General features: G+C 72.4%; 49 protein-coding genes, 1 tRNA gene and 3 pseudogenes (2 of these 53 running past the window's edge). 27 read left to right on the top strand and 26 right to left on the bottom strand.

Annotation, left to right across the window (positions count from 1 at the left end):
* On the bottom strand, positions 1-369 hold the 5' end (the start) of the coding sequence (locus tag AC6JBM_RS49950; protein WP_497980559.1) for an ABC transporter substrate-binding protein. The gene continues 969 nt to the left of window position 1, outside the view; the window shows 369 of its 1,338 coding nt (coding positions 1-369); its start codon is at positions 367-369; its stop codon lies beyond the left edge, outside the window.
* Between the two features lie 203 nt (positions 370-572).
* Between AC6JBM_RS49950 and AC6JBM_RS49945 the strand changes: the two genes are divergently transcribed.
* The 3 genes from AC6JBM_RS49945 to AC6JBM_RS49935 all read left to right on the top strand — a co-directional run bounded on the left by AC6JBM_RS49945 (position 573) and on the right by AC6JBM_RS49935 (position 1,954).
* Entirely contained in the window at positions 573-1,601 is a 1,029-nt protein-coding gene (locus tag AC6JBM_RS49945) for a LacI family DNA-binding transcriptional regulator (protein ID WP_497980558.1), read from the top strand.
* Between the two features lie 79 nt (positions 1,602-1,680).
* Complete coding sequence (locus AC6JBM_RS49940; RefSeq protein WP_350619540.1) at positions 1,681-1,803, top strand: hypothetical protein; 123 nt, start codon at positions 1,681-1,683, stop codon at positions 1,801-1,803.
* A 78-nt stretch (positions 1,804-1,881) separates the two neighbouring features.
* Positions 1,882-1,954, top strand: a tRNA-Lys gene (locus AC6JBM_RS49935).
* Between the two features lie 967 nt (positions 1,955-2,921).
* On the opposite strand, the gene AC6JBM_RS49930 is transcribed toward AC6JBM_RS49935, so the two are convergent.
* Both AC6JBM_RS49930 and AC6JBM_RS49925 read right to left on the bottom strand, forming a co-directional pair.
* The gene (locus AC6JBM_RS49930; protein ID WP_497980557.1) at positions 2,922-3,443 is read right to left on the bottom strand and encodes a GNAT family N-acetyltransferase; all 522 of its coding nucleotides are present in this window, start codon (positions 3,441-3,443) and stop codon (positions 2,922-2,924) included.
* The gene (locus AC6JBM_RS49925) at positions 3,440-3,730 is read right to left on the bottom strand and encodes a type II toxin-antitoxin system TacA family antitoxin (protein ID WP_497980556.1); all 291 of its coding nucleotides are present in this window, start codon (positions 3,728-3,730) and stop codon (positions 3,440-3,442) included. Before AC6JBM_RS49925 ends, AC6JBM_RS49930 begins: the two co-directional genes overlap by 4 nt.
* Before the next feature lie 583 nt (positions 3,731-4,313).
* On the opposite strand from AC6JBM_RS49925, the gene AC6JBM_RS49920 reads away from it, so the two are divergent.
* Positions 4,314-4,889 carry an Imm1 family immunity protein gene (locus tag AC6JBM_RS49920; RefSeq protein ID WP_497980555.1) on the top strand — a complete coding sequence of 192 codons (576 nt, stop codon included), beginning with the start codon at positions 4,314-4,316 and terminating at the stop codon, positions 4,887-4,889.
* 145 nt (positions 4,890-5,034) lie between these two features.
* Here AC6JBM_RS49920 and AC6JBM_RS49915 read toward each other — a convergent pair whose 3' ends face one another.
* Positions 5,035-5,382, bottom strand: a complete 348-nt coding sequence (locus AC6JBM_RS49915) for a hypothetical protein (protein WP_497980554.1) — start codon at positions 5,380-5,382, stop codon at positions 5,035-5,037.
* Between the two features lie 22 nt (positions 5,383-5,404).
* Positions 5,405-5,812 carry a hypothetical protein gene (locus tag AC6JBM_RS49910; protein ID WP_497980553.1) on the bottom strand — a complete coding sequence of 136 codons (408 nt, stop codon included), beginning with the start codon at positions 5,810-5,812 and terminating at the stop codon, positions 5,405-5,407.
* 70 nt (positions 5,813-5,882) lie between these two features.
* On the opposite strand from AC6JBM_RS49910, the gene AC6JBM_RS49905 reads away from it, so the two are divergent.
* Positions 5,883-6,251, top strand: a complete 369-nt coding sequence (locus tag AC6JBM_RS49905) for a hypothetical protein (protein ID WP_497980552.1) — start codon at positions 5,883-5,885, stop codon at positions 6,249-6,251.
* 67 nt (positions 6,252-6,318) lie between these two features.
* On the opposite strand, the gene ndk is transcribed toward AC6JBM_RS49905, so the two are convergent.
* From ndk to hrpB, 4 genes are all read right to left on the bottom strand, one after another.
* On the bottom strand, positions 6,319-6,813 hold the full coding sequence (gene ndk / locus AC6JBM_RS49900; RefSeq protein ID WP_497980551.1) for a nucleoside-diphosphate kinase: 495 nt from the start codon (positions 6,811-6,813) through the stop codon (positions 6,319-6,321).
* Between the two features lie 73 nt (positions 6,814-6,886).
* Positions 6,887-8,740 carry a hypothetical protein gene (locus AC6JBM_RS49895; RefSeq protein WP_497980550.1) on the bottom strand — a complete coding sequence of 618 codons (1,854 nt, stop codon included), beginning with the start codon at positions 8,738-8,740 and terminating at the stop codon, positions 6,887-6,889.
* Positions 8,741-9,949: a DUF1254 domain-containing protein gene (locus tag AC6JBM_RS49890; RefSeq protein WP_497980549.1), complete on the bottom strand. Its 1,209-nt coding sequence runs from the start codon at positions 9,947-9,949 to the stop codon at positions 8,741-8,743. It lies immediately after the preceding gene.
* 70 nt (positions 9,950-10,019) lie between these two features.
* On the bottom strand, positions 10,020-12,293 hold the full coding sequence (gene hrpB / locus AC6JBM_RS49885) for an ATP-dependent helicase HrpB (RefSeq protein WP_497980548.1): 2,274 nt from the start codon (positions 12,291-12,293) through the stop codon (positions 10,020-10,022).
* 26 nt (positions 12,294-12,319) lie between these two features.
* Between hrpB and AC6JBM_RS49880 the strand changes: the two genes are divergently transcribed.
* Positions 12,320-13,114 carry an Fpg/Nei family DNA glycosylase gene (locus AC6JBM_RS49880; RefSeq protein WP_497980547.1) on the top strand — a complete coding sequence of 265 codons (795 nt, stop codon included), beginning with the start codon at positions 12,320-12,322 and terminating at the stop codon, positions 13,112-13,114.
* 62 nt (positions 13,115-13,176) lie between these two features.
* On the opposite strand, the gene AC6JBM_RS49875 is transcribed toward AC6JBM_RS49880, so the two are convergent.
* A complete protein-coding gene (locus AC6JBM_RS49875) occupies positions 13,177-15,576 on the bottom strand; it encodes a hypothetical protein (RefSeq protein WP_497980546.1) in 2,400 nt (799 codons plus the stop codon).
* Between AC6JBM_RS49875 and AC6JBM_RS49870 the strand changes: the two genes are divergently transcribed.
* Positions 15,560-17,095, top strand: a complete 1,536-nt coding sequence (locus AC6JBM_RS49870) for a hypothetical protein (RefSeq protein WP_497980545.1) — start codon at positions 15,560-15,562, stop codon at positions 17,093-17,095. The two genes, AC6JBM_RS49875 and AC6JBM_RS49870, sit on opposite strands and share 17 nt — an antisense overlap.
* Before the next feature lie 10 nt (positions 17,096-17,105).
* On the opposite strand, the gene AC6JBM_RS49865 is transcribed toward AC6JBM_RS49870, so the two are convergent.
* Entirely contained in the window at positions 17,106-17,768 is a 663-nt protein-coding gene (locus AC6JBM_RS49865) for a hypothetical protein (RefSeq protein WP_497980544.1), read from the bottom strand.
* Positions 17,769-17,789: 21 nt separating this feature from the next.
* Between AC6JBM_RS49865 and AC6JBM_RS49860 the strand changes: the two genes are divergently transcribed.
* Positions 17,790-17,939: a hypothetical protein gene (locus AC6JBM_RS49860; RefSeq protein WP_497980543.1), complete on the top strand. Its 150-nt coding sequence runs from the start codon at positions 17,790-17,792 to the stop codon at positions 17,937-17,939.
* A gap of 30 nt (positions 17,940-17,969) precedes the next feature.
* Here AC6JBM_RS49860 and AC6JBM_RS49855 read toward each other — a convergent pair whose 3' ends face one another.
* Complete coding sequence (locus AC6JBM_RS49855; RefSeq protein WP_497980542.1) at positions 17,970-18,485, bottom strand: hypothetical protein; 516 nt, start codon at positions 18,483-18,485, stop codon at positions 17,970-17,972.
* Between the two features lie 164 nt (positions 18,486-18,649).
* Here AC6JBM_RS49855 and AC6JBM_RS49850 point away from each other — a divergent pair, with 164 nt between their 5' ends.
* Positions 18,650-19,903, top strand: a complete 1,254-nt coding sequence (locus AC6JBM_RS49850) for a glycosyltransferase (protein ID WP_497980541.1) — start codon at positions 18,650-18,652, stop codon at positions 19,901-19,903.
* Here AC6JBM_RS49850 and AC6JBM_RS49845 read toward each other — a convergent pair.
* From AC6JBM_RS49845 to AC6JBM_RS49830, 4 genes and pseudogenes are all read right to left on the bottom strand, one after another.
* Positions 19,846-21,049, bottom strand: a pseudogene (locus tag AC6JBM_RS49845) (ABC transporter permease). The gene AC6JBM_RS49850 and the pseudogene AC6JBM_RS49845 sit on opposite strands and share 58 nt — an antisense overlap.
* 4 nt (positions 21,050-21,053) lie before the next feature.
* Positions 21,054-21,710 (bottom strand): annotated as a pseudogene (locus AC6JBM_RS49840) (ABC transporter ATP-binding protein); the annotation flags it as partial.
* Positions 21,707-22,777 (bottom strand): peptidoglycan-binding protein, encoded by a 1,071-nt coding sequence (locus AC6JBM_RS49835; RefSeq protein WP_497980540.1) that lies wholly within the window; start codon positions 22,775-22,777, stop codon positions 21,707-21,709. The pseudogene AC6JBM_RS49840 and the gene AC6JBM_RS49835, both read right to left, overlap by 4 nt.
* On the bottom strand, positions 22,774-23,355 hold the full coding sequence (locus AC6JBM_RS49830) for a hypothetical protein (RefSeq protein ID WP_497980539.1): 582 nt from the start codon (positions 23,353-23,355) through the stop codon (positions 22,774-22,776). The genes AC6JBM_RS49835 and AC6JBM_RS49830 overlap by 4 nt, the downstream gene beginning before the upstream one ends.
* A gap of 127 nt (positions 23,356-23,482) precedes the next feature.
* Here AC6JBM_RS49830 and AC6JBM_RS49825 point away from each other — a divergent pair, with 127 nt between their 5' ends.
* The 9 genes from AC6JBM_RS49825 to AC6JBM_RS49785 all read left to right on the top strand — a co-directional run bounded on the left by AC6JBM_RS49825 (position 23,483) and on the right by AC6JBM_RS49785 (position 29,950).
* Complete coding sequence (locus tag AC6JBM_RS49825; RefSeq protein WP_497980538.1) at positions 23,483-24,139, top strand: response regulator transcription factor; 657 nt, start codon at positions 23,483-23,485, stop codon at positions 24,137-24,139.
* Positions 24,136-25,278, top strand: coding sequence for a sensor histidine kinase (locus tag AC6JBM_RS49820; protein ID WP_497980537.1), 1,143 nt, complete (start codon positions 24,136-24,138; stop codon positions 25,276-25,278). The genes AC6JBM_RS49825 and AC6JBM_RS49820 overlap by 4 nt, the downstream gene beginning before the upstream one ends.
* A gap of 30 nt (positions 25,279-25,308) precedes the next feature.
* Positions 25,309-25,872 carry a riboflavin biosynthesis intermediates N-glycosidase gene (gene ybiA, locus AC6JBM_RS49815; RefSeq protein ID WP_497980536.1) on the top strand — a complete coding sequence of 188 codons (564 nt, stop codon included), beginning with the start codon at positions 25,309-25,311 and terminating at the stop codon, positions 25,870-25,872.
* A 73-nt stretch (positions 25,873-25,945) separates the two neighbouring features.
* A complete protein-coding gene (locus tag AC6JBM_RS49810) occupies positions 25,946-26,692 on the top strand; it encodes a hypothetical protein (RefSeq protein WP_497980535.1) in 747 nt (248 codons plus the stop codon).
* Positions 26,693-26,948: 256 nt separating this feature from the next.
* The gene (locus AC6JBM_RS49805; RefSeq protein ID WP_497980534.1) at positions 26,949-27,290 is read left to right on the top strand and encodes a transposase; all 342 of its coding nucleotides are present in this window, start codon (positions 26,949-26,951) and stop codon (positions 27,288-27,290) included.
* Positions 27,287-28,081, top strand: coding sequence for an IS3 family transposase (locus AC6JBM_RS49800; RefSeq protein ID WP_497980533.1), 795 nt, complete (start codon positions 27,287-27,289; stop codon positions 28,079-28,081). Before AC6JBM_RS49805 ends, AC6JBM_RS49800 begins: the two co-directional genes overlap by 4 nt.
* Complete coding sequence (locus AC6JBM_RS49795; RefSeq protein ID WP_497986495.1) at positions 28,021-29,370, top strand: IS30 family transposase; 1,350 nt, start codon at positions 28,021-28,023, stop codon at positions 29,368-29,370. Before AC6JBM_RS49800 ends, AC6JBM_RS49795 begins: the two co-directional genes overlap by 61 nt.
* Positions 29,348-29,674, top strand: coding sequence for an integrase core domain-containing protein (locus tag AC6JBM_RS49790; RefSeq protein ID WP_497980532.1), 327 nt, complete (start codon positions 29,348-29,350; stop codon positions 29,672-29,674). Before AC6JBM_RS49795 ends, AC6JBM_RS49790 begins: the two co-directional genes overlap by 23 nt.
* Positions 29,675-29,677: 3 nt before the next feature.
* Positions 29,678-29,950, top strand: coding sequence for a hypothetical protein (locus tag AC6JBM_RS49785; RefSeq protein ID WP_497980531.1), 273 nt, complete (start codon positions 29,678-29,680; stop codon positions 29,948-29,950).
* Positions 29,951-31,333: 1,383 nt separating this feature from the next.
* On the opposite strand, the gene AC6JBM_RS49780 is transcribed toward AC6JBM_RS49785, so the two are convergent.
* A complete protein-coding gene (locus AC6JBM_RS49780; RefSeq protein ID WP_497980530.1) occupies positions 31,334-33,442 on the bottom strand; it encodes an MMPL family transporter in 2,109 nt (702 codons plus the stop codon).
* A 150-nt stretch (positions 33,443-33,592) separates the two neighbouring features.
* Between AC6JBM_RS49780 and AC6JBM_RS49775 the strand changes: the two genes are divergently transcribed.
* Entirely contained in the window at positions 33,593-34,684 is a 1,092-nt protein-coding gene (locus tag AC6JBM_RS49775) for an AF_0692 family protein (RefSeq protein WP_497980529.1), read from the top strand.
* Here the strand turns inward: AC6JBM_RS49775 and AC6JBM_RS49770 are convergent.
* Positions 34,623-37,910, bottom strand: a complete 3,288-nt coding sequence (locus AC6JBM_RS49770; RefSeq protein WP_497980528.1) for an ATP-binding protein — start codon at positions 37,908-37,910, stop codon at positions 34,623-34,625. The genes AC6JBM_RS49775 and AC6JBM_RS49770 overlap by 62 nt on opposite strands.
* 102 nt (positions 37,911-38,012) lie before the next feature.
* Between AC6JBM_RS49770 and AC6JBM_RS49765 the strand changes: the two genes are divergently transcribed.
* Complete coding sequence (locus AC6JBM_RS49765) at positions 38,013-38,654, top strand: hemerythrin domain-containing protein (RefSeq protein ID WP_497980527.1); 642 nt, start codon at positions 38,013-38,015, stop codon at positions 38,652-38,654.
* On the opposite strand, the gene AC6JBM_RS49760 is transcribed toward AC6JBM_RS49765, so the two are convergent.
* Both AC6JBM_RS49760 and AC6JBM_RS49755 read right to left on the bottom strand, forming a co-directional pair.
* Complete coding sequence (locus AC6JBM_RS49760; RefSeq protein WP_497980526.1) at positions 38,651-39,091, bottom strand: hypothetical protein; 441 nt, start codon at positions 39,089-39,091, stop codon at positions 38,651-38,653. The genes AC6JBM_RS49765 and AC6JBM_RS49760 overlap by 4 nt on opposite strands.
* A 10-nt stretch (positions 39,092-39,101) precedes the next feature.
* A complete protein-coding gene (locus AC6JBM_RS49755) occupies positions 39,102-40,592 on the bottom strand; it encodes an amino acid permease (RefSeq protein WP_497980525.1) in 1,491 nt (496 codons plus the stop codon).
* Between the two features lie 17 nt (positions 40,593-40,609).
* Here AC6JBM_RS49755 and AC6JBM_RS49750 point away from each other — a divergent pair.
* Positions 40,610-41,116 (top strand): annotated as a pseudogene (locus AC6JBM_RS49750) (FAD/NAD(P)-binding protein); the annotation flags it as partial.
* Positions 41,117-41,866: 750 nt separating this feature from the next.
* Here AC6JBM_RS49750 and AC6JBM_RS49745 read toward each other — a convergent pair.
* From AC6JBM_RS49745 to AC6JBM_RS49730, 4 genes are read right to left on the bottom strand one after another with little or no spacing between them, the layout of a single operon-like run.
* Positions 41,867-42,445, bottom strand: coding sequence for a GTP-binding protein (locus AC6JBM_RS49745; protein WP_350619641.1), 579 nt, complete (start codon positions 42,443-42,445; stop codon positions 41,867-41,869).
* Positions 42,426-42,821 carry a DUF742 domain-containing protein gene (locus AC6JBM_RS49740; protein ID WP_497980524.1) on the bottom strand — a complete coding sequence of 132 codons (396 nt, stop codon included), beginning with the start codon at positions 42,819-42,821 and terminating at the stop codon, positions 42,426-42,428. The genes AC6JBM_RS49745 and AC6JBM_RS49740 overlap by 20 nt, the downstream gene beginning before the upstream one ends.
* Positions 42,808-43,230, bottom strand: a complete 423-nt coding sequence (locus AC6JBM_RS49735) for a roadblock/LC7 domain-containing protein (RefSeq protein ID WP_350619478.1) — start codon at positions 43,228-43,230, stop codon at positions 42,808-42,810. The genes AC6JBM_RS49740 and AC6JBM_RS49735 overlap by 14 nt, the downstream gene beginning before the upstream one ends.
* Complete coding sequence (locus AC6JBM_RS49730) at positions 43,231-45,630, bottom strand: sensor histidine kinase (RefSeq protein WP_497980523.1); 2,400 nt, start codon at positions 45,628-45,630, stop codon at positions 43,231-43,233. It abuts the gene before it with no gap.
* Positions 45,631-45,800: 170 nt separating this feature from the next.
* Here AC6JBM_RS49730 and AC6JBM_RS49725 point away from each other — a divergent pair, with 170 nt between their 5' ends.
* On the top strand, positions 45,801-46,193 hold the full coding sequence (locus AC6JBM_RS49725; protein ID WP_497980522.1) for a hypothetical protein: 393 nt from the start codon (positions 45,801-45,803) through the stop codon (positions 46,191-46,193).
* A gap of 19 nt (positions 46,194-46,212) precedes the next feature.
* Here AC6JBM_RS49725 and AC6JBM_RS49720 read toward each other — a convergent pair whose 3' ends face one another.
* A complete protein-coding gene (locus AC6JBM_RS49720) occupies positions 46,213-47,205 on the bottom strand; it encodes a bifunctional heptose 7-phosphate kinase/heptose 1-phosphate adenyltransferase (protein ID WP_497980521.1) in 993 nt (330 codons plus the stop codon).
* Between the two features lie 66 nt (positions 47,206-47,271).
* Between AC6JBM_RS49720 and AC6JBM_RS49715 the strand changes: the two genes are divergently transcribed.
* Positions 47,272-48,387 (top strand): NAD(P)/FAD-dependent oxidoreductase, encoded by a 1,116-nt coding sequence (locus tag AC6JBM_RS49715; RefSeq protein ID WP_497980520.1) that lies wholly within the window; start codon positions 47,272-47,274, stop codon positions 48,385-48,387.
* Position 48,388: 1 nt separating this feature from the next.
* On the opposite strand, the gene AC6JBM_RS49710 is transcribed toward AC6JBM_RS49715, so the two are convergent.
* A complete protein-coding gene (locus AC6JBM_RS49710) occupies positions 48,389-48,970 on the bottom strand; it encodes a helix-turn-helix transcriptional regulator (RefSeq protein WP_497980519.1) in 582 nt (193 codons plus the stop codon).
* Between the two features lie 54 nt (positions 48,971-49,024).
* On the opposite strand from AC6JBM_RS49710, the gene AC6JBM_RS49705 reads away from it, so the two are divergent.
* The 4 genes from AC6JBM_RS49705 to AC6JBM_RS49690 form a co-directional block, all read left to right on the top strand.
* Positions 49,025-51,772, top strand: a complete 2,748-nt coding sequence (locus tag AC6JBM_RS49705) for an FtsX-like permease family protein (protein WP_497980518.1) — start codon at positions 49,025-49,027, stop codon at positions 51,770-51,772.
* A gap of 4 nt (positions 51,773-51,776) precedes the next feature.
* Positions 51,777-52,502: an ABC transporter ATP-binding protein gene (locus AC6JBM_RS49700; protein WP_497980517.1), complete on the top strand. Its 726-nt coding sequence runs from the start codon at positions 51,777-51,779 to the stop codon at positions 52,500-52,502.
* Between the two features lie 61 nt (positions 52,503-52,563).
* Positions 52,564-55,041, top strand: coding sequence for a sensor histidine kinase (locus tag AC6JBM_RS49695; protein ID WP_497980516.1), 2,478 nt, complete (start codon positions 52,564-52,566; stop codon positions 55,039-55,041).
* Positions 55,042-55,196: 155 nt separating this feature from the next.
* On the top strand, positions 55,197-56,306 hold the 5' portion of the coding sequence (locus tag AC6JBM_RS49690; RefSeq protein ID WP_497980515.1) for a L,D-transpeptidase. The gene runs 120 nt beyond the window's last position; 1,110 of the gene's 1,230 nt are visible here — the first part of the coding sequence; its start codon is at positions 55,197-55,199; its stop codon lies off the right edge, out of view.

Genomic DNA, 56,306 nt, shown 5'->3' with positions numbered 1-56,306 from the left:
CTTGGCGAACGTGGCGAGCAGACCCGGCTGCGGGAAGACCGCGATGTCCGGCGGCTGGCCACCGTCGGCGCGGACCTTGATCTGGGTCTCGAACTCGCCGGAGCCCTCGTAGTCGATCTTGATATTGGTGCAGTCCTCGAACTGCTTCCACGACTGCTCGAGCTTGTCGGCCTCGGTGTCGCGGATCGTCGCGTAGATCGAAACGTGCTTCGTCTTGTCGACTCGGTACTGGGAGTACGGCTGGCACTCGGGCTTGTCGGCGTTGCTGGAGCCGGAGTCGCTGGAACTGCCGCAGGCGGATGCGGCAAGGGCCAACGCGGCCACACCGGCGAGCGTGATCGCCCGACGCCGCCTCGAGAGGACGGCCATGGTTAGCCTCCTTTGGCTATACCTGGTCCTTGGGCGAACACCTTCGCCCGCGTACCCGGTGTGCTGGGGTGTGCCTTGTGTTCCTCGGATGTAAGCGTTTGCAAGGTCTGTTTGTCGAGTCCTACGCGCGAGTTCATCGATAACGAGTTAGCAACACGGCGGACATGTTGCCGTGGGACCCGGCGTTGCCTAGCCTTCCGCGTGTGGCTGACGTTCCACCGCCCGTCAGCATGGAAGACGTGGCCCGGCTCGCGGGGGTCTCGACCGCGACGGTGTCGCGCACGCTCCGCGGGCTGCCCAACGTCTCCGACGAGACGCGCGACCGCGTGCTGCAGGCCGCGGCGTCGCTGTCGTATGTCGTCTCACCGATCGCCTCACGCCTGGCGAGCGGCCGGACCCACACCGTGGGCGTGATCGTGCCGTACGCGTCGCGCTGGTTCTTCGGCCAGATCGTCGCCGGCGCCGAGTCCGTCCTGCGCGAGCACTCGCTCGACCTGCTGCTGTACAACATCGGCGACATCCCGTCCCGGCAACGCTTCTTCGGCGCCCTCCCGCTGCGCCGCCGGGTCGACGCCGTGCTCACCGTCGCGATGCAGTTCACCGACGCCGAGATCGCCGACCTGCTGTCCCTGGGCGTGCCCATCGTCGCCGTAGGCCACGACGTGCCCGGCGCCGGCTGCGTGCGCATCGACGACGTGGCGGCGGCGGCATCCGCGGTGCAGCACCTGCTCGCCCTGGGCCACCGGCGCATCGGCATGATCTCCACGTACAACGACCAGAGCATGTTCCTGCCCGTAGCCCACGCACGGCGCCGCGCGTACGCCGAAACCCTCGCCGGCGCCGGAATCCCGATCGACGAGAGCCTCGTGATGTCGGTACCGCACGGCATGGACGGCGGCGAACAGGCCATGCGTCGCCTGCTCACCCTCCCGGACCCGCCGACCGCGGTCTTCACCGAGTCCGACGAGCTCGCCTTCGGAGCGCTGAGCGCCCTGCGCCGCACCGGACGTCACGTATCGGTCATCGGCTTCGACGACCACGAGCTGAGCGCACTGCTCGACCTGACGACCGTCCGCCAGCGCGTCTTCGAGCAGGGCGTCCTGGCCGCGGGCATGCTCCGCCGAGCCATGACCGCCGGCGACTGGACCCCCGAGGAACTCCTCATGCCGACCACCCTCGTGCTGCGCGCGTCGACGTGGCCGGTCGCGGTTAGGACGGCGGGCGCGGGGTAGCTCGCCGTCGCCAGTTGTTCCGAAGCACGCACGGTACCCACGGGGGTGTGCCATGACAGCCGAGATGCCCAATTCGCGCGTGACCTGGGACCAGCCGGACGACGAGCTGGACGAGCTCGCCGCGCCGGACTCGGACCTGCTCGCCGAAGACCCGGCCCAGACCGCCGAGACGGACTTCTTCTGGGAGGACGACGAGGAGTAACCCAGGCCACGCCCTGGACGGGGGTATCTCGTTTTTGCGCGCCTGAGGGTGCGTGCTAGGGTTACCTCCGTTCGGCCAGCGCCGCTAGCTCAACTGGCAGAGCAGCAGACTCTTAATCTGCGGGTTGTAGGTTCAAGTCCTACGCGGCGTACGAGTTCGAATCGGCGGCCCCTGCTTCGCGGCGGGGGCCGCTTGCCGTTGTCGAACTCGGTTTATCGCGCTCGCTTCGCTCGCTCCCCAGTGGGGGAGCTTCGCTCCACCCACACCCCCTCAACAGCGATCGCGGCTCCTATTCGCAGCCGTATAGCGCGCAAATAATCCCTCGAACTTCGAGCACCGAGTGACACTTGCGCGAAAGCCGAACCCGCTCGTCTTCGCCGCCAAAGCGTCCACGCCTCGAAACAGTCAGTCGGTCGCTGTTTCGCATACGAATGGGCACTCCCCTCCCGGCTCCAGTCGTTGTCCTGCGTTCTGACGAAACGGCCTATTCCTTCACTACCCAGAAGGCTTCGGATCAGGTTTTCCATGAGCGGACCCATCAGCCGCAGCCTGGCCGCATGGTCATCCCAGATATCGGAATCAAACCCTGGCATGGACGGGCTCCCTCTGGTCGCGGAAACTCCAATCTTGCCGCCGTCAATCCCGGTATGCAATCCGCCACTTGTCTGGCGTGCAGAGGCTACCGAAACCTCAAACTTGCCTGCCAGCCTTGCAGGAGCCAGCGTCGACTTAGTTCATGATCAGTTCAGATGCAGACGGTCGCGCCCGCGGCAGTTACGTTGGCCTTGTTCGAATCGAGGGAATGAGGAGTTCACGCCGCGAGTCGCCAAGCTACTCGACGCCGTCGAGTGCTCGTGGTTGATGGTGCACCGCACCAAGGGCGTGAAGTCCACCAGAATGGCACCCGCTAGTGTCGACTGCCGATCGCCTGCGGAGAAAGTCCCGGCTGGACGGCCTCGACGAGGCTGGGCAGGACGTCGAACTGCGGTCCCGGTCGCCGGCGGACGAGGCCGCCACACGCGCCCACGACGAGCTCGCGGTCGTCGAGCGGCGGGAGGCGCGGCCGACTGCAGTCCGCCGCACGTACCAGGTCCTTGCCTAGGCATCGGGCGGCGCCTCTACCCGTCGACGGCCCGGCGCAGGTCTTTCATCAGCAACAGCAGGTGCATCGGGTCGGTGGGGCTGGCCTCGAACTTGGCCAGGCGCAGGTAGAAGTCGCGCGCGGCCTCGGTCTCGCAGTGGATGAGCATTGCGCGCACGCCGATGACCTCGGCAGCGCCGGCGACGCGGCGCAACGCGTCGACGACCAGGGCCCGGCCAACCCCTGCCCCTTGAACCGCGAGATCGACGCCGAGCCGGGCCAGAATCACCACCGGCTGGTGGTAGCGACCGGCTCCCTGCCGCAGCCACGGGGAGGCGTCGGCCGGAGCCACACTGCCGGCCGCCAGAGCGTAGTAGCCGACCACTCGCTTATCGGAGTCGTCGTTGTCACGAACGACGTAGACGCGGGACAGTCCCGCCCGATGGGCTTGCAGGGCGTGCTCGACGAGCCACACGGACTGTGCCTGGGAGCCGCAGTCGAACCCGTTCACTGCATGCCCGGCCGACAGTGGCTCCACCGGCGAGAAGCTGAAACTCACTGGGGCGTTCCACCCTGCGGCGGGTCGAGCACCGTCGGACCGGTCACCAGTTCCCGAAGACCGGCGATGTCCTGTGGCGGCCGTTGGAGTGCATCGTCGAAGACCTGCCAGGCGTCTTGGTCCATGAGGAATACCCGGCGGTCGGCCAGCACGTCGGCTGCCGCCTCGGTTGCCGCCTTCAGCACGAAGGTCGACACGGTGTCGCCGGCGGCTCGGCTGGCCGCCTCCAGTATCGCCTTCTGCTCGGCATCCAACCGCAGATGGAGCCGGTCTCCTTTGGCACTCACAGGCCCATCGTACGCACAATGTACGCCACAGCCAAGGCGAAACGGTGACTACCATCGGGTGCTCCACAGGCGCTCGGACGCCGCAGGACATACCCGTCACGGTGTGGACGGGAAAGCACTCCGATCTACCGCGAGCAGCCGAAACCCGGCTCCATCAGGACACAGCCGGACGGACGAGGACGGTCCAAGGGGCTCTTAATCTGCGGGTTGTAGGTTCAAGTCCTACGCGGCGCACGAGTGCTGAAAGCAGCGGCCCGGTGGTGCCGTGATCGCGCCTTTTGATCCCAAGGTCACATGCCACGGCGGCGCTGGGATGTACAGCAGGCGACGACAGCAACCGCCCCGCGAATGGGACCATCAATCTCGTCCGCAGCCAGACGCGCGAGCTAGCACGACGACGGCTCGACCGCTGCCGCGATCCCGCGCTCCGTCCGTCCCCGCGCGAGGTGTCAGCGTTGAGTTGACGGGGCGCTCCGGGTGAAAGGCGCGCTCCACGGGGGGCGGGGTCGACGGTGGCCGAGACGGCAAGGCCGCGCGCGATGCGGAAGAATCAGCCGACTGCGAGGCCGCTCAGGAGCAAGCGATGATCCTTCAGATAGGTGTCAACAAGACGGTCCACTATGTGGAGACGTGGCAGGAAATCGCCGACTTGATCGAAGAAGTGATGACCAACCTCTCCGTCGAAGACCCGACTTCACCATGGATCGCGCCTGGCGAGAACGCCATTTTCAGCTTCGTCCGTGCCCGCCGGGTCAATCCTCAGGGGCCGCCGTGGCCTGACAACTACCTCTTCGTCGGCGTGAATGCCAAGACCGGCTACGGTGGCCTTACTTGGTACTTTTCTCCCGATCGGGGCGTGCCAGCCGATAACGAGATCGGCAACTGGGTGTGGGTGTCCAACAACCCTGAGCCTCCCGACTTCGATCCCAGAGTCGTCAGCGAGCCGCATTACCCGATGTTCTACAACCCCGAAAGCACCATCCCCGTCGCGCATGTCCGTGCCGCACTCGAGGAGTTCTGCCGGACAGGAACCGGCGACCGTCCAAGCTGCATCAGTTGGGTCAAGGGCGAAGTCGACGGACGCCGGTTCGATTTGGAACCCAACGAAGGCATCAAACGCGAACCGCTCAGCGAAGATCCGATCGTTGGCGATCTTTGAGCTGAAGCGGGTCGAAAGTCCACGGTGGCTCTTGCCGCGTTGCCGAACTCGTGTTGGCGCGCTCGCTCCCCATAAGTCCAAAAGCAGCGCTGCTCTCCGTCACGACTCAAGGCGGCACTCCGGCGAGCAGCAGCGCCGTGTCGCACTACTCGGAGGCGCGGCGGCGGCTCGGGCGTCGCTTGCCGTTGGGGTCAGCCTTCAAGGCCGTCTCCCAAGCGTCACCGGGTCGTGCTCCGTGTGCCCGCAGGAGCGCATAGTGCAGCAGCGCCGTGGGCGGCAAGTGAAAGTCCCCCGGGTCGAGGATTTCGATCCAACCGTAGGGATCTGTTCGCGCCACCGTGAAGATGAAGCCGTCATCGTGGGCGAGGTCGATGTGCGCCATACACCCACCGCCATACGGCTGGAGCTCGTACGCGAAGACCAAGCCCTCTTCCGCAAAGCGCGCGGCGACGGCCCGGGCCAATTCGTCAGCACGCCGGACATGCACGTCCACCTGCGCGATGCTAGTCGCCGAATCACGGCCCGGGCGGGCTGTACTTGACGCAGGAAGCGTTGAACGTCGCGATGTCCCGCACGGCCTGGACGCCGCTCGCCTGGGTCACGTGGGCGCGGTACACGAACCCGCTTCCGTCCCTCGAAGACCAGTCCCGAAGCCATTCGACCCCGAAGGACCGGACCGGGTCCTCGCGCTCGCTCTGCTCGAACAACGCCCTGTCGGGCCACCACTCGAGCCGGCAGATCAGGGCATATGCGCTGTCGTAGCCGTCGTGCGCCAGTGCCGTCAGATACGCCGACACCGCACGCTCGCCCCTGGCCCGATCCCCGGCCAGGCGCCATTCGCTCAGCGCATAGCCGGCCCCACAGATCAGCGCGCAGGCCCCCAGAACGCTCAGGGCGACGAGGACACCGCGTCGGCTACGCACGGCGTGCATGGTGCCATGCTCCTCCCCTCACCTGGCAGACTGAGCGCGTCGTGACGTTTTGGAGTGGCCAATGAGCGGGGACGAAGACAGGGAAGCGCTTGCCCAGCAACTACAGTCGCTGAGCCTCCCGGAACTGGTCGACGTTCTGCGTCGTGTCCTGCCTGCTCATCGCGACCGGGACGCGAAGTACGGCCTTACCAGGGTGCTCGTGCTGGCTGAAGCGACCATGGCTGACGGAACCGCGCCGCGCGCGCTTGACCAGACTCCGGCGACGTTCGAAATGGTTGCCTGGCCGGACCGGGACCACTACGACGGTGGCTTCGGGCCGGAAACGGACCTCTACGAGCAGGGCACGTGCCGTACCTGCGGCGTCGATGTGACTTCGACGGCGAAGCGGGCGTTCTGTCCGATCTGCGGCGAACTATGCGAACTGACGTAGTCCAGCCGGTGAAGGGCCTGGGCAGAGGTGGCGGGGGCTCGCCGCGCCACCGTCCGCCGGGCCGGGCTCAGAACAGGTACTTCTCCGCCACCGTCTGGTAGTCGAAGAGCTCGCTCTCCGAGAACCACAGCTCCACCTCGTACTTCGCCTCCTCCGGCTTGCCCGAGGCGTGGATCAGGTTCGCGGCCACGGTGTGCTTGGCCTCCGTGTACGCCTTCGACGTGTGGGCGAAGTCGCCGCGGATGGTGCCCGGGTTCGCCTGGTTCGGGAAGGTCACGCCCACCAGGCGGCGGACGGTCGCGACCGCCTCCACGCCCTCGAGCACGAGCGCGATGACCGGGCCCGACTGCATGAAGTTCGCGGTCACGTTGAACACCGAGGCGCCGAAGCGCTCCTCGAGGTCGAAGTAGTGCTTCCGAGCCAGGTCGGCGTCCATCTGGACCATCTTGGTGCCCACGATCTTCAGCCCAGCGTCCTCGAACCGCTGGATGATCCGCCCGGCCAGCCCACGGGCCACCGCGTCCGGCTTCAGCAGTACAAGGGTCCGTTCCAACGCCGTCATCACAAAACTCCAGTCCTTGATCTCCCGGTCGGCTCAAGCTTGCCGCACCTCGGTAGCCCACCGCGCACTGGGTTCAGGAGACAGCGGGGTTCGACGTGCGGATCTCGGCGATCAGCTCGATGCGCCGGCGCCCGGGAGGGCCGAGCGCGGCCAGCACACGAAGGACCTCGGTCATCAGGTCGGCCGGGGTGTCCGACACCGCGAGGGCGCGCGCCGTGGCGCGCCACACCCGGTCGTCCTCCAGGTCCGTCAGGCGCTCCAGGAACGCCGGGTTCGGGATGTACCGCGCCCACGCCGGAAACGCCGCCCACGCCGCCACCGCCGTCGCGTCGTCGGGGCTGTCGCAGGCCGCGGCGATCAGTGCCCCGTAGTCGAACCGGCGGGACTCGGGGACGTCCGCCGGAATGGCCGCGACGATCGGCGCCACGTCCTCGCGCGCGGTCGCGGCGCGCAGGATGCGCCACAGGCCGGGCCGGTCCGGGTGCCGCCGCGCGGCCTCGACGATCGCGACGCGCACGTCACGGTGCAGGTCCGGCTCCTGCCACTGCCGCCAGAGCAGCTCGGGGCCGTCCGGAAGAGCAAGATGAGCCAGCAGTCGTACCGCCTGCCGCCGCCCCGGCACCGAGCCGCGCACGGACGCGAGCAACGGCCCCGCCTCCGACGGCGGCAGATGGCGGGCCAGGCCCAGCGCGACCCAGTCCCGCTCCTCGCCGGGCCGGCCGGTCAGCGACGGGCGGCCGAGGTCCGGGCTGGTGGCGAGCAGGCGCAGCGCCGCGTTGCGCTGCGCCGCCGGTCGGCCGGGATCGCGGGTGATCGAGTCGAGCCGCGCGGCGTAGGCCGCGACGTGCCGCGGCTCCCAGTCGCGCCGCCGGACCCTGACCAGCGGAAACGGGCCGGCGAGGGCCGCGTCGAGCAGGTCGGGACGGCGCGCCGCGACCGCGCGCCAGAGCCCGGGCGCGGCGAGGTTCGCGGGACCGGCGGCGAGCAGCGCACCCGCCCGCTCCGCCCGCGTCGACGGGTCGCGCAGCCACAACCCGATCGCGCGGTGGCGGACGGGCGCGGCGAGGTTCGCGGGATCGGTGGCGAGCAGCGCACCCGCCCGCTCCGCCCGCGTCGACGGGTCGCGCAGCCACAACCCGATCGCACGGTGGCGGACGGGCTCGGGAGCGGCGGACGAGGTCGCGAGCGCGCCGAGCCGGTCCTGGAGCTCGGGCCGGCCGAAGGCGCCGCGGCCGAGCGCCGCCACGACCGCGAGAAGGGCCTCGGGGCGGGCCAGGCGCTCGTCGCGGGCCACCGGGGACAGCGCCAGGATGCGGCGCGCCTCCGCGGCGGACGGCGCCGGCTCCGGCGGCGCCGGGCGGTCGCGCTGGGGAGCGGCCCGCAGCAGCCGCGCGGCCGCGGCCGGGGCCAGCCGGCGGAGCAGGCCGTCGGGCAGCCGCTGGTAACGCAGCCAGGCGGCGCGCCCGGGCGCGGTCAGCACGTCGACCAGCCGGTCCGGGTGGGCGGCGGCGAGCGGGGCGAGCTCGTGGAGGCCGAAGACGTGGCCCGCGGGGGCGTAGCGCTCCAGCAGCTCGATCGCCTCGCCGGGGTGGGTCCGGGCGGCCGCGAACACGGCGCGGTACCAGCGGTACCACCACGAGGACCGCTCGGACGCGGGCAGGTCGCGAAGCTGCCGGGCGGCCTCGGTCAGCAGCGCGGCGGGGCGGTAGCGGCCGAAGCGGGCCGGGTTCGGCAGCGCGTACGACAGCTCCGGCAGCAGCCGCGCCAGCACCGCCGAGCCGCACGCGCTGAGCAGGCGGGCCGCCTCGGCGTCGCCGTACGACTCCCGGATCGGCTCGATGAGCGCCTCCGCGCGCCCGGCGTCCTGCGCGGACACGATCCGGCGGTAGTAGCGGCGGCGCTCGTCGAAGGGGAGATCACGATCCACCTAGCCATGGTCCGGGACCGGCACCACCGGCGGCAGCTCGTATTCGTCGCGCAGCAGGGCCTCGGGCGGGCTGTAGACGCGCAGGATCAGGTGGAACTCGCCGCGCGGGGTCGGCAGCCAGGGCGCGCCGTCGGCGGGCGGGTCGGGCTGGATGCGCACCACGCCGCCGTCGGTCGCGACCGAGCGGAAGAGGCGCGCGCCGGGCGCGGCGTACGAGGCGAGTGTGCCGACCGGCGGGCGCAGGGTGTACGCGCGGGCGCCCGTCAGCCGGGCGCCGTCGCGGTCCTTGTGCGCGGCCGGGTACACGGCCTCGTAGGCGTGGTTGCCCCAGAGCCGGGTGCGGGCCGCGACCGCGCGCGCGAGGTGGGCCGCGTCGCGGTCCGGCAGCGTCCACAAGGGAGTGTCCACGGTGCCCAGCCCGAAGTGGTCGAGGTTGTAGTCGAACGCGTGCCGGTCGTTGGTCCAGCCGTTGACCGGGGCGGCGTGCTCGGTCGTCGCGGCCTCCTCGAGCGCCTCGCGGCCGCGGTCGAGCCCGGCGCGCAGGGCGAGCCGATGGTCCCGCGGGATGGTCGGGTACGGCGAATTCCCGTCCGCGAACAGCCCGAGCGGGGCGAACCGCCGCTGGTAGCGCCGCTCGGCCGGGGAGGGCGGGAAGGCGGACAGGCCCCGGCGCAGCGCCTCGAGGAACATGAGGTCGTCCGGGACCCCGGGCTGCGGCACGGGCAGCCCGTCGAGCGGCACCCGCGGGTACATCCGCTGCATCGTGAGCCCGTCCTGCAGCTCGTGCGCGCCCGGGCCCGCGGCGAACCGGGCGATGAGCGTCGCGATCATCGTGGGCACCCGGATCACCTCCGCCGCGGGCTCCTCGCGGCCGGCCCAGGCGGGCGGGACCAGCAGGTACTCGCGCGGCTCGTCGGGGGTCGTGCGGCTGCCGACGTACGCGAAGTTGTCCGTCCAGGCGTCGATGAACTGGACCACGTGGTATCGCCCGCCGGTCCCCGGCACCCGCAGCCACATCGGGCCGCCGGAGAGGTCGAGCTGGGCGGTGGAGTACAGCAGATCGGGGTTGGCGTTGGGTCCGGCGGGCACGGTGCGCTGGTGCTCGAACGCGTTGAAGACGGTGGTGCTGCCGACCGCCTGCAGGTCCTGGAGCAGGGGGTAGCCGTAGCCGTACGCCTCGGCGGCCAGCGTGGGCAGGTCGTCGCTCATCCGAAGCCTCCCTCGTCCGGCTTCAAGCGTCCGGTCCGCCCGGACCGGCACCGGGTGAGGTCGGGGGTGATCAGCGGCGCGGGTTGGCCCGGCGGGTCGGCGGCGCGGTCGTCGGGTCCTCGGGCCACGGGTGGCGGGGGTAGCGCCCGCGCAGTTCCGCGCGCACCTGTGGATAGCCGGTGCGCCAGAACGAGGCGAGATCGCGGGTGACCGCCACCGGCCGCCCCGCGGGCGACAGCAGGTGCAGCAGCACCGGCTGCCCGGCGAACGAGGGCGTCTCCAGCAGCCCGAACATCTCCTGCACCTTGACCGCGAGCACGGGGCCGCCGGGGTCGCTGTAGTCGAGCCGCACCGCCGACCCGCTCGGCACCGTCAGCCGCTCCGGGGCGAGCCGGTCCAGGTCCTTCGCCGCCGGCCACGGCAGCAGCGCCTGCAGCGCCGTGTGCACGTCGGCACCGTGCACCATGGACTCGATCAGCGCCTCGTCGCGCACGTCCGGCCACGGCGCCCCGGCCGCGCGGTGCAGGAACGCGAGCCGGTGCCGCAGCGGCGTCCACGGCACCCCGTCGCGCCGCAGCCGCTCCCGGCGCGCCGCCGCGGCCAGCTCGGCCGGGGCCGCGCCGATCGCGCGCTCCGACAGCACGATCGCGCCGAGCCGCTCGACCCGCTTGACGCCCGTCGCGCTCGCCTCGTCCACAGTGGACAACAGCGCGGCCGCGACCTCGCGCGCGATGTCCTCGTCGATCGCCGCGGCGAGCCGGACGCGCGCGTTGACCCGGCCGGCCGGGCGGTCCGCGGCGGCGATGGCGAGCCACGGGTGGCCCTGCAGCGGCGATCCGGGCGCGAGCTCGGCCTCGGTGCCGCCGGCCATGAGGTAGGCGTCGCGGCGGCGCCGGGCGATGCGCTCCGGGTAGGCGAGGCCCGCGATGATGCCCGCGGCGCGGTCGGCGCTGGTGGTGCGCTCGACCGGGTTTTCGATCATCCGGTACAGCAGCGACGCCTCCGGCCGCCAGCGGTCCGTCGTCCGCCGTACCGCCGCCACGTCATCGGACGGGTAGGAGTCCTCGGCGAGCACCGCCACCACCTCGGCCGCGTTGCGGGCGCCCACGATCGGCGCCCCGTCCAGCAGCGCCCGGGCCAGCCGCGGGTGCGCGCCCACCCGCGCGATGCGCCGCCCGCGCTCGGTCGCGCGCCCGTCCGGGTCCACGGCGCCGAGGGCCGTGAGCGTCTGCGCCGCGACCGCCATCGCGGCGGCGGGCGGCTCGTCCGGCAGCGCCAGCCCGCGCCCGCCGGGGCTGCCCCAGCACGCGAGCGCGAGCGCGAAGCCGGTCAGCTCGGCGGTGCGCACCTCCGGCTCGGGGTGCGCCGGGAGCCGCTCGTCGTCCGCCTCCGACCAGCACTTGTACACCACGCCGGCCCCCTCCCGCGCGGTCCGCCCGGCCCGCTGGACCGTGCTGGCCTTCGCCGCGCGGACGGTCTGCAGCGACCCGAGCCCGCGCGCGAGGTCGATCCGCGGCACCCGCGCCAGCCCCGAGTCGACGACGACCCGGACGCCGGGCACGGTGAGGCTGCTCTCGGCCACCGCGGTCGCCACGATCACCCGCCGCGCCCCGGGTCGCAGCGCGCGGTCCTGCTCGGCCGCGGGCAGCCGGCCGTGCAGGGGCAGGCTCGGGATGCCCGGCAGGTTGCGGCGCACCCGTTCGATCTCGGCGACCCCGGGGACGAACACCAGGATGTCGTGCCCGGTCTCCCGCCACGCCCGGCGTACCACCTCGGCGACGTGCTCCATCGTGAGCGGCGGGCGCTTGGGCGGTACCCACACCGTCTCGATCGGGAAGAGCGGGCTCTCGACGTCGATGACCCCGGCGCCGGGCAGGCTCTTGCCGGGCGTCGCGGTCGCCGCGAGCAGCCCGAGGTCGGGCCGGATGGCGTCGCGCACCTCGAGCAGGAAGGCGGTCGCGAGGTCCGTGTCGAGGTGCCGCTCGTGGCATTCGTCGAGCATGACGACGTCGGTGCCGGCCAGTTCCGGGTCGGCGAGCAGGCGCTGGACGAGCAGCCCGGTCGTGACCACCTCGATGCGGGTGTCGCGGCTCACCCGGCGGTCGCCGCGCACCGAGTAGCCGACGCTCTGCCCGACCCGCTCCCCGCGCAGCTGGGCCATGCGCTGCGCGGCCGCGCGGGCCGCGATGCGCCGCGGCTCGGCCACCAGCACCCGCTCGGAGCCGAAGGCGAGGGGCACCAGCGTGGTCTTCCCCGTGCCGGGCGGCGCCACGAGGATGGTCGGGCCCCGGCGGACCTGGTTGACCACTTGGTCGAGCACGCGGGTGACCGGCAGGGATTCCACGCAGGCCATCTTGTACCTTCGCCTGGATGCCCGAGCTACCAGAGGTCGAGTCGGCCCGTGCCGTCCTGGAGCGCTACGCCCTGGGCCGCCCCATCGCCGACGTCGACGACACCGACACGTGGGTCTGCCGCCCGCACTCCCCCGGCGCGATCCGCGACGCGCTCGTCGGCACGACGCTGACCGCCGCGAACCGGCGCGGCAAGAGCATGTGGCTCGACTCCACCGGCCCCACGCTGGGCATCCACCTCGGCATGTCGGGCAAGATCGTCTTCGTCGACGAGGCGGGCCTGGAGACGGACGGCGGCGACTACTGGCAGCGCGGCCGCGCGCGGGGCGACCACCGGTTCACGCGCTTCTCGCTGACGTTCGGCGACGGTACCCGCCTGCTGCTGGTCGACCCGCGCCGCCTCGGACGCGTCCGGCTCGACCCGCCCGTGGAGCGCCTGGGCCCGGACGCGCGCGACATCACCCCGGCGCAGTTGCGGGCGGCCCTGTCCCGCGGGAGCGCCCCGGTGAAGGCGCGGCTGCTGGACCAGGAGGCCGTGGCCGGCGTCGGCAACCTGCTCGCCGACCAGGTGCTGTGGCTGGCGAAGGTGAACCCGTCGCGGCCCGTCGACGCGCTCACGAAGGCCGAGGTGGACCGGCTGCACCGCGCGCTGCGCAAGGCGGTGGAGTCGGCCATCGCGGGCGGGGGCGTGCACACGCTCTCCGTCGTCCCGGCCCGGCACGAGGGCGGCGAGTGCCCGCGCTGCCACACGGCGATGCGCCGCGCGACCGTCGGCGGCCGCACGACCTGGTGGTGCCCGCGCGAGCAGCCCTGACGGTGCGGGTCAGCCGCGAGGGCCGGGCCGGGCGGCGGCTGCCACCCGGCCCGGCCCGGCGATCAGGACGGGTTCACCCACAGCGGGAGGTACGCGTACCCGGAGTAGAGCCCGGCCGCGGTCCGGCTGCGGACGTTCAGGCCGTGCGAGTAGGACGACTCCGGCGTCCAGGTGATGGTGGCCTTGCCGTCGGGGCCCGCGGCGACCGTCTGCTCCGGGGCGCCGTCGAACGAGTACAAGAACTCCGTGCTGCCACCGAGGTGCGCCGTGAACGTGAACGAGGCGGTCTGGCCGACGTTGCCGCCGTCGGGCCAGTGGTAGATGTCGGACTCGATGGTCGGCTCCAGGGCCTTCACCCGGAAGTTGGTGTAGGCCCAGTCCGACACCAGCCCGTTGGCGCTCGTGGTGCGCACCCTCAGGCTGACCCAGCCGCCCGCGGGGTTCGCGTACTGCTCCGGCGTCCAGTGCACCGTGGCCGTACCGTCCGCGCCCGCCGCGACCGTCTGCTGCGGCTCGCTGCCGAACACGTACTGGTACGACACCACGTTCGCCGCCGTCGGGCGGAACTGGAACGCGCCCTCGATGCCCGGCCCGCCGCCGCCGTCCGGGTCGCCGAGCGGGTAGTCCGCCGACGACACCACCGGCGCGATCGAGGCCGGGTAGAACGCCCAGCCCGCCTCCTCCGACTCGGTGCCGTCGGCCGTCCGGCTGATCACCGTGATGGAGTTGCCGCTCGCCGACGTCGGCGTGTAGGGCACCGTGATCGAGCCGTCCGGGCCGGCCGGGATGGTCTGCGCGGGCTGCTCGTTCTCCTGGTACTGGTTGAACTGCACCACGTACTCGACCACGCCGTGCATGTGCGGCTTGATCGTGAACGAGCCCGGGGTGCCGACCGGCTTGCCCTGGGTGCCGTCGAAGGGCCACTCGGCCGACTCGATGAACGGCCGCGAGTCGATCAGCAGCCACAGCGAGCTGGTGCCCGACTTCACGCCGGCCGCCGTGGTGCCGAAGACCGTGAAGACCGTGCCGCTGACGGTCGGGGTGATCTGCACCTGGGCCGTGCCGTCCGCGGCCGCTGCGACCGTCTGGGCGGGGGCGTCGTCGAGCTGGTAGGTGTAGCTCACCGTGCCGGGCAGGTTGGGCCGCAGCGTGAGGTGGTGCGTGTCGCCGAGCCACGCGTCGGGGTCCGCGTCCTCGATCGCCGGCGCGGTGTTGCGCACCCAGATGCGGTACGTGACCTGGTCCGAAGAGTTGCCGGCCCGGTCGATGCTGCGCACGTTGAGGAACACGATCCCGGCCCGCGACGGGGCGAACTGGATCGAGGCCGGCCCGCCGAGCGTCGGCGCGGCGACGTACTGGTACGTGTTCCCCTCGCCGTAGGCGTACCCGACGACGTCGGACACCCCGTTCGCCGAGAACGTGACGGTGCCCGGGATGCCGGGGCCGCCGTGCTGCTGGTTGTCCGACGGGTAGTCCGTGGACGAGACGACCGGCGCCTGGCCCGGCCGCGTGGTGTCGACGGTGAACCGGCACTCCTCGCTCCACGGCGACACGTCCACGTCGTCGCGCCCGCGCGCGGCCACCGCGTAGGTGACGCCGTCCTGCAGGATGCCGCCCGGAATCCCGCTCCAGGCCCGCGCGGGCGCGTAGCCGGCCCACACCTCGGGCAGCTCGACGCGCGCCTGCGGCTGGTCGACGGGCCACACCGCGAACGTCGCGTAGGCGATGTCCCCGCCCCCGCCGTCGTTGACGTCGGGGTCCGTGAGCAGCGCGTTCAACGTCGGCGTGGTCGTGGTGATGTAGAGCGGCTTGGTCCCGTCACACGAGCGCCCGTCGACGGTGAGCTGCGTGGGCACGCCCGGCGTCGAGTTGGCCTTGATGACCAGCGCCGGGTCGTTCTCGATCCGCCGCCCGTAGCGCGGATCGTTCTCGAGCCGCTCGGGCACCCGCAGCTCGAGCGTGATCGTCGTCTTCCCCGCCGCGAGCGCGTCGCGCACCACGTTGCCGAGGTCGACGCCGATGTACCCCGACGGGCACACCGTCCCGCCGATGTCCGCGACCTTGGTCCGCTCGCGCGGCGGACGGTTCCACGACGCGTTCGACGCCACCGGATCGGTGGTCCACAGCTGCCAGCTGCGCGCCTTGCGGCAGTCGTTGGCCTGCGTCTCGGCGGCGACGAAGCCGGTCGCGATGATGCGCTGGCCCTTGTACTGGCTGATGTCGTACGTGAAGTACGACCGGGACTTGTGCTTGCCGTTCGTGTCCTTCCAGGCCCCGATCGGCGCGTCGGTGCTCTGGTTGACGTAGGCCTTGTTGGGCGCCCTGGAGTCGGTGTAGACCCAGCTGGTGGGGCGGAGCGCGCGCTGGTTCGTGGCGTGGGCCGCGTCCGGGACGACGACGAGCGCCCCGACGAACCCGACGACGACCGAGACGAGCCCGGCTACCGTGCGTTTCGCTGACATTGAAGAATTGCACCCCCGTGAATCGACGAATGCCGACAAGGACGATAGACCTGCGGCACCCGGGGTGTCGTCCCGTTATCTCCAATGTGGACAGAGCGCCCGAAGCCCGACCAATCCAGCGAACCAGCCTCCGGACCACCCGGCCTACCCCTCGGCCCCGGCGGGCTCCTATGGTGGATGTCGATCTCGGGAGGGGCAGGACGTGACCGCAGACGACAAGGCACCCGTGCCGGTGTGGACGCTCGCCACGGAGGCCGTGAGCGTGCCGGACGTGCTGGGCGACGAGGGCCTGACACCGGCCCGGCTCGACGAGCTGAGAACCGCCCTGGTGACCCTCGCGGACTCCCCCATCGCCACGCTGGAGGCGCATCCGTCGCCGGCCGAGCGCGACCGCAACGGTGGGATTCCCCTGCATGCGGCCAGCCCGCTCGCCCAGCAGCTATCGCAGCTCATCACCCAGACGGCGAGATCGGCCCCGCGGGCGCTGAACGTCGGCGCCACCGGTGAGGTGCTCTACCGAATGGTGGTCCCGGCCAAGGTCGCCGCCCAGTTCGGTCAGGGACTCGTCCGGCCCATGGTTTCGAGGGCGGTGGCGGGAGGCATTCGCGGCCCGCTGGTCGGCTCCACCGGCATCATCAGGGCCGGCGCCTCGTTCGTGCCCGTTGGCGGCAAGGCCGCGGTCGCGGGCGCCGCGACCGGCTCGGCAACCACGGCCGGCGTGGCCGCGGCCGGCGCCGGAGCGTTGACGGTGGCCGCGCCGCTGGTGCTGATGGCCGTCGCGGTAGGCGTCAGCGCCTACGCCGACCACCAGCGCCAGCAGGCGATCGAGCGCATCACCGTCCTCCTGGAGCAGTTGCAGGAGGACGGCCTCGAGAAGGAACGCAGCGAGCTGGACGGTTGCCGCGACGCGATCGACAAGGCGACGTCGATCCTCCTCGACCAGGGCAGAATCGGCCTGTCGCTGGGGCTGGACTCCTCGTCCTACGCGATCAGCACCGCGATCGAACGCACCAAGCGCCGGCTCGTGAAATGGCAGGACGCGCTGGCCACGCTGCCCGACGGCCCGGTCGAGGTCACGGCGCTGACGAAGTCGTTCCCGGGCATCAACGAGGAGGGCGGCACATTCCGCGCCCACTTGGAGCTGGCGCGGCTCGCCATCGCCCTCAAACGCCGGGTGCTCGTGCTGCAGGCGGTCGAACACGCACAACTGGTCGGATCGGACAATCCGTTCAAGAGCTTCGTCGGGACGCTGCAGGACGACGAGCGCCGCGTCGGCGAGCTGGAATTGGGCATCGACTCGGTCCTGCTGCGACTCTCGACGCTCGAGCTGAAGCGGTACGGCGGTATCCGGAGCATCATGTTCACGCCGGGCGAGGTCGACGAGCTGCTCAGGACCGCATATCGCCTGCGCGCCCTGGGCGACGGCCTCACCGTGGGATCCCACCGGGCCGACGTCGCCATCGAGATCGAACGCAGCGGCGACGGCTCGCTCGTGGTGTTCCCCGCCGCCGCGACCTGATCGATCTGCGCTATGAGGCCGGCCGCAGCACCGGCCGGCCGTCCACCGTGGACTCCGTCAACCGCTCCGACGCGTCCAGCAGGCCCGTCAGGTGCCGTCGGCCTTCCTCGCCGGACATGCCGTCGGGCAGCGCGATGTGCGCCAGGGCCGCCTCGTGGATCTCGGCGCGGAACGCGTACCGGAACTCCTCGTCGCCGGCGTAGGTCAGCGCGACCCGGCCGGTCCAGTCGATGCGGTGCCGGCCGGAGCCGTCGCCGGTGAACGTGACCGCGTGGTCGGCGACCGAGTCGTGCCCGAGCAGGTACACGTTGAACGCCGGCGGGGCATCCGGATCCTCGATCGGCAGCGGGTCGGCGGTCAGTCGCCGCGGTAGAGGATCGGCGAGCCGGAAGGATCGGCCCGGCGTCGCGGCGAGCAGCCCGGTCGCGTCCTCCCACGTCGCGGAGGACAGCGTGCAGCGGTGATAGTTGTTCCAGACGATCGGGGCGGCCCAGTCGGCGACGTCCTCGTCCTCGATGTCAGGGGCGTCGAACTCCTCGTCGTAGAGGGCCGTCTGCAGCGTCAGGTCGAACCAGAGCCGCCCCGACCGATCGAGCCGGCCCGTCCAGAGGAACTCGGTGAGGCGGTGGCCGTCCGGCCACGGGTTGCCGGGAAACCAGATCCTGCCGCGCACGACGGTGGACCATACCGGCTCATGGCACCACGCATCGTGCTCGAGTACGGCGGCCGGCAGCCGGTCGTCGCCTACGGCCGCAACTGCGCCTGGGACCAGGACGGTGCGGTGCGCTACCACGGCGACATCCGCAAGATCACGGCGTACTGGTCGGTCACGTTCCGGGACTGAGCGGGACCGGCCGGTCGTGACGGCTCGGCATCATCGATCTTCGACGCCGAGGTCGGCCCGCATGGCCGCCCGCAACTCGTCGCGGCGCCGGTCGACGATCTTCGCCTGCTCGTCCCACGCCGCTCGGTCACCGCTGTACGCGACGGGCTCGAGGTCCCCGAACTGGGCCGCGTTGTACGCCTGAGCGAGCTCGCGCACCTGCGCGCCCGCGCTGATGGTCAGGTACAGATAGGCGTCCTGCAGCGCGATCACGGCCGGCCGGGTGCGCTCCGTGGGATCGAACTGCTCGCCCCGCCGCGTCATCCGGGACACCTCCTCCAACGCCTGGAAGAAGCGGTTGGCGGCCACGAGGTAGGCGTGGCATGCGGCCCGGAGCTCGTCACGTCTCGCCCGCACGCCGGCCTCGTCGGCCGCCCGCGACCGCGACCGCTCGCTCCAGCGCTGGTTGAGCGCCGCCGTGCCGATGCTCATCGCTCCGGTCAGCAGCACACCGCCGAGCGCCCCGACCAGCGCGAGCACGGCGGCGGTCGAGCTCCCGTCCGTCATGCGCGCATCCTAGGTCAGCACCGGCGGCCCGGACAGGCGCGAGCGGTGCAGCCTGCGCTCAGGCGGTTGCCGGCGGAATAGGACCGGGCCGGTCGATGAACAGCTGGCGTACAAAGGACATGCGTTCTCGTCCGAGTGCGGCGTGGTACCGCACGATGTGCGGCGTGAGAATCGCGCACTTCTGCGACAGCCACCCAGGACGCTCCGACGGCGTCGCGACCTCGGTGGCCGCCACGGTGTCCCTGCTGCGCGCCGCCGGCCACGAGGTTCAGGTCTACCAGCCCGCCCCGCTGCTGCGCGGCCGGCAGGAGCCCTGTGGCGTGCGGTCCGTCCCGGTGCCGTTGCGCAACATCCGGGTCGGCCTGCCCCACTTCAGCGGCATGCGCCCGGTCCCGCACATCGTGCACGTGCACACCCCCGGGCCGGTGGGCATCGGCGGGCTGCGGTACGCCCGGGCGCACGACCTCCCCGTGGTGATGACCTGGCACACGGACCTGCTCGCGTACTCCGCGCACTTCATGGAGATCCAGTTCGGCGCGGCCCACGCGGCGCAGCGGCTCGCGCTCGGCTGGACCGTGCGCGACTACCTGCGCCTCGCGCGGTCCGGGACCGAGCGCCGGGCGCAGCTGCTGCGGCTCGCGCAGGAGTTCATGGACCGCACGAACGTGGTCATCGCGCCGTCGGCGAAGACGGCCGCGGGGCTGGCCGAGTTCGAGCGGCTTCCCCCGGTGTGGACGGTCCCGACGTCGATCCAGCTCGCCGACTGCCCGCTGGGCCGGACCGAGCTGCGGCGTTCCCTGCGGATTCCCGAGAACGCCCCGGTTGTACTGGCGGTCGGCCGGGCCACCAAGGAGAAGGACCCGGCGCTCCTGCTGGCCTCGTTCGCCCGGCTGCTGCGCCACGTGCCCAACGCGCGGCTCGTCATGGTCGGCGTCAAGCAGAACCGGATCAACGTGATCCGACTCGCCCGCCAGGCCGGCGTCGCCCACGCGCTGCGACTGGTGCGGCCGGTGCCGCACAGCCGGATGGCGGCGTACTACGGCATGGCCGACGTCCTCGCGTTCGCCTCCACCACCGACACCCAGGGCCTGGTCATGCTCGAGGCGGAGGCGGCCGGGCTGCCGGTCGTGCTCGCGGACGCGGCGCTGGCGGAGCGCCCGAACCAGGACTCGAAGCGGCTGTCCACCGCGCCCGACGCGGACTCGTTCGCGGCCGGGCTCGCGAAGGTCCTCACCGACCCCCGGCTGCACCGCGAGGTGGCCGAGGCCGGGCGCGCCGCGGCGGACGCGTACTCCGCCGAGCACTACCTCGGCCACCTCATGGCCGCGTACCGGTACGCACAGACGGCCAAGCGCCCGGATCAGGGTGCGGCCAGCGCCTCGGTCGGGGCGAGCCGGGCGGCGCGGACGGCGGGATAGAGTCCCGCGATCGCGCCGATGAGGAGCGTGGCGGCGACCCCACCGGCCGTCGCCCACGCCGGCACCACCGTCGGCCAGTCGCGCGTGGTGGCGTACAAGGCCGTCACCCCGATCCCCGTCGTGACCCCGCCGATGCCGCCGAGGGCGGACAGCAGCAGCGACTCGGCGAGGAACTGCACGAGGATCTGCCCGCGGGTCGCCCCGAGGGCGCGGCGCAGCCCGATCTCCGAGCGCCGCTCCAGCACCGAGATGACCATCGTGTTGGCCACCCCGACGCCGCCGACCAGCAGCGCGACCGCGCCGAGGCCGAGCAGCAGGCCGGTGAAGGTCTTGTCGGTGGCCTGCCGCGCGGCGAGCGCGTCGGAGGGGCGCGAGACCTTCACGGTGCCGGGCGCGGCCGGGTTCGCGGTGCGGGCGAGGACCGCCTGGACCGCCTCGACCTGGTCGTCCTTCGAGCGGGTGTAGACGGTCGTCGGGTGCCCGTCGAAGGCCGTGTACGTCGCCGCCGCCTCCCACCCGATGAGCGCCGACGCGTCCAGTTCGGGCGCCAGCGGTACCGGATCAAGAATCCCGATCACCGTGAACCATCGCGCGTGGATGTAGACCTGGACCCCGTCGCCGGCCGCGTAGATGCCCAGGCGCCGGGCCGCCGCGTCGCCGAGCACCACCGCCGGGAACTTCGCGGTCGCCGCGTTCAGCCACGTGCCGGAGGCCATCGTGGCGCCCACGGTCCGGGGCAGGTCCAGCTGGGCGGCCCGCAGCGTGATCGCGTTGGTCTGCCCCGCGGGGATCTGGTCGGAGCGGTACACGTGCACGTCCGCGACCTTCCCGACCGCCGACACCTCGGTGACCGGCCCGATGCGCCCGATCATCTCCACCGACTCGTCCGGCAGCGTGGCGTTGTCGCCGAAGATGTCGTTGCCGGGCGCGACCGTGAGCAGGTTGGTGCCGAGCGTGGCCAGGCGGCGGTCGAGCTCGGCCCGGCTCGACGAGGAGATGCCGACGACGGCGACCATCGCGGCGATGCCGATCGCGATCCCGAGCGCGGAGAGGAACGCGCGCATCGGGCGGGTACGCAATCCGGCGCCCCCGACCCGGACCACGTCAGCGGGGGGCCAGCCGCGCCGGCGCCAACGACGTCGTCATCCTCGACCACCTCCCCGTCGCGCATGCTGACCTGCCGCGGCAGGCTCGCCGCGATCTGCCGGTCGTGGGTGATGACGAGGATCGTGGTGCCGGCCCGATGCAGCTCCCCGAGCAGCCGCATCACGCCCGCCCCGGCGGCCGAGTCGAGGTTGCCGGTCGGCTCGTCGGCGAGCAGGATGGCCGGCTCGCCGACGACCGCCCGGGCGATCGCGACCCGCTGCCGCTCGCCGCCGGACAGCTCGTGCGGCAGATGGTCGAGCCGGTCCCCCAGCCCGACCCGCACGAGCGCCTCCTCGGCCCGGCGGCGCCGCTCGGCCCGCGGCGGGCCCGCGTAGAGCAGCCCGTCGGCGACGTTGTCCAGCGCGGCCTGGCCCGGGGCCAGGTGGAACTGCTGGAACACGAAGCCGATCCGCCGGGCCCGCAGCGCCGACAGCCGGCGGTCGCGCAGTCCCGCGACCTCGTGGCCGTCGATGCGCACCGTGCCGGCCGACGGGCGGTCGAGGGTACCGATGAGATGCAGCATCGTGCTCTTGCCCGAGCCCGAGGGCCCGACGATGGCCAAGAACTCGCCCGCGGAGACGGTGAGGCTGACGTCGCGGACCGCGACGACCCCGCCCGGATACTCCTTGCGCACCGAGTCCAGCTCGACGACGGGCGTCATCCCGGCATCCCGACGACCGTGCCGGCGTCGATCCCGTCGCCGGTCACCTCGACCCGGCCGGACGCGAAGAGGCCCAGCTCGACCGGGACGACCCTGGTCGTACCGCCGGAGACCACCTGCACCCCGTAGCCGCCCTCGGCCAGGGCGAGCAGCGCCTGGACCGGCACCGCGAGCACGTTCTCCCGGCGGCCCGCGGTGAACGTGACCGCGACCGTCATCTGGTCCAGCCCGTCGAACGCCTTCGCGTCGTCGGGGGTGATCGTGAGGCGGTACTTCGTCTGTGCCGCGTTGTTCCCCTGGGCCGGCTGGATGACCGTCTGCACCACGGCGATCTTCCCCGTGACGCTGCGGCCGTCCGGCAGCTTCGCGGTGACCGCGCTGCCGGACTTGGCCAGCCGCACATCCGACGTCTCCAGATCGACCGTCACGACCGGGACCGTGGAGGTGTACGCGAGAATCGCGCCCCCGCTCGGATCGCCCGCCTCGGCCTTGTGCTCCTCGACGCGGACGGCGCCGGTGGAGTAGACGACCCGGCCCGGCTCCACCGTGCCCGTCTTGGTGATGCCGAGGTCGCCCTGCCACTTGCGCACCGCGCTCGCCGTGGCCGAGGAGTAGGTGTCGTCGACGGTGAAGCCGGTGTACCCGAGCGCGGCCAGGTTCTCCTCGAGCTGCCTGACGTCGGGGCCCTCGGCGCCGACGGTCAGGGCGCGGTACGACGGCATCGAGCCGTACAGCAGCACGACCGGCGTGTCGTCGGTCCGGTAGAGGGCCTGTCCCCGCTGCACCACCGTGCCGACGGCGGGCACCTCGGTCAGCGTGCCCGCGCCCCGGCCGGTGAGGGTCCGGCTGTCGCCGTGGCCGAGCTTGCCGTCGTGGCTCTCGGTGTCGACCAGCGTCTGCCGGGTCACCTGGGCGGTCTTCGCCGGCAGCGCGCCCTTCGCGGCCCCGGCGTCGTGGGTGCCCGACGGCAGCCCGAGCCCGGCGGCCGCGGCGGCCCCGACCGCGGCCACCGCCGCCACCCCGAAGATCACCCGGCCCGTGCGCCCGCGCCGGCGGCGGTTGCTCATGCCCCGCCCTCCTGATCTCCAGCCTCGTCGTCCTCGCCGGCCGGGCGTTTCGGCTGGTACTGCTCGCACGCCTTCTCGGCCGCCTTCATCTGCTCGCCGCGGGGGTCGATGCCGAGCTTGTCGCTGTCGAGCATGATCCCGCCGTCCTCGCTCGGGTCCGGGAAGTTCGTGATCCCGTGCTCCCGCATGCACTGCGCGAACTTGCGCAGCTTCTCCTGGTCGGCCGGGTCCACCTTGGGCGGCTGCCCGCCGTTGGGCATGAACTGCTTGCACTCGGCCTGGGCGGCGTCGACCTTGGCCTTGTCGGTGCCCTCCGGGATCGTGATGTTGACCCCGTTGCCCTCGAACTGCGGGTCGTCCATCGGGATGCCGTGGTCGCGCATGCACTGGGCGAACTTGAGCAGCGCCTCCTGCTCGGCCTGCCGGTCCCGTTTGCCGCTGCCGGTGGCGCTCGCCGTCGGTCCGGCCTTGCCGTCGCCCGCGGTCGCCACGCCGTCGTCGCCGCCCGTGCCCTTGGCGCAGCCGGCGGCGGTGAGCACGAGCAGCAGGCCGAGCACGAGGCTGGTCCTGATGCGCATGATGCCCTCCATGGAAGAGTTCACTTGTGGATAACTGGCCCCTGCAGTCAAGGGCCGCCCGCGTCAACCGGCCGTAACTGTGGACGATGACGCCGAAGTGACACCGCGGCGCGGGACCATGGCAGGCATGCGGATTCTGGTGGTCGAGGACGAGCCGCTGCTGGCCGAGACGGTCGCGCAGGGGCTGCGGCGGGAGACCCACGCCGTCGACGTCGTCCACGACGGGGCGGCGGCGCTGGAGCGGCTCGACGTGAACGACTACGACGTCGTGGTGCTCGACCGCGACCTGCCGGTGCTGCACGGCGACGAGGTCTGCCGCGAGCTGGCCCGGCGCGAGTCGGCGGCCCGGGTGCTCATGCTGACCGCGGCCGCCGACATCGACGACCGGGTGGCCGGGCTCGCGCTGGGCGCCGACGACTACCTGCCGAAGCCGTTCGCGTTCCGCGAGCTGGCCGCGCGGGTGGCCGCGCTCGGCCGGCGGGCCCGCCCGGCCGCGCCGCCGGTGCTGGAGCGGGCCGGGATCCGCCTCGATCCGCATCGGCGGGAGGTGTATCGCGAGGGCCGATACGTCCCGCTGTCGCGCAAGGAGTTCGCGGTGCTGGCCGAGCTGCTGCGGGCCGACGGCGGCGCGGTCTCGGCCGAGCAGCTGCTGGAGAAGGCCTGGGACGAGCACGCCGACCCGTTCACGCACACCGTGCGCATGACCATCCTGAAGCTGCGGCGGAAGCTGGGCGAGCCCGCCGTGGTGCTGACCGAGCCGGGAGTGGGGTATCGCATCCCATGAGGAAGATGACCATCCGCACCCGGCTGACCCTGGTCGTCGGCGGGGTGCTGCTCGCCGGCGGCCTGCTGCTGCTCGGCATCACCTACCTGCTGGTCTTCCAGCAGCTCGGCAGCAAGATCTTCATGGCGAAGAACGAGGGCATCGACGGCCTCCCGCCGCCCGGCGCGGCCGGCAACGTGATCTCGAACATCCAGGGCGAGATCCGCTCCGACGCGACCACGGCGGTGCTCACCCAGGGCTCGATCGCGCTCGCCGTGGTGGTCGTGATCGGGCTCGCGTTCAGCTGGCTCGTCGCCGGCCGGCTGCTGCAGCCCCTGCACCAGGTCACCGAGACCGCGCGGCGCATCGCCGGCGCCCCGGACCGGGGGCTGCACGAGCGGATCGCGCTCAGCGGCCCCGACGACGAGGTGAAGGAGCTGGCCGACACGTTCGACCTGATGATCGCCCGGCTCGACAAGTCCTTCGACGTGCAGCGGCGCTTCATCGCCAACGCCTCGCACGAGCTGCGCACCCCGCTCACGCTCAACCGCACGCTGCTGGAGGTCTCGACCGACCACCCGGAAGCGTCGCCGGAGCTGCGCCAGCTGGGCCGGACGCTGCTGGCCGTGAACGACCGGCACGAGCGGCTCATCGACGGTCTGCTGCTGCTCGCCCGCTCCGAGCGCGCGGTCGCCGACCGGTCCTATGTGGACCTCGCCGACGTCGTCGCCCACGTGACCGCCCTGCGGCAGGACGAGGCCGTGAAGGTGACGGCGACGGCGGACGAGGCCCCGACGAGCGGCAACGCGGTGCTCCTCGAGCGGCTCGTGCACAACCTGGTCGAGAACGGGGTGCGCCACAACGTGCCCTCCGGCGGCTGGGTGCACGCCGAGAGCGGCACGCGCCCGGACGGCGTCTACGTGACCGTGAGCAATACGGGGCCGGTGGTGCCGCCGTACGAGGTTCCCAACCTCTTCGAACCGTTCCGCCGCCTCGGCCCCGACCGCGCCGCGGGCTCCGGCGCGGGTCTTGGGCTCTCGATCGTCCGGGCGGTCGCGGCGGCCCACGGCGGCAAGGTCTTCGCCGACCCTCGCGACGGCGGCGGCCTCACCGTCACCGTGATCCTGCCCACGAGCCCGAGCAGCGAATATCCGACATGAGATTTTGCGAAGATCGGGCACACTCGGGGCATGTCCGCACCGCCGTCCTCCAACGAAGAGCTGCTCCGCCTGGTCAGATCCGGGGCTCGCGTCAAATACCTGCACTTCTGGGGCCACACGCCCCGCCCCGGTGGTGAGCTAGGACCGAGCTGCCTGAGCCAGTGGTGGCCGGCGCGCTTCGAGGTGGACGGTGTCGGGTTTCCGTCGGCCGAGCACTACATGATGTGGCGCAAGGCGAGGCTCTTCGGCGACGAGCAGACCGCGGCCCGCGTGCTGGGCGTCGCGCATCCGAATCAGGCCAAGAGCCTGGGTCGGACGGTCAAGGGCTTCGACGAGGACACCTGGGCCCGCGAACGCTTCGCGATCGTCACGGCGGCCAGCCGCGCCAAGTTCGACGCCGACGACACCCTGCGCGCATACCTGGTCGGCACCGGCGACCGCGTCCTGGTCGAGGCGAGCCCGCTGGACCGCGTGTGGGGCATCGGCCTGGCCGCGGACGACGAGGCGGCCCAGAACCCGGAGCGCTGGCGCGGCCTGAACCTGCTCGGCTACGCCCTCATGCACGCCCGCGCGGACCTGGCGGGTCGCTCATGACCGGTCCGGAGCGAAGGCATCAGGCAGCGCAGCTTTCAGCTCAGGCCACCGACGAGCGAAGCGAGGAGGGGGCATGAGCTCTCGGGATGAGATCCAGCCGCTTCCGGGATGGCTGGCCTGGCCGATCCGCGTCCTGGCCGTCATCTTCGTCGTCCCGTTCAAGCTGGCCTGGGACGCCTTCGCCTGGCTGATGCGCCGCCTGTGGAAATACGTGGGCGTGCCGCTGGTCAAATACGTCATCCAGCCCTTCCTGTACTACGTGCTCTGGCTCCCCCTGTACTACGTCGTCCTGGTCCCGCTGCACTGGATCGCGGTCAACCTGCTGTGGGTCCCGCTGGTGTGGTTCGCCAAGCACGTCCTGGTGCCGGTGGCGAAGGGCCTCTGGTGGCTGCTCAGGGCCACGGCCCCGTTCTGGAACCTGCTGGGCCGAATCCTGCTGGAGGTGGCCAAGGCCGTCGGCTGGGTCATGACCCGCATCTACCGCTACGTGCTCACCCCGATCGGCAAGGCGATCGCATTCGTGTGGCGCTGGGTCGTGGTCCCGATCGGCCAGGCCATCGCCTGGGCGTGGAACCATTCGGTGGTACTGCTCTGGCGCTACCTGGTGGTCATCCCACTGAGGTTCGTGTGGCGCAACCTGGTGGTGCCCCCGGCCCGCTGGGTGCACACGTGGGTCCTACGCCCGATCGCCGACACGACCCGCCGCGTCCTGGTAACCCTGGGCCTGCGCGAACCACAACGCCGCGCTCCCGCCCGGACCCGCCCGCCGTCCTCCCCTTCCCGGAACCGGTCCCGCCCCCTGCGCCGCGGCCCACGCTAACCACAGCCGCACCTCAAACGCTTCCGGCCTCGCGCTCCAAACCAGCGCGAGGCCGGAAGCCACAGACGGAGCCCAGCCCTCTGCCCGTCCCCCGCGGCTCCCCCTGCCGAACCAGCGACAATCTCGTCGCCCGCGCCGATCCCGGCCATGCTCGCGCACCTTCAATGCGCCGGTCGAGGACCACGTCCGCCGCGCAGCCATCGCGCCCACCGGTCAACCGTCGCAGCCACACGACCCCCGGGCTTCCCCTTGAGGTGTGGACACCCTGAGACTGGATGTTGGTCCAGAGGAAGGGGTGTCCCCGTTGGGGCGTCCATCGAAGTACACGGAAGAGTTTCGGCATGATGCGGTCGAGTTGGTTCGCTCGTCGGGCCGGCCGATCAATGAGGTCGCTCGTGAGCTGAGCATGAGTCACGAGACGTTGCGGAACTGGGTCCGTCGGCAGGACCAGCCGGCGCGGCCGGAGGGTGCGGGATTGTCGGTGGCGGACAAGGACGCCGAGATCGCCCGGCTGCGCGCCGAGGTCCCTGAGCTGCCGGTGGAGAAGGAGATCGTGCGTAAGGCGGCCGCCTATTTCGCGAAGGAGATGGATTGGTGACCAGCCGCTTCCGATTCATCTCCACCCACCGGGCCTCGTATGGCGTGAAGCGGCTGTGCCGGCTCCTGGCGGTGTCCCGGTCCGGGTTCTACCGCTGGATCGCCGCCGAACCGGGCCGCCGTGACCGGGCCGCGGCCGAGGACCAGCTCGCGGAACAGATCGCCGCCGTCCACGCCGATTCCGGCGGCAGCTACGGATCACCGCGGGTCACGGCTGAGCTGCGTGCCCAGGGTGTCCGGATCAAACGCAAGCGGGTGGAACGGGTTATGCGCCGGCGTGGCATCGCTGGGCGGCACCTGCGCTGCCGGCGGCGCACGACGGTGGTGGACCTGGCCGCGATGCCGGTGACGGATCTGCTTCGCCGGGACTTCACCGCCACCGCGCCGGATCGGCGATGGTGCGGCGATATCACGTATCTGCGCGTCGGTGGTGGCTGGCTGTTCCTGGCCACGGTCATCGACATCGCCACCCGCCGGCTCGTCGGCTGGTCGATCAACACCCATATGCGCACCAGCCTCGTCGCTGACGCCCTCGAGGCTGCGGTCGCCGCTCGTGGCGGCCGGGTCAACGGGGTCATCTTCCATTCGGACAAGGGATCGCAGGGCGAATTCAACCGATCGTCGCAACACCTTCATCGCGGAGGTGGGCGATGGGTAGGAACACGAAGCTGGAGCGGGTGCCGGAAGGGGCGCGGAGGCAGTGGGCGGCGGACCGGGCGTTGCGGGCGCCGATGCGGTCGCCGGGTCGGCCTGAGCCGTCACGCGCGGTGCAGCGGCAGTTCTGGCGGCTGATCGCGACGGGGGTCACGACGGTCGAGGCGGCGCTTGATGTTGGCGTGTCGTGGCCGGTGGGGGCGCGCTGGTTTCGGAACGCTGGAGGCATGCCGCCGATCAGCCTGGACGAGCCTTCGGGCCGCTATCTGTCCTTCGCCGAACGGGAGGAGATCGCGCTGCTGCGGGCGCAGGGCAAGGGCGTGCGGGAGATCGGCCGCAGGATCGGCCGCGACGCGGGGACGATCTCGCGTGAGTTGCGGCGCAACGCCGCAACACGCGGCGGCAAGCTGGAGTATCGGGCTGTGGTGGCGCAGTGGAAGGCACAGCAGGCGGCCAAGCGTCCGAAGACAGCCAAGCTGGTGTCGAATCCGCGGCTGCGCGAATACGTCCAAGAGCGCCTGAGCGGCAGCGTCCGCCAGCCTGGCGGCGAGCTCGTGACCGGGCCGAGGGCTCGGGCCTGGAAGGGACGCAACAAGCCCCGCCGGGAGGACCGCCGCTGGGCGACCGCGTGGAGCCCGGAACAGATCAGCAACCGGTTGCAGCTGGACTTCCCGGATGATGAGTCCATGCGCATCTCGCATGAGGCGATCTACCAATCGCTGTTCATTCAGGGCCGGGGCGCGCTCAAGCGTGAACTGGTCGCGTGTCTGCGCACCGGCCGGGCACTGCGGGTGCCGCGCGCCCGGGCCCGGCAACGCCGCGACGGCATGGTCACCCCCGAAGTGATGATCAGCCAACGGCCGGCCGAGGTCGAAGACCGGGCCGTGCCCGGACACTGGGAAGGTGACCTGATCATCGGGCTGGACAGGTCCGCGATCGGGACCCTCGTGGAACGAACCACCCGCTTCACCATGCTGCTGCACCTGCCCCGCATGGACGGTTGGGGCGTCGAAGCGCGGTCGAAGAACGGCCCGGCCCTGGCCGGACACGGCGCCGAAGCCGTCCGCGAAGCGATCGCCGCGACGATCACCGCCCTGCCCGAGCAGTTGCGCCGCACGCTCACCTGGGACCGCGGCAAAGAACTCGCCCAGCACGCGAAGCTGACGATCGACACCGGCGTGCAGGTCTACTTCGCCGACCCGCACAGTCCATGGCAGCGCGGCACGAACGAGAACACCAACGGGCTGCTCCGGCAGTACTTCCCCAAAGGCACAGACCTCGCCCGCTGGAACACCAGTGAACTCGAAGCGGTCGCCGCAACGCTGAACAGCCGGCCACGCAAAGCGCTCGAGTGGAAGACGCCTGGCGAAGCCTTCAACGAGCTGTTATCGTCCACTCAGGACAGTGGTGTTGCAACGACCGGTTGAAACCGGTCAGTACAGCAGCACCGCCTTCGCCGCGGTCTGCGACCGGCACGGTGTGCGCCGCTCGACTGGCCGGACCGGCACGTCGTATGACAACGCACTCGCCGAAGCGTTCTTCGCCACCCTCAAACGCGAACTCGACGTCGACCGCCGCACCTGGACATCCGAAGCCGACGCCCGCCGCGACCTGTTCCGCTGGATCGCGTTCTACAACCACCGCCGACGCCACTCAGCCCTCGGCTACCACAGCCCCGCCGACTATGAACGAACCCTGGAATCAGTGCCCCTGCAACAGATTGCGGCATAGCCAATGTTCATCTATATCTATCTTGCCTCATTGCCCCCTGACGTGGATCGAGACGACATCGAGGACGAACTACAGGAGATAGACGGATTCGACGTAGTCGGAGCCGGCACCGGAGCGGACTTCGTCAACCTTGACGTTGAGGTTGGCGATGCTGTTCCGCGGGAGTGGGCGCTCGCCACCGTCGCCGAGATCCTCCGAAATCTCAGGTCGCACACCGGAGCATACGTAAGGGTGTCGGACACTGGCGAGCGCATCGCGTTAGGCGACATCGCGTAGCGAGAGTCGGCTTCCTATGCTGAACCGATCGCGGCAAACCCGGTGTCCACATCCCGGGGGAATCCCACCCCGCGGGCCGCAAGACCAATCATTTGCCACCACCCACAGCGGACCCAACACCACGGCCACCCGACCCTCGCCTCACGTAAAACCGAGAACCCGCAACAGCGCAAGACCGACCGGCCCGGCAACCACACAACTACGCAAGACCAAATGCCGGCCAGCCGCACACAGTCGACCGGCGCCACCGCCACACCACTACGCGCCCCCGCGAGACCGAGCCGGCCGGGCGCGCACACCCGACCAACGCCGTGGGCCGTACCGCGCCAGCCGAAAGCGCGGCCACACGAAACCGCGACCAGCGAGCTGCGTGAGACCAAACCGGCCAGGCGCACGCAGTCGACCGACGCCGACTCCGCATCACTACACGAGCCGCGCGCGACCGAAACAGGCTGGGCGCGTACAGCCGACCGACGCCGACCTCGCAGCACCACGCAAGCCGCGCGACACCGAAGGCCCGACCGCGCGGCTACACCGCCACACCAGCTGTGGCCGGGGGCGAGAACCGGCTAGGCGCCTGCAGCCAAGCAACGCCGCACCGCACGAACCAGCGAGCCGCGCGGGACCGACAACCGGCCGGCTGAGCGTCACGGCCACACAAACCCGTGACCCGCGAGCCACGCGCGGCCGAAACCGGCGAGCCGCACGCAGCCGCAAGGCACCGCCGCCACCCCACGCTGAGCCAGGCGATACCGAAAGCCCGGCCCGAACGGCGGCGCAGCCATACCGCCGCACGCCAGCGGGAGGGGCCAAAAGAGTGGCTGGTTGGGCGGCCACGGCGAGCCAAGCAATGCCACGCCGCAGAACCAACGAGGCGCGCGGGACCAACAACCGGCCGACTGGGGCGCCCGCAGCCAAGCAACGCCACACCGCACAAACCAACGAGCCGCACGGGACCGATAACCGGCCGGCTGGGCGTCACGGCCACACAAACCCGTGACCCGCGAGCCACGCGCGGCCGAAACCGGCGAGCCGCACGCAACCACAAGGCACCGCCGCCACTCCACGCTGAGCCAGGCGATACCGAAAGCCCGGCCCGAACGGCGGCGCAGCCATACCGCCGCGCGCGAGCGGGCGGGGCCGCAAGAGTGGCTGGTTGGGCGGCCACGGCGAGCGGGGCCGCGGGGTCGCGGCGAGCGGGGCCGCGGGGTCGCGGCGAGCGGCACCGCAGGGGTCGCGGCGAGCGGCACCGCAGGGGTCGCGGCGAGCGGCACCGCAGGGGTCGCGGCGAGCGGCACCGCAGGGGTCGCGGCGAGCGGCGCCGCAGGGGTCGCGGCCCCGCGACCCCCGGCCCGAAGTAGGCCGAGGGTCGCGGGGCGCGGTTCAGCCGACCGGCGCCGGCTCGCGCGTCGCCGGAGTCGACGGGCGCTCGACGTCGACGTGCGGCAGGAGCCGGTCCAGCCAGCGCGGCAGCCACCAGTTCGCCCGGCCCAGCAGTGCCATCGTCGCCGGCACCAGGACCAGTCGCACCAGCGTGGCGTCGATGAACACGGCGACGGCCATCCCGACACCGATCATCTTCACGGTCACGTCCGGGTCGAGGGCGAAGCCGACGAACACCGCGACCATGATGGCCGCCGCGCTGCTGATCACGCGCCCGGTAGCGGCGAGGCCGCGGACCACGCTGCCGCGGGCGTCCCCGGTCGCGAGCCAGTCCTCGCGGACCCGGCCCAGCAGGAACACCTCGTAGTCCATCGAGAGGCCGAAGAGGACGGTGAAGAGCAGGATCGGCACCCAGCTGGAGATCGCCACCGCGTGCGGCAGGCCGACCATGTGCGCGCCCGTGTCGGTCTGGAAGATCACGGTCATCACGCCGTAGGCGGCCGCGACCGACAGCAGGTTCATGGCGGCGGCCTTCACCGCGACCACCGGCGCCCGGAAGAGCACCGTGAGCAGCACCAGCGACAGCGCCACCACGAACGCGACGACGAGCCACAGCCGATCGGCGAGCCGGTCGGAGATGTCCGCGAACACCGCCACGAGCCCGGTCACGAGCACCCCGTCGGGCAGCACGTCCGCGCGCAGGTGCTCGAGCAGCCGGGAGGTCGCCTCGTCCTGCGGCCCGGTCGTGGGCTCGACCGCGATGACCGCCGCGGTGCCCTTCACCGCCGGCGGCGCCACGTTCGCGACGCCGGGATCGGTCCGCAGCCGCGCCACCAGACCGTCCAGGTCGGACACCTTGGCGGTGTCGACGGCGAGCAGCAGCGGCCCGTTGGCACCAGGGCCGAACTCGGCCGACACCAGGTCGTAGGCGAGCCGCGTCGTGTTCGAGGTCGGCTGGCTCCCGGCGTCCTGGGGCCAGGTACGCATGCCGAGCATGGGCGCGGCGAGGCCCGCGAGCACGACCAGGGACGCGAGCGCGGCGATCACGGGCCGGCGGCCGACGCCGGCGGCCCAGCGCGCGGTGAGGCCGAGCTTCGGGGTGCGCTCCACCGTGCCCTTGCGGACCTTGCGCGGCAGGACCCGGTGCCCCGCCAGGCCGCAGAGCGCCGGCACGAGCGTGACCGCCGCGGCCATCACGGCGACGACGGCGGCGAAGGTGGCGTAGCCGTAGGAGGAGTACACGGGAAGGAGCGCGAGCTTGAGCCCGAACAGGGACACGAGGACGGTGAGCCCGGCCACGACGACGGACGCGCCCGCGGTCGCGTTGGCCTCGATCGCCGCCGCGCGCGGGTCGAGCCCCCGCCGCAGCCCCTCGACGTGCCGGGCGACGAGCAGCAGGGCGTAGTCGATGCCGACCCCGAGCCCGACCATGCTCGCGACCGTGGGCGCGGTGTTGCTGATGTCGGTGACCTTCGCCAGCAGCGTGATGACCGCGGTGGCGACGCCGAGCCCGGCGATCGCCACCACGAGCGGCAGCCCGGCGGCCACGACGGAGGCGAGCGCCAGCACGAGAATCAGCAGCGCCACGACGATCCCGACCGCCTCGGCGGTGCCGCTGGGCGCCGAGATGTTCTCGGCCACCTGCCCGCCGAACTCGACCTGCAGCCCTTCCCGCTTGAGCGGTTCGGCGGCGGTGCGCAGCGCGTCCATCGCCGAGGTGCCTTCGAAGTCGGTGACCGGCATGTCGTACTGCACCCCGATCAGCGCAGTGTCCCCACCCTCAGACATCCGAGCCGGCGCGACGATCCCGGCCTGGGGCATCTTGGCCAGCCGCCCGCGCAGCGCCTCGAGCACGGCCGGATCGAGCGCGTGATCATCGTGCACGATGACCCGGGCGTCGGCCCCGGACATCTCCGGGAAGTGCTTGCGCAGGAACTCGGTCCCGGCCTGGGACTCGGTTCCGGGCACGTTGTAGTCATCGTGCGGCGTGCCGCCGAACCCGGCGGACAACGCCGAGAGCGCGACGAGCACGATCACCCACGCGCTGATCGTGCGCCAGGGATGCGCAGCGGCCGCTCCTCCGAGCCGGCCGAGCAAACGGGACAACATGACGTCCTCCGGGACGGTTGATTTCGCATCGGTACTGCCAGTGCCACCCTCCCAGCCCCCACTTTCGATTCACTTGGAGTCCACTAACGACGGCTTACGGGCGACTTTCGGCGCTAGGACCGCGCCTCGGATTCGGCTGAAGTGGTTCGTATGCGCCGATTCGTTCCCGTAACCGGCCTGCTGCTCCTGGCCCCGCTGGTCGGCGAGTACCTGCTGGGCAACATCTCCGTCCGAGCCCTGCCGGCCCTGCCCTTCCTCGTCCCCATGTACGGCGCCGGCGCCCTGCTCATCCGCGAGCTCGCGAGGCGCACCGGCCGCGGCTACCCGGCCATCCTGCTGCTCGGCGCCGCGTACGGCGTGATCGAAGCCGGCCTCGTCGACCAGTCCATGTTCAACCCGTCGTTCGAGGGCCACGACTTCCAGGCCGTGACCCCGATCCCGGCCTGGGGCCTGAGCGCCGCCAGCACCCTGGCCTTCGTGGCGGGCCACGCGATCTGGAGCATCACGGTCCCGATCGCCCTGATGGAGCAGCTGAATCCGACATTCCACCCGACAGGCGAAAAATCCGATATGTCGGCGGCTTCGGCCGCGAAGCGGCCGACATATCGGCCCTGGCGGCGGCTGTCGGCCGCGAAACGGCCGACATATCGGCCCTGGCGGCGGCTGTCAGCCGCGAAGCGGCCGCCATATCGCCCCTGGCTGAGCAAGCGCGGCCTGGCCGCAACCGCACTCGCATACCTCCTGGGCTGCTGGATCATCCACAAGGAAATCACCGGCAGCGAGCACTTCACCGCAACCCACCCCCAACGCCTGGGAGCCGCAACAGCCGCCGCCATCCTCATAGCGCTCGCATTCCTGAGACCAAGACCCGGAACCTGGCCCGCGCCCAAGGTCTGGCTGACCGGAGTCATAGCGTTCGGCTCGACGACGGTGTTCTTCGCAAGGCCGGAGTCGTGGGCAGGGTTCTGGTTCGGCGTCGTCTGGCTGGCGGCCGGAGCCGCATGGCTGGCCCGGACCCGCTGGACCGATCGGCACGTGCGGGCCCTCGCGAGCGGCGCGCTGCTCACGTACGCCTGGGCCGGCTTCGCCCTCACCGCGCTCATGGAGCCGCACGACCCGGTCCGCTGGTGGGGCAACGCGGCCTTCGCCGCCGGGGCCGTCGCGCTCGTGTTCGCCTGCTTCAGGAGGCGGACAGCAGCGCCTGCGCACGGGCCAGCCAGTGGGGGGAGTTCCACTGGGTAGCCACGTCCACGGCCCGCCGCAGGCACTCGGTCGCCTCGTCAGGGCGGTTCTGCAGGCGGTACAGCTCGGCCAGGCTCAGCGCGACGGGCTGCATCGCGATCGAGGTGCTCGACACGCCCGCGATCTGGTCGCGCACCGGCAGCAGCGCGTCGATGACCGGCTGGGCCAGGTCGGCCCGGTCCAGCGCGACGATCGCCAGGGCGCGCACGGTGTAGAACGCGGAACCGAAGTAGTCCTGGCGGATCGGGTGCTCGCCGATGCGGACCGCGCGCGCCTCGGCCACGCGGCCGGCGGCGACGAGGCTCAGGGCGTAGGCGTCGTTGCCGATCGCGCCCAGCTCCTGACAGACCAGCCGGGTCGCCTCGACGAGCTCGGCGGTGCGGCCCTGGCTCAGCATCAGGCTGCAGGTGGCGAAGAAGTGGAAGCTCTCGCCGTGCATGGAGCCCTGGCGGCGCAGCTGCTCGCGGCACTCGTCGTACAGCGCGCGGGCGCCGGCGAAGTCGCCCTCGATGTGGGCCAGGGTGGCGCGGGCGGCGAGGTGGATGGCGAACGGCTCGGCGAGGTGGTACGCGGCGGCGAGCGTGCCCTGCCGGGCCACCGCCGCGCGCACCTCGGCGGGCTCGTTCAGGGCCGCGGCGCAGTTGCCCAGCTGCTGCTCGGCGAGCCACTGGTAGGCCACGAATCCGTGCTCGGCGGCGAGCGCCCGCAGCTCCAGCGCGACCGCGCGGCGCTCCGGCATGTCCCGGTCGAAGGGCATCGTCCGCCCCCGTGCGGCCAGCCCGAGCGCGAGCAGCCCCGGGTCGCCGAGGCCACGGGCGATCTCGAGCGCCTCCCGCCCGGCCGCGGCCCCCCGCTCGTCGCCGTCGAGCTCGCCGCTGAGCGCGTCGAGCAGCCGGCAGCGGTCGGCCGGGGCCAGGTCGTCGCGGCGCAGCAGGCGGGTGAGGAGGTCCACGGTGCGTTCGTCGATCACGCCGTACTCATGGATCTGCCACGGCGTCGCCACCGTCCACGCCGTGAACGCCGCGACGAGCAGGTCCTCGCCGCCGGCCACGGCCACGTCGACCGCCCGCTGCCGGGTCCGCCGCGCCGCCGCCACCGCGCCCGCGCTCGCCTGGACCCGCAGCAGCCGCCCGAGCAGGTCGACCAGGAGCGCGTCCCGGTCGCCGGGCACGGTCCCGGCCGCCTCGAGCGCCGCCAGCGCCGCGCCGAGGATCTCGGCGGCGGCGTCGTACGCGAATCGCCGCTCGGCCAGCTCCGCCGCCCGCACCGCATAGTCCACGGCCGCCGGCGCGGTCTCCGAGGACGCCGCGCGCGCGTAGTGGTAGGCCAGCGCCGGGTAGTCGTCGGGCCGCAGCCGCCGCGTGCCGGCCGCGACCCGGGCGTGCATGCGGGCGCGGCGCAGCCGGGAGAGGTCGGTGTACATCGTGTCCCGCACCAGCCCGTGCACGAACCGCACACGCCCGGGCGCCGGCTCGGTGAGCAGCCCCGCGATGAGCCCGGCCTCGAGCGCGTCGAGCACCGTGCCCTCGTCGGCGTCGGCCGCCTCGACCAGGGTCTCGACGTCGGCCTCCCGCCCGATCACGGCCGCGAGCCGCAGCACCGCGACCGCCGCCGGGGGCAGCCGCGACAGCCGCCGCCGCAGCACGTCGCGCACCCCCTCCGGCACCTCGGACGTGGCCACGAGCGCCCCTTCGGAGGCGAGCAGCTGCGCGGATTCGCGCACGTAGAACGGGTTGCCGCCGGTGCGCTCGGCCAGCGCCGCGAGCGTGCCGGGGTCCACGGTCGTGCGCGCGAACGCCTCGACCAGCCGCGCGACGTCCTCCTGGCCGAGACCCTGCAGCGGCAGCCGCACCGGCGACCGCCGCGCCAGCGCCGCCATGGTCGCGGCGAGCCGTTCCCGGTTGTCGGCCGGCCGCAGCGCGGCGACGAACAGCAGCGCCGGCCCGCCGGGCGCGACCAGCTCGGCGACGCTCGCGAGCAGCATGAGGGTCTCGCCGTCGGCCGCGTGCAGATCGTCGAGGACGACGGCGAGGGGCCGTTCGGCCGCGACCGCGGCGAGCCAGCGCGCGACCGCGCGATGCAGCCGGAACCGCCCGGCCGCGAAGTCCTCGCCGGGACCGGCCCCGGCGTCCTCGTCGAGCAGCGGCCGCACCTCGGAAGCGAGCTCCCCAGGCGGCGCGAAGCCGGCCAGCTGCCGCAGCGCCTCGACCCACGCCCAGGCCGGCGGCGCGCCTTCGGCCTCGGGGCACCGCCCCACGACGACGAGCCAGCCCTGCCGCGCCAGCTCCTGCCGGTAGTGCGCGAGGAGGCTGCTCTTGCCGACGCCGGCCTCGCCGCTGATGAGGACCACGCTGGGCGCGACGACCCCGGCGAGCGTGGCGAGCTCGTCGGCCCGCCCCACGAACAGCTCGTCGGGAGCGTCCGCGGCCCGCACGACCGGCAGATCCGACATCTCGGGCGAGCCCTGGACGCCGGGCGACCCGGCGAGAATCGCCGCCTCCAGGTCCAGCAGCGCGCGGCCGGGGTCGAGACCGAGCTCCTCCGCCAGCAGCGCCCGCGCCCGGCGCAGGGCGGCCAGCGCATCGGCCTGCCGCCCGCTGCGCCACAGGGCGAGCGCGAGCAGCCGCCAGCTCTCCTCCCGCAGCGGCGCCTGGCGGGTCAGCACCTCCGCCTCGGCCGCCGCCTCGGCCGGCGCACCGGCGCGCATGGTCGCGTCGAGCAGCAGCTCCCGGGCGGCCAGCCGCAGCTCCTCGAGCCGCGCCGCCTCGGGCTGGGCCCACGACTCGTCGGCGAACTCCGCGTAGGCGTCCCCGCGCCAGAGCTGGAGCGCCGCCCGCAGCAGCACCCGCGCCCGCCGCGGGTCCTGCGGCACGGCCGCGCGGGCGTCGGCCAGCAGGCGCTCGAACCGCCAGGCGTCCACGGCCTCGGCCGGGAGCCGGATCGCATACCCGGGCGGCGCGCTGACCAGCAGGCGGGCCGGGGCCCGGCGCTCGCGGGAGGGTTCGAGGAGGCGGCGGAGGTTGGAGACGTACGCCTGCAGGGACGCGATCGCCCGCGGCGGGGGCTCGCCGCGCCACAGGTCCTCGATCATCCGGTCCACCGAGACGACCTCGCCGCGGGCGGAGAGCAGCAGGGCGAGCACGGCGCGCTGGCGGGGTCCGCCGACGTCGACCGTGGCGCCCGCATCCGTCTCGACCTCGAAGGGCCCGAGCACCCGCAGCAGCATGACGGCGTCATGGTAGTCGCCGCCAAGCGCGCTCCAAGACCGCTACAAGACACTCCGGCGACGCTTTCGGCTCAATCACCGCGACAATTCGAGGAGCCACATATGCGTCCCTGGGTCCAGGAGATGGTCATCGTCCACCGGGTGTTCCGCCGCGAGTCGCGGCTGCTGCCCGAGCTCATCGGCGCCGTACGCCCCGGCGACACCGAGCGGGCCGAGCGGCTGGCCGGTCTCACCCGCGGATACGTCGACGGCCTGCACGACCACCACACCAGCGAGGACGAGCTGCTCTGGCCGAAGCTGCTGGCCCGCGTCGACCTCGACGCCGAGCTGGTGCTGCGCATGGAGCAGCAGCACCAGGTCGTCGACACCGGGCTCCAGGAGGTCGGCGCGCGGCTCGACGCCTGGGAGCGCTCGCCCGCCGAGCCGGAGCGCGACGCCCTGGTCGGCGCGCTCGCCCGGCACCGCCGCGACCTGCTCGAGCACCTCGACGAGGAGGAGCAGCGGATCCTGCCGCTGGTGGAGGAGCACATCTCGGTCGCGGAGTGGGCGGCCCTGAGCGAGCACGCGCGGGCGAAGACGCCGAAGGACAAGCTGCTGTTCGTGCTGGGTGCGCTGCTGGAGGACGCCACGCCGGAGGAGCGCACCCGGTTCCTGGCGATGCTCCCCCTTCCGGCGCGGCTGATGTGGAAGCTGGTCGGCAAGCGCTCCTACGCCAAGCAGGCGGAGAAGATTCGCAAGGGCTAGTTCGACGCGTAGCCGGGCAGGTCGGCGGAGTCGTCCGCCGACTCGACCCGGTCGACCTTCCCGTCGAAGTCGTCGTCGTGGTAGATCAGGTCGATCCGGCCGTCGTGGTCCTGGTCGTACGCCACCTCGTCGACCAGCCCGTCGTGGTTGGTGTCCCACATCGCCACGTCGGTCCGGCCGTCGTGGTCGGTGTCGGCCAGCAGCATGTCGACCCGGCCGTCGCCGTCGGAGTCGTAGCCGACCGTGTCGGCGTCGCCGCCCATCTCCCCCGCCGACGGCCCGGTGTCGCCGGCCCCGGGGTCGGCCGCGCTGAGCTCGGCCGTGCCGTAGGAGGCGGCCGTGAGCGGACCGTGGCCGAACATCGCCTCGGGGTCGGCCACGTCGTCCGGGCTCAGGTCCAGGTGGTAGTCGTCGGACGTCAGGCCCCAGTCGGTCATAGCCCCTAGCCTAGGTCGATGGAGTGGTCGGTTCCGAACTGATATCCGCCGCTTCGCCCCGTTCGGCGCTGAGGCGGGCGCGGCGCATGCCGTAGGCGAAGTACACGATCAGCCCGACCGCCATCCAGACGAGGAACCGCACCCAGGTGATCACGGGCAGGTTGATCATCAGCCACAGGCTCGCCACCACGCTGACGATGGGCAGCCAGGGCACCAGCGGGGCCTTGAAGGCGCGGGGCAGGTCGGGCCGGGTGCGGCGCAGCACGACCACGCCGAGCGACACGACCACGAACGCGAACAGCGTCCCGATGCTGGTCAGCTCGGACAGCTCCGACAAGGGTACGAACGCGGCCAGCACCAGCACGATGGCGCCGGTGATCGACGACATCACCCACGGGGTGCCGAAGCGCGGGTGGACCTTGGCCAGCACCGGCGGCAGCAGCCCGTCGCGGGCCATGGCGAAGGAGACCCGGGCCTGGCCGAGCAGCAGCACCAGGATCACCGACGTGATGCCGCAGACCGCGCCGAGCGAGATGAGGTTGGCCGCCCAGCCCTGTCCGGCCAGGTCGAACGCCTTGGCCAGCGGGGCCGCGGTGTTCAGGTCGCCGTAGTGGACCATGCCGGTGACCACGAACGAGACCCCCATGTAGAGCACCGCGCAGATGATCAGCGAGCCGATGATGCCCCGGGGCACGTCGCGCTGCGGGCGGGCGGTCTCCTCGGCGGTCGTCGCCACCACGTCGAAGCCGATGTACGCGAAGAAGACGATCGACGCCGCGGCCACGATGCCGAACCAGCCGAAGTGCTGCGGCGTGATGCCGGCGAGCACCTGCAACAGCGGCGCGCCCCCGCCCGATTCCTTGGCGGAGGACTGGGCGGGCGGGATGAACGGGTGGTAGTTCGCGGCCTTGACGAAGAACAGGCCCAGGCCGATGACGAAGAGGACCACGGCCACCTTGACGATCACCAGGGCACCGGTGACGCGCCCGGAGAGCTTGGCGCCGACGATGGACACGATCGTCAGTGCCAGCACGATGAACGCGGCGCCGAAGTCGGGGCGGGCCTTGTCGCCGGCCAGCCACGTGGGCAGGTCGAAGAGCTCCTGGAGGTACGCCGACCAGCCCCGCGACACCACCGCCGCCCCCAGCGCCAGCTCCAGGCAGAGGTCCCAGCCGATCACCCAGGCGACGAACTGCCCCAGGGTGGCGTAGGAGAACGTGTACGCCGACCCGGCGACGGGCACGGTGGAGGCGAACTCCGCGTAGCAGAGGGCGGCCAGCGCGCACACGACGCCGGCCACGGCGAAGGACAGCACGATGGCGGGCCCGGCGTTGACGGCCGCCTGCTGCCCGGTCAGCACGAAGATGCCCGTGCCGATGATGACCCCCACACCGAAGACGGTCAGGTCGAAGGCGGAGAGGTTCTTGCGCAGCTTGTGGCCGGGCTCGTCGGTGTCCCGCATCGACTGCTCGATCGACTTGGTGCGAAAGAGGGACGACATGCGACACGACATGCCCGATGAATCACATTCCTACACGTCGGGCTTGGGCAGAGTACTATAAAGTCTATCTGTTAAATAGGATTTTGACGGAGGGGCGTGGCGCGATGGGGCGGACATGCACCACGGTCATCGTGGGCGGCGGCTGTAGCGGCGCGCTGGCGGCGATCCACCTGAGCCGGGACCCGTCCCACGCGGTGGTCATCGTCGACCCGGCGCCGTTCGCCGAGCTCGGGCGCGGGGCGGCCTACCGCACCCGGCACCCGGCCCACCTGCTCAACTCGCGCGCGGCGGCGATGAGCGCCCTCGCCGACCAGCCCGACGACTTCGTGCGCTGGTGCCGCGACCAGGACCTCGGCATCGGCCCGGCCGACTTCGCGCCCCGCGGGGTGTTCGGCGACTACCTGCACGACCGGCTGCGGGGGGCCCGCTTCGAGCACGTGCGGGACACCGCCACCCGGGTGCGCGGGGACGGGACTGTCGAACTGAGCGGCGGCGTCGTGCGACGAGGCGACCGGGTGCTGCTCGCGCTCGGGCACGGCGCCCCGGCCTGTCCCCCGGCCCTCGCGCATCTGACGGAGCACCCCCGGTACGTCCGCGACCCCTGGGCGGAGGGCGCGCTGGACGGCATCGAGGGCGACCTTCCGGTCCTGCTCATCGGCACCGGCCTGACCGCCGTGGACGTGGCCCTGACGCTCGAGGGCCGGGCGCCCGTCGTCGCCGTCTCCCGCCGCGGCCTCCTGCCCCGGCCGCACGCGGACGTCGTGCCCGCCGACGGCTCGTTGCAGTACACCGGAAGCTCCCTGGCCGGCCTGATGCGCGCGGTGCGCGAGTTCGCCGCGACCCAGCGGGACTGGCGGGCCGCCGTCGACGCGATCCGCCCGCAGACCGACGACCTGTGGCGGCAGCTCTCGCCCGAGTCCAGGCGGCGGTTCCTGCGGCACGTCTCCGTCTACTGGGAGGTGCACCGCCACCGGATGCCGCCCGCGACGGCCGCGCGGCTGCGAAACCTCACGATCACGTCCGACCCGGGCCGCGAGGGGTGGGCGGCCGTCGTCAACTGCACGGGCCCCCAGGGCATCGCGAGCACCGGGCTCGGCCGGGCACTGCTGCAAGACGGCCTGGCCCGGCGCGACGACACCGGCCGGGGCCTCGACGTCGACGCGTGCGGCCGGCTTCTCGGAGCCTCCGAGCGGATCTTCACCATCGGCCCGGTGCGCCGCGGCGCCTGGTGGGAGACGACCGCGGTGCCCGAGATCCGGCGGCAGGCCGATCGGCTAGGCCGCGACCTGCTTGAGCGTCATGACGTGCTCGACCAGCGCGATCAGCACGTCCTTGACCGAGCGCCGGTCCCGCGCGTCGCAGAGCACGACCGGCACGTCCGGGTCCAGGTCCAGCGCCTTGGCGATCTGCGACGCGCTGTGCTTCTGCACCCCGTCGAAGCAGTTCACCGCGACCAGGAACGGCGTGGAGCGGCGCTCGAAGTAGTCCACCGACGGGAAGCAGTCGTTCAGCCGGCGCGTGTCGGCCAGCACCACCGCCCCGAGGGCACCCAGCGCCAGCTCGTCCCACAGGAACCAGAAGCGGTCCTGGCCCGGGGTGCCGAACAGGTACAGCACGATGTCCTGATTGATGCTGATCCGGCCGAAGTCCATGGCCACGGTCGTCGTGCGCTTGCCCTCGACGCCGTGCACGTCGTCGATGCCGACGCCGGCGTTGGTGAGCACCTCCTCCGTCTGGAGGGGGCGGATCTCGCTCACCGCGCTGACCAGCGTGGTCTTGCCGACGCCGAACCCACCCGCGACGAGGATCTTCACCGCGAGGGGGACGTGACCGTCAGAGCGCTCGGAGGCCATTGACAACCGCCTTGAGGATGCGATCGTCGGGCCGCTGCGGCCCGACGGATTGGTCGTACTCCGGTTCGTGCATCTCGATGAGCCCCTGCTGGAGCAGGTCGCCCAGCAGCACGCGCACAACGCCGAGCGCGAGATCGAGATGGGAGGCGAGCTCGGCGACCGACACCGGCTCGTTGGTGCGCGCGAGGATCGCGCGCTGCTCGGGCAGGAGGTGCTGATCGCCCGAGCCGTCGACCCGGCTCACCACGAAGGCGACCAGGTCGAAGGCGCCGACCGCCGGCTTGGCGCGTCCGCCCGTGACGGCGTACGGCCGGACTACCGGTCCGGCGTCGGAGTCCATCCAGTCGTGCTCACGCTCCCGGTCACCCCGCGGCATCGTGTGAGAGGCCCGGTCGCGACGGCGCGGTGAGGTACTGCCCGACCCTGGTCACCAGCATCGCCATCTCGTAGGCGATCACGCCGATGTCCGAGTCGGCGGCGCTGAGCACCGCGAGACAGGCGCCCTGCCCGGCGGCGGTGACGAACAGGAACGAGTTGTCCATCTCCACGATGGTCTGGCGGACGGATCCGCCGTTGAACTGCCGCCCGGCGCTGCGGGCCAGGCTCTGGAAACCGGACGCGACGGCCGAGAGGTGCTCGGCGTCGTCGCGCCCGAGTCCGCTGGACGCGCCCATGAGCAGCCCGTCGGCGGAGAGCACCACGGCATGCTGCGCCGACTCGACCCGCTCGACGAGGTCGTCGAGGAGCCAGTCGAGCTTGCCGGTGCGGCTCGTCGAGTGCGTCACTTATGCGTCCCTTTCCGGTGCGTTCGGGTCGTCGCCGGGCGTGATCTGCCCGGCGTCGCGGCGGCCCTTGGTGAAGCCGGCCTGCAGCGACGTCATCATCGCGCGTGTCTGCTCGGGCGAGCGCCCGCCGACCGTGGTGGTCGCGAACTGGGCCGCCGGAATGCCGTCGACGGTCCGCTCCTCCTCCGGCCGCTCGCGAAGCTGCGGGGCGAGGCTGGCCTGACGCCGGCGGCGCGGCAGCCCGTCATCGGTCAGCTCGGCGTCTTCGATCGCTTCCCGCTGCGTCGGTACCGCCACAGCCGGCGCCGCCGCGGCCGGAACGACGGGCGGCGGCGCGATGGGTTCGGGAACCACGTACTCGATCGGCTGCGGCTCGGACGGCGCCACCACGGTCGGGCGGATCACGTCGGCCGCCTCCAGCTCCAGCACCGCCTCCTCGGCGGCCTCGCGCTCCTCGGCCGGCGTGGACGCGGTGAGCTCGTGGGTGGCCCCGGTGATCAGGTGCGGCGGGACGAGCACGACCGCCGTGACGCCGCCGTACGCCGAGGCCCGCAGCGTGACCCGCACCCCGTGCCGGGCGGCGAGCAGCGCCACGACGAAGAGGCCGAGCCGGGCCGAGTTGGCCGGGTCGAAGTCCGGCGGCTGGGCCAGCCGCTGGTTCGCGTCCTCGATCGCCTCCGGGGCCATGCCCAGGCCGCGGTCCTCGATCTCGATCGCGTACCCGTTCGGCACCAGCTGCCCGCTGATCTGCACGCGGGTGTGCGGCGGCGAGTAGGCGGTCGCGTTCTCGATGACCTCGGCGAGCAGGTGGATGACGTCGGCGACGGCCCGGCCGACCAGCGACGCCTCGGGCAGGGCCAGGAAGCCGACGCGCGCGTAGTCCTCGACCTCGGAGACCGCGCCGCGGATCACGTCGACCATCGGCACCGGGTGTCGCCAGCCGCGGCCGGGCGCGGCGCCGGCCAGGATGACCAGGTCCTCGGCGTGGCGGCGCATGCGGGTCGCGAGGTGGTCGACGCGGAAGAGGTCCTCGAGCTCCTCCGGGTCGGTGGTGCGCCGCTCCATGCGGTCGAGCAGGCCGAGCTGGCGGTGCAGCAGGGTCTGGCTGCGCCGGGCGATGTTGAGGAAGACCTCGTTGAGCCCCTGCCGCAGCTGGGCCTCGTGCACCGCGGACTCCACGGCGGTGCGCTGCACGGCGCTGAACGCGTTGCCCACCTTGCCGATCTCGTCGGCGCCCCACTCCAGCGGCGGCGCCGCGGCCACCACGTCGATCTTCTCGCCGTGGCGCAGCTTGGCCACCAGGGCCGGCAGCCGCACGTCGGCGAGGTCCTGGGCGTCCTGGCGCAGGCCGACGAGCCGGCGGATGAGCGAGCGGCCGATGCGGATCGACAGCAGGATGGACAGCACGACGGCGATGAGGCCGAGCACGCCGGCGCCGATGACGCGCAGCAGGATGCCGGTCGCGACCGGGCCCGCGTCGGCCACGATGACCTCGCCGAAGCGCAGGTCGAAGTTGCGCAGCTGGGCCACGAGGTTGTCGTACGCGTCCCGCCAGGCGTTGATGTCGATCGGCAGCCCGGCGCCGGCCCGGGCGTCGGACATGATCTTGTTCTCGAGGTCCTGGACGCGCTTGTAGGAGTCGCTGGTGACGATCGGGTTCCAGATCGCCTGGCCGCCCTTGGGCAGGTCGTAGGTCGCGTCGGCGTAGACGTTGCGCTTGGCCCCGATGGTCGCGATCAGGTCGGAGCTCTCGGTCTTCTGGAACTTCCCGGCCGTGGCCACCCCGTTGATCATCGCGTCCTCGCGGGCGAGCTGCTCGCGGCCGCGGCTGGTGGCGATGACGATCAGGGCGTTGCGGGTGAGCTGGGCGTTGCTGATACCCGGCAGGGAGTCGTACCAGTGGTAGATCGCGTCGATCGGCCAGTTGTAGACGTTCATCGCCTCGGCCCGGTCGATCTGGCCGAGGGTGATGCGGGTCCGGTCGGCCGCGAGCTGGTCGAACTGGTTGATGACCTCACGCAGGCGGCCGCGGGAGACCTCGGGGATCGCGTCCTGCAGGTCGTTGTCGGCGGCCCGGCGGCGGAAGTCGGTGAGCACCTCGTCGACCTTGGCCCGCTGCTCGTTGAGCGCCGTGGTCTCGGGCCGGCCCTCCTGGCGGCCGGAGGCCAGGTAGACCTGGGTGAGCATGCGCTCCCGCTGCAGCGCGACGATCACGTTCTCGGACGGCTTGCCCGACAGCGCGTAGTACGTCTGGCTGTTGAGCAGCTCGGCGGTGTCCCCCGCGGTCAGGGTCGTCGCGAACACCCACATCACCACGAGCGAGGCCAGCGGCGGCAGCAGCAGCGTGATGATCTTCGCGCGGATCGACCAGGTGCGGATTCTCCACGAAGGGCTTCTCATGCGGTCGGTTCCTCGCTGGGGTCGCGGGGCAGAGGGGTGGCGCCTCGGGCATGATACGGACAGGTGGGGCCGGAAGTCACCAGCAAGGTCGTCAGGGGTATGAAGCACCCTCGCCCCTTTTCTCGCTCTTCGCCCGGAGTACCCGGGACGTCCCGGGTACTCCGGCCGCCATGCGACGTGGACGGTGGGTGGTGGCCGCTCTGGCCTGGACGCTGTGCGCGGGCGGGCTGACGGCCCTTGCCCTCAATGCGACCGCGGCGGGGCGGGATGCCCTGCTCAAGGCGGCTCGACCGGCCCCCGGATTCCCCGTGACCGCGTCTCCCTCACCCTCGCCGGACGCGCCGCGAATCCTGCGCTCGCCGGGCGGGAACGTGGTCGCGAGTTGCGACGGGAGCAAGGTGCTGGTGCGGTACCTCAGCCCCGCCGCCGGATTCCACATCGTGAGCGCGGACCGGGCCCCGGGGCCGCAGTCCCGGGTCACCTTCAAGTCCGACGCTCACGAGGTCCGCGTGCTCGTGCACTGCGCCGGCGACGGTCCGCACGCGGACATCGAGACCGGTTAGGTCACACATCGATCACAATTTATATCACCCGCTCCGGCAGGCCGAGGCCCTCCGGGACCACGGCCGTCCCGACGCCACGGATCGCCATCGAAGCGCAACGCTGCGCGACGTCCGCGGCCTCGGCCAGCCCGGCGCCGGCCAGCCGTCCGAGCACGAACCCGGCCAGGTACGCCCCGCCCGCCCCGGCCGCGTGCGCGACCGGCGCCGGCGGCGCGGCGGTGCCGACCGTCTCCCCGTCGAGGCTGAGCACCGCCGAGCCCTCGGCGTCGAGCGTCACCGCGACCACGGCCGCGCCCGTGCGCCGCAGCAGCTGCCCGCGGTCGCGCTCCCGGTCGAACTCGGGCACCTCCCGGTCCGACACGCGGCCCAGCACCCGCGCGGCCTCGGCCCGGTTCGGGGTGACCAGGTCCGGCCCCGTCGACGCCCACGGGGCCAGGTCGTGCGCGTCCACGGCGAAGAGCGGCAGGTCGAGGCGGCGGGCCGCGAGCAGCTCCCGCACGCGCGGCCCGAGCGTGCCGGCGCCGTGGTCGCAGACGACGACCGCGTCCGGGCGCGGCTCGCTGCTCAGCGTCTCCTCGAGCCGGCGCACCAGCGTCTCGGCCGCGACCGGGCTCAGCGGGCCGGTGTCGCCGTCGTCGAAGCGGACCAGGACGTATCCGTCCGCGACCACCCGCCGCTTGGTGACCGTCCGGCGGCCGACCGCGGTCACGAGCCGGTCGGCCACGCCGGCGTCCCAGACGCAGGTGCGCAGCCGGGCCCCGGCGTCGTCGTCGCCGACGGCCCCGACCAGCGTGGTCCGGCCGCCGAGGGCGGCGAAGTTGGCCGCGGTGTTGGCCGCGCCGCCGCACACCTCGCGGGTGGCGTCCAGGGCGATCACAGGCACCGGCGCCTCCCGGCTCAGCCGGACCGGGGCGCCGCACAGCCAGCCGTCGAGCAACGCGTCCCCGACGACGAGGATCGCGGCGTCGCGCCAGCCCTCGGCCAGCGCGGCGAACTTGCCAGAGATCTGCACCGGCCGCCGCTACCCGGCCCGGCGCGCTTCATTCCCTGCGACAATCGGACCATCGAACACGCAGACGTGGCGATCATCGGCGGGGGCATCGCCGGCCTGTCCCTCGCCGCGGAGCTCGCCGAGCTGGACGGCCGGATGGTGGAGCGCTCGGGCGGCACCCGCCCGGAGCTGCGTATCGTGCTGCTCGAACGGGAGAACCAGTTCGCGTACCACGCGACCGGACGCTCGATCGCCGCGCTGTCGGAGAGCCTGGGCTCGCCCGAGCAGCGCGCCCTCGCCCGCGCCTCCCGCACCATCCTCGACGCGCTCGGCGCCGAGTCCGGCACGCCACTGCTGCGGGCCCGCCCGGCGATCTGGGTGGCCGACGAGGACCACCTCGGCGCCGTCAACGCCCTGCTGACCGCGAACCCGTCCCTGCGCGCCGTCGACCCCGCGGCCGCCCGGACCCTCTGCCCCGCGCTGCGCCCCGAGGCCGCGGCCCGGGCCGCGGTGGAGCGCACCGCCCAGGACGTGGACGTGGACGCGTTGCAGCAGCAGTACCGCGACCGCGCCAACGCCGCCGGCGCCGTCCTGCGCACCGCGATCGGCCTCGAGTCCGGTGCCTGGGACGCGGCCCGCGCCCGGTGGACGGTCACGACCGACCGCGGCGAGCTGACCGCGACCCGGATCGTCAACGCCGCCGGCGCCTGGGCGGACGCGGTCGCGGCCCGGCTGGAGGTCCAGGGAGCCGGCCTGACCAGCTACCGGCGCACCGTCGCGATCGCCTCCGCGGACGGCGTCGGCCCGGCCTGGCCCCTGGTCCTGGACGTGGCGAACCGCTTCTACTTCCGCCCGGAGCGCGGCGGCCTGCTGATCTCCGCCGCCGACGAGACCCCGAGCCCGCCCACGGACGCGGAGGCCGCGCCCCAGGACGTGACCGCGGCCGTGGAGCGCGTGACGGCCGCGACGACCCTGCACCTCGCCCGCGTCCGCACCAGCTGGGCGGGCCTGCGCACCTTCGCCCCCGACCGCAACCCGATCGTCGGGCCCGACCCGAAGCAGGACGGCTTCTTCTGGTTCGCGGGCCTCGGCGGCACCGGCATCCAGACCGCGCCCGCCCTGGCCCGGCTGGCCGCGGCCCGATTGCTGGGCGAGCCGTTCGAGATCCCCGACCTGCGTCCCGAGTCGCTGCTACCCCGCTGACCTACCCCGCTGAACGCAGCCCCTCGACCGCCTGGGCCTTCGGGACGGCGACCGGCAGGCCGCCCGGGGTGCGCAGCAGGGCGCGGTCGGCGTCCTCGGCGAAGGCCAGGTCGGCCTCCACGTGCCGGGTCGCGGCCGAGAGCAGCAGGGCCACCACCGGGTCCTCCGCCTTGCGCCGCAGGCCGTCGAGGTTGCGCAGCTCGCGCATGAGATACGTCCGCTGCTGCGACAGCACCTTCCTGACCGTGTCCGCGTCGCCGGAGCGGGCCGCGGCCGTCACCTTCAGGAAGAAGTCGTCGCGGAACCCACCGCTGCGCGGGGACGCCTCGCCGAGCCACCGCCGCAGCTCCTCGTGGCCGACGTCGGTGATCTCGTAGACCACCCGGTCCGGCTTGACCGCCTGGGCGTGGCGCTGCGAGACCACCATCCCGTCGCGGGAGAGCCGATCCAGGATCTGGTACAGGTGGCCGATGTTCAGCGGTCCCCACTGCGGGCCGACCGCCGTCTCGAACGCGCCCTTGAGCTCGTAGCCGTAGCTCGGCCCGTGCGACAGCAGCGACAGCACCGCGTGATGGATCGGCATGACCCGAGATGCTACCCCTTGCATTGTCACAATGCATTGCGACAGAGTAGGCGCGTGATCCCGTTCATCTGGGCGCATCTACGGGGGCGCACGGCGAGGTCGGTGGCGCTGCTGCTCGGCGTCCTGGTGGCGACCACCGGCTTCACCGTGCTCACCGGGGCGACCGACACCGCCCGGCTGGAGGTCACCGGCGAGGTGAACCGGTCGGCCGCCGCCGCCTATCAGGTGCTGGTGCGGCCCCGGGGCGCCCGCACGCCGCTGGAGGACGACCGGCAGAAGGTCCGCCCGAACTCGCTCAGCGGCATCTACGGCGGGATCACCCGCGACCAGGTGGCCCGGATCGCCGCCCTCGACGGCGTGGACGTCGCCGCCCCGATCGCGATGGCCGGCTACGCCAACCAGAGCCGCCTCGCCTTCGCGGACATCACCGGCCTGGTCGACCGCTCGCTCGACCGGCAGCTGATCCGCGTCGACCGGACGTTCCTCGCCGACCGCGAGCTGAGCACCGCCAAGGGCCGGGCCCAGTTCGTCTACATCACCAAGCACGCCCTCGCCTGGCCGAAGATGAACGGGGCCAGCTCGTCCCGGGTGGAGTACAGCGACGGCTCCGTGCGCAACGGCCGCGACCTGTGCGCCGACACGGTGCCCGTCCTCGAGGACGGGCGGCCGGTCTGCGACTGGATCGACCAGGGCGAGATGTCGAACCTGATGAACGACCTGCAGGGCACCCGCCTCGACATCTACCAGCTTTTGCCGGACGGCCGGTTCCAGCGCGGCTCGGCCGGCGAGAACGGTGACGCGCTCGTCACCGCCGACACCGCCGAGGCCTTCCTGTACTGGAAGACCCCGCTGCTGCTCGCCGCGGTCGACCCGCAGGCCGAGGCGCGGCTGGTCGGGCTGGACCGGGCGGTCACCGCCGGGCACTGGTTCGGCCCCGACGACCGGGTGGAGCCCAAGAAGCCGCCGATGAACCTGGCCACGCTGCCGGTGCTCTCCGTCGAGCGGCCGTACCCGGACAACGGCATCCGCATCGGCCTGAGCCGGGTGCCGCTGAGCGAGCCGCCGCCGGGCGACACCCCCGCGCACGCGCTGGCCACGCTCGATGCGATCACCGGCCCGCTGCTGGAGACGCGGACGGTGCAGGCCGACCCGCAGGAGCTCGACTCGCAGCACTACCTGGCCCCGTTCATGCTCACGGGCGGCGTCGACTACACCGAGAACCCGGACGGCTCGCTCACCGCCGTCCCGGTCGCGAGCAACCCGGAGGCCTGGCGGCTGCGGGACGAGTCCGGCGTCCACGTGCCGTGGCAGATCTACGACACCTCGTACCGCACCATCAGCCAGTCGACGAACCTCGGCCTCGCCCGGACCGTCGGGCTCTACGACCCGGCCAAGGTGCAGGCGTTCGACCCGCTGAGCAAGGTCCCGATGGAGACCTACCAGGCCCCCGTGGCCACCGGCGGCGACCAGCGCAGCCGCGACCTGCTCGGCGGCGGCGCGCTGCTGCCCGACGGCAACCCGGCCGCCTATCTGGCCACCCCGCCGACGCTGCTGACCAGCCTCGACCTGCTCGACCAGGTCTACGCCGAGGCCGGGCTGAGCACCGCGGCCAAGGCGCCCGTCTCGGCCGTGCGGGTGCGGGTGGCCGGCGTGCACGGCTTCGACGCGGCCGCGCGGGAGCGGGTGCGGGTCGTGGCCGAGCGCATCGCGGCGGCAACCGGCCTCGACGTCGACATCACCTACGGCTCCTCGCCGCAGCCCCAGCTCGTGGACGTCTCGGCGGGGCAGTTCGGCCGGCCGGCGCTGCGGCTGTCGGAGCTGTGGACCCGCAAGGGGGTCGCCGCGGCGATCGTGAGCGCCGTGGACCGCAAGAGCGTCGTGCTGTTCGTCCTGGTACTCGTGGTCTGCGCGCTGTTCCTGGCCAACGCGGTCACGGCCGGGGTACGCGACCGGCGCACCGAGCTCGCGACGCTCACCGCGCTCGGCTGGCCGGCCCGGCGCGTGTTCGGCGTCGTGCTCGGCGAGGTCGCCGCGATCGGGCTGGTCGCGGGCGCCGGGACGATGCTGCTCGCCGGTCCGCTCGGCTACCTGCTCGACGTGCGGGTTCCCTGGGGGCGGGGGCTGCTGGCGGTACCGATCGCGCTGCTCCTGGCTCTTCTGGCCGGGCTGCTCCCGGCACTGTCCGCGGCTCGCGCGCGGCCGGCGAAGGGGTTGCGACCCGTGGTGCTGCGCCCCCGCCGGGCCGGCCGCCCGCGCGGGCCGATCGGGCTGAGCCTGCGCAACCTGCTGCGCGTGCCCGGGCGGACCCTGCTCGGCGCGGGCGCGCTGGCGATCGGGATCACCGCGGCGACCGTCCTCGGCGCGATCACCTTCGCCTTCCACGGCGCGATCGTCGGCACGCTGCTCGGCGACGCCGTGTCGCTCCAGGTGCGATCGGTCGACACGATCGCGGTGGCCGCCACGGTACTGCTGGGCGCCCTCGCCGTCGCCGACGTGCTGTACCTCAACATCCGCGACCGCTCGGCCGAGCTCGCCACGCTGCGCGCCACCGGCTGGACGGCCGGCGCGCTGACCCGCCTGGTCGCCGCCGAGGGCTTCGGCATCGGCGTGCTCGGCGGCCTGCTCGGCGCCGGTCTCGGGCTCGGCGGCGCGGCCTGGCTGGTCGGCGCCGTGACCGCCGGCCTGCTCTGGACCGCGGCCGCCGCGCTCGCCGGCGGCGCCCTGGTCGCGACCGCGGCCGCGATCGTCCCCGCGCTGCTGCTGCAGCGCCTGCCCACCGCCCGCCTGCTCGCCGAGGAGTAACGCCATGTCAGGTGCCGCGCTGTCGGTCAACGGGCTCACCAAGCGCTTCCAGGACATCGTCGCCGCGGACGAGCTCTCGCTGGAGGTCGCCGCGGGCAGCTTCACCGCCGTCACCGGGCCGAGCGGCTCGGGCAAGTCCACGCTGCTGCACCTGGTCGGCGCGATCGAGTCCGCCGACGCCGGCTCGATCATGGTCGACGGGGTGGAGGTGACGGGGCTGCGGCGGCGGAGGCTGTCGGAGTACCGGCGCACCGTCGGGTTCGTCTTCCAGCGGTACCACCTGCTGCCCGCCCTCACCGCGCTGGACAACGTGATCGCCCCGGTGCTGCCGTTCAAGGTCGGGTTCGACAAGCGCGCCCGCGCCCGGGAGCTGCTCGACGCGGTCGGGCTCGCCGGGCGGGAGCGGTCGCTGCCGGCCGAGCTCTCCGGCGGCCAGCAGCAGCGGGTCGCGATCGCCCGGGCGCTCATCGGCTCGCCGCGGCTCCTGCTGGCCGACGAGCCGACCGGCAACCTCGACTCGGCCCACGGCGCGCAGATCCTCGACCTGCTGCTGGAGCTGCGCGAGCAGCACGGCATGACGGTGCTGCTGGCCACGCACGAGCAGGCCGTCGCGGCCCGTTGCGACCGGCTGATCCGCCTCGGCGACGGCCGGATCGACGAGGACATCGACCTGACGACCGGCGAGCCCCCCGAGTCCACTCTGGCGCGCGTCACCCAGCTGCGGCTTTAGCCGGGAAATGCACCATTTCGCGGGTACGATCGCTTTTACGTGCTTGCGGGTTGGGGGTGGTATGCCGCAACTCGATACCGGCGTGCTCGCGCAGCCCGAACGACTTCGCGCCCTGCGCCGCGCACACCTGCTCCTGAGCTCCTCGTCGGCCCCGGTCGACGGCCTCGTCCGGCTGGCCGCCCGCTCGGTGGTGGCCCCGATCGGCCTGCTCACGCTCGTCGACGACGAGCGCATGCACGTGGTCGGCCGGCACGGCCTGCCGCCGGACCTCGACCGCGTCCACGCCGAGCCGGCCACGAGCTCCTTCTGCCAGTTCGTGGTCAGCGAGGACGCCGCGCTGGTGGTCCGCGACGCGCGCGAGGACCCCGTGCTGCGCGACCTGGGCGTGGTGAACAGCCGGCACATCACGGCGTACCTCGGCCAGCCCGTCCACGACACCGCCGGGAACACGCTCGGCGCGGTGTGCGTGACCGACTCGGTGCCGCGGCACTGGACCGACGAGGACATCGCCGCGATCGCCGAGTGCGCCGGGATCATCGAGGTCATGCTGGCCGCGGAGACCTCGCGCGAGGACATCGCGCTCGCCGCCGCCGAGACCGACGCCGTGCTGGAGACGGCCCTGGAGGCCTTCGTCGCGATCGAGCTGTCCGGCGAGATCACGCGCTGGAACCGCGCGGCCGAGCGCACCTTCGGCTGGACCGCCGAGGAGGCGATCGGCCAGCACGTGCACGAGCTGATCATCCCCGAGCGCTTCCGGGCGGCCCATCGCGCCGGGCTCATGCGCCTGGCCCGCGGCGGGGTGCCCCGGCTCATCGGCCAGCGTCTGCAGCTGTACGCCGTGAACCGCGCCGGCGACGAGTTCCCCGTCGAGATCACGCTCAACGTCGTCGAGGGCGCGCTCGGGCGGCACGCGCACGCGTTCATCTACGACATCAGCGAGCGCGTCACCGCCGAACGGCAGCTCGCCCGCGAACGGCACTTCCTCTCCGCCCTGCTGGACAACCTCGACGCCGGCGTGGTCGCCAGCGACGAGCGGGGCAAGCTGATCCTGTTCAACCGGGCGATGCGGGAGATCACCGGCCACGACGCCGACGGCTCCACCCAGAACGCCTGGACCGCGCTGCGCAGCGCCCCGGGCGGCGAGACGATCACCGGCGACGACATGCCGCTCACCCGCGCCTTCCGCGGCGAGCACATCCGCGACGCCGAGTTCGTCATCCACCTGCCGGACCGGCCGCGCCGCTCGTTCACCGTGAACGCCCAGCCGATCCGCGACTCCGACGGCACCCGCCTCGGCGCGGTCGCGGCCCTGCACGAGGTCACCGAGCGCCGCCGGGCCCAGCGGCTCATCGAGTGCGAGCTGGCCGTGTCGCGCATCCTCGAGCAGGCCCCGACCATTCAGGAGGCCGGCCCCGAGCTGCTGGAGACCGTCGCGCGCACGCTGCAATGGCCGCACGCGGAGATGTGGCTCGTGGACAAGGTCGGCAACGTGCTGCGCAACGCGGCGATGTGGACGGAGCCCGGGTACGAGATCCCCTCCCCGGACCCGCTCGCCCCCGGCAAGGGCGTCTCGGGCGTGGCGTGGGAGACCGGCCAGCCGACCTGGATCCCCGACATCTCCGCGGTCAACAGCCGCCTCAACGTGCCCTCGCTGGCCAAGCACGGGCTGCGCGTGGGCCTGGCGATCCCGATCCGCGACGGCCTCGGGGTCACCGGCACGCTGAGCTTCTTCGGCGACGCCGCCGAGCAGCCCGAGCAGTCCCTGATCGCGCTGCTGTCGGGCATCGCCGCGCACGTGGGACAGTTCCTGGAGCGGCGCCGGGCCGAGGACCTCGCCAAGCAGCTGGCCCGCACCAAGGACGAGTTCATCGCGCTGGTCGGCCACGAGCTGCGCACGCCGCTGACGTCGATCTCGTCGTACACCGAGCTGCTCCTGCACGACGACCACGACGACGAGGCCACGCGCGAGCAGTTCCTGGCCGTGATCGCGCGCAACGCGGAGAACCTGCGCGCCATCATCGACGACCTGCTCGACCTCGCCGGCCTGGAGAGCGGCTACGTCACCATGGTCGAGCGCCCGCTGGACTTCGCCGCCGTGGTGCGCGAGGTCGCCGGCGCCAACGCCCAGGCCGCCCGCGAGAAGGACCTCGACGTCGCGGTCGTCCTGCCCGACGGCCCCGCCCCCGTCGCGGGCGACCTCCCGCGCCTGCGCAAGGTCGTCGACCACCTCGTGACCAACGCGGTGAAGTTCACGCCCGCGGGCGGCCGCGTCGAGATCCGCTTGGACAGCGACGTGGCCGGCGTCACCCTGCACGTGGTCGACACCGGGGTCGGGATTCCGGAGGAGGAGCGGTCGCGGCTCTTCGAGCGCTTCTTCCGCGGCTCGAACATCCGCAACCAGGGCGTCCCCGGCACCGGCCTGGGCCTGGCGATCAGCCGCACGGTGGTCGAGCGCCACGGCGGCACCATCACGGTGACCGACCACGGCGACAAGCCGGGCACCACCTTCGTCGTGCGCCTGCCCGCCTACTGCCCCTGAGGGGCCGTCCTCCCCGAGGGTCCGCTCGGCGCGTTCGCGGCTTTGCGACCATCAGGGTTCACGCGCCTGCCCGCCCACCGCCCCCGAGGGGCCGTCCTCCCCGCGGGTCCGCTCGGCGCGTTTGCGGCTTTGCGACCATCAGGCAAGCTGGGTGCATGCGGTCTCGATGGTTGTCGTTGCTGGTGGTGAGCGCGCTGGCACTCAGTGCGTGTTCGGACTCCGATACCTCGTGGAAGAGCCCCGGCAGCGGTACCTCCGGAGGCGCCGCCGAAAGCAAGAAGATCCCGATCACCTCGCCGGCCGACGGCGCGAAGGACGTCTCCACCGCCCTCGACCTCGTCTTCAACGCCCCCGAGTCGGCCGAGGTGACCCTGAAGGACGCATCCGGCGCGACCATCACGGGCAGCGCGGTCGACCAGCAGCCGTCGAAGTCCGCTTCGTCCGCCTCACCGGCCGGCCCATCGGCGGAGGCGTCGGCCCCCGCGGCCGACGGCGTGCACTGGGTTCCGGACAAACAGCTCAAATGGGCCACGGAGTACACCGCGACCGTGAAGGCCGACGGCGCCACCGGCGAAGTGAAGTTCACCACGATGGCCAAGCCGTCGAACCTGGTCCGGGTCACCAGCCAGGTCGGCGACAACCAGGTCGTCGGCGTCGGCATGCCGATGATCCTGAACTTCGCCAACGACGTGCCCAAGGACGCTCGGGCCGCGGTCCAGCGCCGGCTGTTCATGTCCTCCGACCCGCCGCAGGAGGGCAGCTGGAACTGGTTCAGCGCCAAGGAGGTGCACTACCGCCCGAAGGAGTACTGGCAGGCCGGCACCAAGCTGAAGCTGCGCGCCGCGCTGGGCGGGGTGTCGCTGGGCAACAAGTCGTACGCGCAGCAGGACCTCACCGTCGACGCCACCGTCGGCAAGCGGCTCATCATGGAAGCCGACAACGCGACGAAGAAGATGACCGTGACCGAGGACGGCGTGGTCCTCAAGACGATGCCGATCAGCCTCGGCAAGCCGAGCAACCCCTCGGACAGCGGCAACTTCATCGTGATGGTGAAGAACGAGTGGGAGTGGTTCGACTCCTCCACCTACGGCGTGCCCGTCGACTCCCCGGACGGCTACCGCACCAAGGTCCAGTTCCCGCAGCGCATCACGTGGAGCGGCCAGTACATCCACGCCGCCCCCTGGTCCGTCTCCGACCAGGGCAAGCGCAACGTCTCCCACGGCTGCGTGAACATCAGCCTGGAGCTGGCCCAGTGGCTCTACGGC

It is taken from the genome of Dactylosporangium thailandense (genome assembly GCF_059739745.1).
This window is presented reverse-complemented; position numbering and strand designations above follow the sequence as displayed.

What these genes read in the sequence shown, in the direction of transcription:
- AC6JBM_RS49920 (WP_497980555.1), top strand. Translation starts at nt 4,314, where the DNA reads ATGATCCTTCAGATAGGTGTCAACAAGACGGTCCACTATGTGGAGACG.
- AC6JBM_RS49730 (WP_497980523.1), bottom strand. Translation starts at nt 45,630, where the DNA reads ATGAGAAGCCCTTCGTGGAGAATCCGCACCTGGTCGATCCGCGCGAAG.
- AC6JBM_RS49725 (WP_497980522.1), top strand. Translation starts at nt 45,801, where the DNA reads ATGCGACGTGGACGGTGGGTGGTGGCCGCTCTGGCCTGGACGCTGTGC.
- AC6JBM_RS49710 (WP_497980519.1), bottom strand. Translation starts at nt 48,970, where the DNA reads ATGCCGATCCATCACGCGGTGCTGTCGCTGCTGTCGCACGGGCCGAGC.
- ybiA (WP_497980536.1), top strand. Translation starts at nt 25,309, where the DNA reads ATGTCCGCACCGCCGTCCTCCAACGAAGAGCTGCTCCGCCTGGTCAGA.
- AC6JBM_RS49890 (WP_497980549.1), bottom strand. Translation starts at nt 9,949, where the DNA reads ATGAGCGACGACCTGCCCACGCTGGCCGCCGAGGCGTACGGCTACGGC.
- AC6JBM_RS49875 (WP_497980546.1), bottom strand. Translation starts at nt 15,576, where the DNA reads ATGTCAGCGAAACGCACGGTAGCCGGGCTCGTCTCGGTCGTCGTCGGG.
- AC6JBM_RS49695 (WP_497980516.1), top strand. Translation starts at nt 52,564, where the DNA reads ATGCCGCAACTCGATACCGGCGTGCTCGCGCAGCCCGAACGACTTCGC.
- AC6JBM_RS49835 (WP_497980540.1), bottom strand. Translation starts at nt 22,777, where the DNA reads ATGAGCAACCGCCGCCGGCGCGGGCGCACGGGCCGGGTGATCTTCGGG.
- AC6JBM_RS49825 (WP_497980538.1), top strand. Translation starts at nt 23,483, where the DNA reads ATGCGGATTCTGGTGGTCGAGGACGAGCCGCTGCTGGCCGAGACGGTC.
- AC6JBM_RS49780 (WP_497980530.1), bottom strand. Translation starts at nt 33,442, where the DNA reads ATGTTGTCCCGTTTGCTCGGCCGGCTCGGAGGAGCGGCCGCTGCGCAT.
- AC6JBM_RS49775 (WP_497980529.1), top strand. Translation starts at nt 33,593, where the DNA reads ATGCGCCGATTCGTTCCCGTAACCGGCCTGCTGCTCCTGGCCCCGCTG.
- AC6JBM_RS49760 (WP_497980526.1), bottom strand. Translation starts at nt 39,091, where the DNA reads ATGACCGACTGGGGCCTGACGTCCGACGACTACCACCTGGACCTGAGC.
- AC6JBM_RS49765 (WP_497980527.1), top strand. Translation starts at nt 38,013, where the DNA reads ATGCGTCCCTGGGTCCAGGAGATGGTCATCGTCCACCGGGTGTTCCGC.
- AC6JBM_RS49700 (WP_497980517.1), top strand. Translation starts at nt 51,777, where the DNA reads ATGTCAGGTGCCGCGCTGTCGGTCAACGGGCTCACCAAGCGCTTCCAG.
- AC6JBM_RS49880 (WP_497980547.1), top strand. Translation starts at nt 12,320, where the DNA reads ATGCCCGAGCTACCAGAGGTCGAGTCGGCCCGTGCCGTCCTGGAGCGC.
- AC6JBM_RS49740 (WP_497980524.1), bottom strand. Translation starts at nt 42,821, where the DNA reads ATGCCGCGGGGTGACCGGGAGCGTGAGCACGACTGGATGGACTCCGAC.
- AC6JBM_RS49810 (WP_497980535.1), top strand. Translation starts at nt 25,946, where the DNA reads ATGAGCTCTCGGGATGAGATCCAGCCGCTTCCGGGATGGCTGGCCTGG.
- AC6JBM_RS49755 (WP_497980525.1), bottom strand. Translation starts at nt 40,592, where the DNA reads ATGTCGTCCCTCTTTCGCACCAAGTCGATCGAGCAGTCGATGCGGGAC.
- AC6JBM_RS49785 (WP_497980531.1), top strand. Translation starts at nt 29,678, where the DNA reads ATGTTCATCTATATCTATCTTGCCTCATTGCCCCCTGACGTGGATCGA.
- AC6JBM_RS49855 (WP_497980542.1), bottom strand. Translation starts at nt 18,485, where the DNA reads ATGACGGACGGGAGCTCGACCGCCGCCGTGCTCGCGCTGGTCGGGGCG.
- AC6JBM_RS49830 (WP_497980539.1), bottom strand. Translation starts at nt 23,355, where the DNA reads ATGCGCATCAGGACCAGCCTCGTGCTCGGCCTGCTGCTCGTGCTCACC.
- AC6JBM_RS49820 (WP_497980537.1), top strand. Translation starts at nt 24,136, where the DNA reads ATGAGGAAGATGACCATCCGCACCCGGCTGACCCTGGTCGTCGGCGGG.
- AC6JBM_RS49745 (WP_350619641.1), bottom strand. Translation starts at nt 42,445, where the DNA reads ATGGCCTCCGAGCGCTCTGACGGTCACGTCCCCCTCGCGGTGAAGATC.
- AC6JBM_RS49795 (WP_497986495.1), top strand. Translation starts at nt 28,021, where the DNA reads ATGCGGTCGCCGGGTCGGCCTGAGCCGTCACGCGCGGTGCAGCGGCAG.
- ndk (WP_497980551.1), bottom strand. Translation starts at nt 6,813, where the DNA reads ATGACGGCGTTGGAACGGACCCTTGTACTGCTGAAGCCGGACGCGGTG.
- AC6JBM_RS49860 (WP_497980543.1), top strand. Translation starts at nt 17,790, where the DNA reads ATGGCACCACGCATCGTGCTCGAGTACGGCGGCCGGCAGCCGGTCGTC.
- AC6JBM_RS49770 (WP_497980528.1), bottom strand. Translation starts at nt 37,910, where the DNA reads ATGCTGCTGCGGGTGCTCGGGCCCTTCGAGGTCGAGACGGATGCGGGC.
- AC6JBM_RS49905 (WP_497980552.1), top strand. Translation starts at nt 5,883, where the DNA reads ATGAGCGGGGACGAAGACAGGGAAGCGCTTGCCCAGCAACTACAGTCG.